This is a genomic window from Paractinoplanes toevensis (genome assembly GCF_018332695.1).
In the GTDB taxonomy this organism is placed as follows: domain Bacteria; phylum Actinomycetota; class Actinomycetes; order Mycobacteriales; family Micromonosporaceae; genus Actinoplanes; species Actinoplanes toevensis.
Genome location: NZ_BOQN01000019.1, coordinates 1 through 55,103 on the forward strand (window position 1 = coordinate 1; position 55,103 = coordinate 55,103).

The window sequence follows — 55,103 nt, forward strand, 5'->3', positions numbered from 1 at the left end:
GATCATCCCGCCACCCGGCCGGATGATCCGAGCCGGCTCACCCGCAGCCCAGGACCAGCGCCGGCTCCCCGTCGGCTTCCGCTTCCGGCTCCGGGTCTCCGTCGGTCTTCCGCCCACGCTATCCGTTGGCGTGGCGGGCGGCCAGCAGCTCGGGCATGTGGCGGTCGCTCCAGGAGCGGGCCGCGTCGATCAGCTCCATCAGGCTGGCGCCCAGGGCGGTCAGCTCGTATTCGACGTGCGGTGGGTTTGCCGGGAACTCCCGGCGGAGCACCAGGCCGTCGCGTTGCATGGCGCGCAGCGTCTCGGTCAGCACCTTCGGGGTGACACCGGCGAGGGTGTCGCGCAGGTCGGTGAAGCGGCGCGGCCCGCCGACCAGCAGCACCACGATCATGCCGGTCCATTTGCCGCCGACCTGGAACGGGAACTCCGCCGACGGGCAGGCGGGATCGATGCGATCCACCACGTACGCTCCCGGTTTCGTTGAAGTGACCGGCACCCCCGACGCTACCGTCCCCGCCATGCCCACCTCCATCGCTGTTTTCGGCGCCGGCGGCCGCGCCGGCCGCCCTATCGTCGCCGAGGCCGCCGCCCGCGGCCACCGGGTGGTCGCCGTCGTGCGCGACCCGGCCCGCCACCCCGGCCTGGCCACCCCGAACGTGTCGGTCGTGGCCGGCGACGCCCGCGATCCGGCGTCGGCACGTGAAGCCGCGGCGGATTGTGCGGCAGTGGTCAGCGCGGTAACCCCGTTCACCGCCCCGCCGCCGTCGTTCGACGGCTTCGACACCGCCTGGTACGCCCGGGTGGCCGACGCCCTCCTGGCCGCGAAGCCTCCCCGCCTGATCGTGGTGGGCCTGTTCGCCACGCTCCGCACCCGCCCGGACGGCCCGCGCGTGCTCGACGACCCTGCGCTGTTCCCGCCATCCTTGCGCCCGTTCGCCCTGGCCCACGCGGCCGGCCTGCAACGGCTGACGGAAAGCGACGCCGATTGGTTGCTCCTGGCCCCACCGCCGGGCCTCTCCGCGGAAGCCCCACCAACCGGCACCTACCGTCTGGGCGACGACACGGCCGAGGATCAGGACACCCCTCTGGCCTACGCCGACCTGGCCCGTGCCGTCCTCGACCAGATCGACCACCCCACCCGACACCGCCGACAGACCGCCGTCCACGCCGCAGCACCCGACCACCCGATCGCACCGGCCTGACCACCCACCCAGCCACACGAGCAGCCAGGCGACCCGCCGGACGAGCGACCCGGCACTCAGCCGCGCGCACAGCGCGGCACTCGGCCACCCGAGCACCCGCCGCAGAACCGCGCGGGCGGCGCGGTGGTCAGTCGGCGGCGGGTAGGCAGCCGCCGTCGGCGGTTTGGCTGCCGTATTCGACCTGGTAGCCGTTCGCGCGGCTGATCCAGCCGAGCACGCAGGCCTGGCCGGTCCACGCGGCGATGGTGAAACCGTCGCCGTAGCCGACGTCGTGGGTGGCGGGCTTGCGGACCGTCGCGTGTGGCAGGCCGTGCGCGGCCAGTGCCCTCGTCACCGCGGCCTGGTCGAACTTCCGGGTCTCGGCCAGCGGTTTCAGGGCGTCCTCGGCGGCCAGGGCGCACCTGACCGCGCCGGGCACTGCCGACTTCGGCAGCTCGTGCCGGTCGAGGAACATCCGGTTGGCGCGCATCTGCCGCTGCATCATCTCGCCGCGGTAGGCCTCGTCGCGGTATTCGTCGGAGGGTCTCGGCAGTGGGCTGTCGTCGGCCGGCTCGGCGGTCGCGGCGGCCGTTGCGCTGCGGCCGGGCTTGACGGCCGCCGCCCTGGTGCAGGGCAGGGTGTCCTTGCCGGGCGGCGTCGTGATGGCCGCCGCCGGCTCGGTGGGCGGGCCTTGCGGTCGCTCGCCGGGGCCTGCGCAACCGGCCAGCAGAAGCAGGGCCGCCGCACCGAGCACGGCGAATCGTCGATCGTTCATGTCTCCCCCGTCGTCGGGGGCGACCATACTTATCGATCCGGCGGCACGACCAACGGGTATCGCGACTCGTCGCGGACCGCCAGCCGCTCCATCGCCTCCGCATATTGCTCGGGGGTGATGTCGCCGGCCGCCAACTGGGCCGCCAGCACGCCCTCGGTGCTGGCCACGGGCGAGTCGGGTGGTGGTTTCACGTCAGCGCGCCACGGACGTGCGGCGGCCGGCTCCGGGCCGACCCACTTCCACACCGACACGGCGCACACGGACAAAACGATCAAGACAAACACAAAGAGGAAGACCATCCCCCGTCACCTCCAGGACACCTATCCTGCCGGATTCGAACATATGATCGGAAGCTCTCGGTCAGGTTGGTGTCACTGGGAGAGTGACTAAAGGTTGAAGCCCCCCGACACCTCGAGGTCCTGCCCGGTGATCCAGCGGCCGTCGGCGCCGATCAGGCCGGCGATGGCGACGCCGACGTCGTCCGGTTCGCCGAGTCGGCCCAGCGCGGTCTTGGCGACCAGCGCGGGGATCACCTCGGGGAAGCGGGCGAAGGCGTCGCCGGCGATCCGGGTGCGGGTGGAGCCGGGTGAGACCGAGTTGACCCGGATCCCGCGCGGGCTGAGCTCCTTGGCCAGGTAACGGGTGAGCGTGACCAGCCCGCCCTTCATCGTGCCGTAGGCGGAGTAACCGGGCTCGGTGGTGCGCAACGCCGCGTTGCTGGCCACGTTGACGATGGCGCCCCCATCGGCGATCAGCGGCAGCAGAGCCTGGGTCAGGAAGTACGGCCCCTTGAGCAGCACCCGCATCAGCCGGTCGAAGTCGTCCTCGGTGGTCTCGCCGAACATCGCCATGTGCCCGAACCCGGCGTTGTTGACCAGGTGGTCGAAGGACGAACGCTGCCAGGTGTCGCGCAGCGCACCGGCCACCGCGTCCCGGAAGGCCGGGAAGGTATCGGACCGCCCCACGTCCAGCGGCAGTGCGACGGCCGTACCCCCGTCCTTTGCGATGGTCGCGACGGTGTCCCGCGCACCGGCTTCGTTACCCGAGTAGGTGAGGATCACCCCGCTCCCACGAGCGGCGATCTCGATGGCTGCGCTTTGCCCGATACCGGAGCTCGCCCCGGTGACGATTGCGATTGTCATGACCCAAGACAACCATCGTGAGCTGCTAATACGTTAGAACGATGCTCGCCGCCTCTTGCCTGATCCTCTCACTGCGAGGTCAGACGCGAGGCCATAGGCCCCATCGGTAGCCGCCAAACATATATTCTCTATATGCTCAGTGGGATATACGAAGGAGACTCCATGGAACTCCTGTGGTACATCCCCAACCAGGTGCTGCCCGGCCATCGCGGCGACGAGGTCACCGCCGATCACAACAGCCTGGACACCCTCACCGCGCAGGCCAAGGCCCTCGAGGAGTACGGCTGGGGAGGCGCGCTCCTGGGCACCGGCTGGGGCCGCCCCGACACCTTCACCGTAGCCACCGCCCTGGTCGCCCGCACCACCACGTTCCAGCCGCTCATCGCGACCCGGCCGGGTTACTGGCGACCGGCCAACTTCGCCTCGGCGGCCGCCACCCTCGACCACCTCAGCGGGGGCCGGGTGCTGGTCAACATCGTGTCCGGAAAGGACAACCTCCAGGCGTACGGGGACAGCGAGGGCGACCAGGCGCACCGCTACGGCCGTACGCGGGAATTCATGCATTTGATCCGTCGTCTTTGGACCGAGGAGAACGTGACCTTCCACGGCGAGCACTTCCGGGTCGACAACTCGACCGTGGTGCCCCGCCCGCTGGTCCGCCGCCCGCGCCTGTATTTCGGGGGCGCCTCGGCGGCGGCCGAGCGGGTCGCCGCGACCGAGGCCGACGTGCAGCTGTTCTGGGGCGAGCCGCTCGACGGCGTACAGGAAAGAATTGAGCGTCTGAAGAAGTTGAGCGCCGGCCTCGGCCGCGAGCACGCGCCACTCGAGTACGGCCTGCGGATCACCACCGTCGTGCGGGACACCACCGAGCAGGCGTGGGCCGACGCCCGGGCCCGGGTCGCGGTGATGCAGGCCGACCACAACCCGCACCCCTCGGTGGGCCAGCAGCGTCTGCTGGATCTGAGCGAGCGCGGCGAGATACTCGACGAGAACCTCTACACCGCACCCGGAAAGTACGGCGGCGGCGGGGCCGGCACCACCTGGCTGGTCGGCTCGGCCGCGGACGTGGCCCGGTCCCTGCGCCGCTACGCCGACCTCGGCATCACGCACTTCGTCCTGTCCGACACCCCCTATCTCACCGAGATCGAGCGCCAGGGCGAAACGCTGCTGCCGCTGTTGCGGAACTGAAAGGACAAACCATGCCCCAGGCGTACGCCTATACCGCGCTCGGCGGGCCCGAGGTGGAGGCGTTCCTCGACCTCCCGAAGCCCACACCCGGCCCGGGCCAGATCCTGATCAGGGTGCGGGCGGCCGGCGTGAACCCGGTCGACTGGAAGAAGCGCACCGGTTACCGCCCGCTCGGCGCCCCCGAGCCCACCGCGCCGGCCGTCTTCGGCGGCGAGGCGGCGGGTGTGGTGGAGCGGGTCGGCCCGGGCGTCACCGACTTCCGCCCCGGCGACGAGGTGTTCGGCCAGACCGTCGCCGGCGCCTACGCGGAGTACGCGTTGCTGCCGGCCGAGCTGACCGCCCGCCGCCCGCCGGTGGTGTCGTTCGAGGACGCGGCCACCCTGCCGATCGCCGCCGCCACCGCGCACGACGCGCTGGTCCAGCTCGACCTGCCGCCCGACTCCACTCTGTTGATCATCGGCGTGGGCGGCGGGGTAGGGGTGGCCGCCGCCCAGATCGCCCGGCTGCACGAGATCACCGTGATCGGCACGGCCGGCGCGGCCAAGAAGGACTTCGTCGAGCTGCTCGAGGTGGTCCCGGTCGAGTACGGCGAGGGCGTCGCCGACCGGGTCCGGGCCGCCGCCCCGAAGGGCATCGACGGCATCCTCGACCTGGTCGGCGGCAGCGAGCTGGAGGAGCTGGCCGCCCTGCTGGACGACCGCACCAAGCTGGTGTCGGCGGCCGACCGGGCGACGGTGGCCCGGCTGGGCGGCGCCCCGGTGCAGCGGGCCCGCACCCGGGCGGTGCTGGAGCAGGTCGCCACCTGGGTCGCGGACGGCGTGCTCAACCCGCGGGTGGTCGAGGTCTTCACCCTGGCCGAGGCCCGTCAGGCCCTGCGCCGGGTCGAGGACGGCCACGCCCGCGGCAAGGTGGTCATCACCAACCCGGCGTGAGATGAGGCCCGGCCGCCGACCGCGGCCGGGCTCTCCGGCTCAGCCGTACCAGTGCTTGGCCAGCAGCTCGAACGAACGCACCCGGTCGGCGTGGTCGTAGGTCATCGTGGTGACCAGCAGTTCGTCCGCCCCGGTGACCCGGCGCAGCGTCTCCAGGCGCTCGGCGACCTGCTCCGGTGTCCCGACGAACTGGGTCTCGACCCGGTCGGAGACCAGCTGCCGGTCCTCCTCGGTCCAGGCGAAGGCCGAAGCCTCCGCCGGACTCGGGTAGGGGATGGCTCCGGCACCGGTGCGGACGCTGCGCACCCAGAGCGGGTACGGAACGGCCAGCTGCCGGGCGGTTTCCTCGTCCTCGGCCACGATGACGTCGGCCGAGACCATCACGCGCGGTTCACTCAACACCGAGGACGGCTGGAAGGCTGCCCGGTAGGCCTCGACCGCCTCCAGCACCCGGGCCGGCGCCACGTGATAGTTCGCCGCGAACGGCAGCCCCTTCGCGCCGGCCACCCGGGCGCTCTCCCCACCACTCGATCCGAGAATCCAGATCTGCAGATCGGCGCCCTCTCCCGGCACCGCCCGCGCCTCGTTGCCGTCGTCGTCGGTGTAGGGCCCGGCGAGCAGGGTCTGGATGTCGTTCAACGCGCTGGTCAGGTCGGCCGGCTCGGCGTTCGGCTGGGTGAGCAGCTTGGCGAACAGCGCCGACCGGGAGGACCGCAGGATCGGCTGGAACGAGAACGACTGCGGGATGAGCAGTCCGTCCACCACCCGCGCCTCGGTGACCTCCACCTCGGGCGGCTCGGCCAGGATCGACTTGCGGCGCTGCGCCGACCGGCCCAGCCCGAGGTCGAACCGCCCCGGAAAGAGCGCGTCGAGCATGCCGAACTGCTCGACCGCGCCGAGCGGGGTGAGGAAACCGGTCTGCACGGCACCGGAGCCGAGCCGGATGTGGTCGGTGACCGCCGCGATCTGCCCGAGCAGCAGCGCCGGTTGTGAGCTGGCGACGCCCGGGGTGAGGTGATGCTCGGCCACCCAGTACCGGTGGTAGCCGAACTGTTCGGCCTGCCGGGCCAGGTCTAGGGTGCGGCGCAGGGCGTCGCCGGCGGTGCCACCGGAGACGAGCCCCGACAGGTCGAGGATCGACAGCGGTACGGTCATCGGTCTCTCCTACAGAGTCTCGAGGGTGGGGACCGCGTCGAGCAGGGCGCGGGTGTATTCGTGGGCTGGGCGGCGGAACACGTCGTCGACCGGTCCGGACTCCACGACGGCGCCGTCGTGCATGACCAGGACCCGGTCGGCCAGGTGGTGCACGACGCCGAGGTCGTGCGAGATGAACAGCAGGGCGGTGCCGTCGGTGGCCCGGATGTCGGCGAGCAGGTCGAGAACCTGCGCCTGCACCGACACGTCGAGCGCGGAGACCGGCTCGTCACAGATGATCAGGCTGGGCCGGGGTGCGAGGGCGCGGGCGATGGCGACCCGCTGCCGCTGCCCGCCGGAGAGCTGCCGGGGATGCCGGTCGAGGAGGCCGGCGCCGAGCCCGACCCGGTCCAGCAGGGGTTCGACGGCGGCACCGCGCGGCAGCGCCTCGGCCACGATCCGGCGCACGGTCCATCGTGGATCGAACGACGACAGCGGATCCTGCGAGATGAACTGCATCCGCCGGCGAAGGGCGCGGCGTCGCCGTTCCGGCACCCCGGTCCAGGCCGCCCCCTCGAACGTGACGCTCCCGGACGTGGGCGCGACCAGCCCGAACAGCAGCTGCGCCACGGTCGTCTTGCCTGACCCGGACTCCCCGACCAGCCCGACGATCTCGCCCCGGCCCACGGTCAGGTCGACGTCCGCCACGACTGTGTGCTTCCCGTACCGCTTGGTCAGCCCGCGGGCCTCGATCACCGCCTCGCCCGGCGGCTCCGCCGGCCGGACTTCGCCGGTCCCACCCAGGCGTTTCCCCCGGGTCGCTGCCGACGGCACGGCTTTCAGCAGCTTTTTCGTGTACGGATGACCCGGCGCCGAAAGCAGGGTCCCCGTCTCGCCGGCCTCGACGATCAGCCCGTCCCGCATGACCAGGACCCGATCGGCGAGCCGGGCCACCACGGCGAGATCGTGGCTGATCAGCAGCAGCGTCTCCCCCGCCGCCCGCCGCTCGGCGAGCAGCGCCAAGATCTGGGCCTGCACGGTGACGTCGAGCGCGGTGGTCGGCTCGTCCGCGATCAGCAACGGGGGCCCGCCGGCGATGGCCGAGGCGATCAGCGCCCGCTGCCGCAGCCCACCGGAGAGCTGATGAGGGTACTGCCCGGCCCGCCGCTCCGGTTCCGGCACGTGCACGGTGCTGAGCAGTTCCCGTACGCGTGCGGCCCGGTCGCCGCGGTGACCGTGCACCCGCAGCACCTCGCCGATCTCGGCGCCGACCGTGCGCAGCGGGTCGAGCGAGACCAGCGCGTCCTGCAGGATGAGGCCGGCGAAGCCGCCGCGGCGCTGCCGCCACTGATCGTCGGTGAACCGCCGGGCGTCCTGGCCGTCGATGTCGAAGCGCTCGCTGCGCACGATCGCGCCCGGCCCGGCCAGGCCGACGAGGGTGCGGGCGGTGACGCTCTTGCCGGAGCCGGACTCCCCCACGATGGCCACGCACTCGCCGGGGTGGATGTCGAGGTCGATGCCGCGCACGGCGGTCACCAGCCCGCGCCGGTGCGGGAACTCGACGTGCAGGTCGCGGATGGAGATCACGCGAGCCTCCCCTCGACGCGGCGTTGCAGGTGGCGGCCGACGACGGTCAGGGCGATCACGGTGAGCGTCACGATCACGCCCGGGATGACCGACACCCACGGTGCCACGCTCAGATAGTTGCGTCCCTCCGAGAGCATCGCACCCCATTCCGGCGACGGCGGTTGTGTTCCCATGCCGAGGAAGCTCAGCCCGGCCGCGAACAGGATGGCTTCGCCGAGGCCCATGATGGCGAGCACCGGCACCGGCCCGAGCACGTTGGGCAGCACGTGCCGGACGACCAGCCGGGTGCGCGAATGCCCGAACGCGACGGCCTGGGTGACGTACCCGGCCTGCCGGACGACGAAGGTCTGGGCCCGCACCACCCGGGCGTAGTGCGGCAGGGTGGCCAGGCCGATCGCGACCACCAGGCTGACCGGCCCGGTGCCGGCGATCGCGATGAACAGCAGGGCGAGCAGGATCAGCGGGAACGCCGACAGCGCGTCGAAGGACCGGGCCAGGGCCTCGTCGGCGTACCGGTGGGAGAGGCCGGCCAGCATCCCGAGCAGGACCCCGCAGAGTACGGCGAGCAGGGTGGCCGCCACCGCGATGGTCAGCGAGTGCCGGGCGCCGTGCACCACCCGGTCGAAGACGTCCCGGCCGAGCTGGTCGGTGCCGAACCAGTGCGCGCCGCTGGGTGCCTCCAGCACGTGGAACGGGTCGGCGGCGAGCGGATCGGCGGCGATCAGCCCGGGCAGTGCCACGACGACCAGCATGAGCGCGAGGAATCCGGCGGCGGCGAGGAGGGCCCGGTAACGCGGGGTCATGAGGTGCTCCCCCGCAGCCGGGGGTCGATGACCAGCAGCGCCAGGTCGGCCGCGGTGTTGAGCAGCACGTAGGCGGCGGCGGAGAACACCACGACGGCCAGCACGACCGGCATGTCCTCGCTGGTGACGGCCTGCAGGGTGACCTGGCCGAGGCCGGGCCGCCCGAACACCGTCTCGATGATGACGACACCGCCGAGCAGGGTGCCGCAGAGCCAGCCGAGCAGCGACACCGCCGGCAGCAGCGCGTGCCGCAGGGCGTGCCGGGCGAGCACTGCCCGTTCTCGCAGGCCGCGGGCCCGGGCGGTGACCACGAACGGTTCCTCCAGGGCCCGGTCTAGGCCGTCGCGCAGCACCTGGGTGAGCACCCCGGCGACCGGCAGCGCCAGGGTGATCGCCGGCAGGATCAGGGCGGCGAAGCCCCGGTCGCCGGAGACCGGGAACAGGCCGAGCTGGAACGAGAACACGCTCAGCAGGACCAGGCCGATCAGGAACGGCGGGGTGGAGACCAGGACCAGCTCGGCGGTCGAGCTGACCCGCCGCGACCAGGGCCGGCGGGTGGTCAGCGCGAGCACGAGGGCGAGCGCGATGCCGAGCAGCGCGGCGGCGATCGCGAGCTCGAAAGTGGGCCAGATCTGGTCGCCGACCACGTCACGGACCGGTCGTTGCAGCAGGTAGGAGCGGCCTAGGTCGCCGTGCCCGAACCGCCACAGGTAGTCGAGGTACTGCAGCAGGGCGGGCCGGTCGAGGTTCCACTCCTGGACGATCTGCGAGCGGATCAGCGGGGTGTCGGCGCCGTCGCCGATGATGCTGTCCACCGTGCTGCCGGGGGCCGCGAGCAGCGCCAGGTAGGCGGCGGTCGCGGCGACCCAGAGCACGACCAGGCCCGCGCCGAGCCGGCGGAGCACGATCACTTGCTGAGCCAGACGTTGTAGGCGCTGCCCGGAACGCCGGCGGTGGGTTCGAAGTGCAGCCCACCCACGGTCTTGGCGGCGGCGATCTGGTCGGCCGGGGCGTACAGCGGCTGGATCAGCGCGTCGGTGCCGATGACCCGCTGCTGCAGTTGCCGGTAGGCGGCGGTGCGCGCGGCGTTGTCGCCGGTCGAGACGCCCTGGTCGAGCAGGCCGTCCAGGGCCGGGTCCTTGACGCCGGTGCGGTTGATCGCGCCGTTCGAGGTGAGCAGCAGGTTCAGCGCGGCGCCGACGTCGGTGTCGGCCCGGGAGTTGTCGAAGATCTCGTACTGCCCGTCGGCCAGGGCCTTGGTCGCGGTGCCCTGGTCGACCACGCTCACCTGCAGGTCGATGCCGGCGCTCTGCTTCACGGCGGCCTGCACGGTCTGGGCGAGGATGTCGCGGCGGTCCCGGACGAACGGCGCCGACTGCACCAGCCGGGCGCTCAGCCGCTTGCCGTTCTTCGTACGGAAACCCTCGCTGTCCCGGGTCGCCCAGCCGGTCGCGTCGAGGGTGGCGTTGGCCCGGGCGGTGTCGTTGCCGTACGTGCCCTCCAGGGTCTTGTCGTAGAACGGGCTGGTCGGCCCGACCACGCTCCAGGCCCGGGTGGCGGTGCCGCGGTAGACGGCCTGCAGGACGGTGCCGACGTCGAGCGCGTCCCGGAAGGCCTGGCGCACCTTGACGTCGTCGAACGGCGCGTGCGCGGTGTTGAAGTAGTACGAGTACGCCGACCCGGAGTTGAGCCCCTTGCTCAGCGTCAGCGCCGGGTTGCCGGTGATCTGCGGCTCGTCGGTGGCCGGCACGCCCTCGATGACCTGCACCTGCCCGGAGGTGAGCGCCCCGACCCGCACCGACGACTCCTTGAGGAAGCGGTAGGTGATCTCGTCGAGGTAGGCGGGCCCGGTGTGCCCGGCGTTGGCCGGTGCCCAGTCGTACGCCGGGTTCTTCTTGTAGTGGATCTCCTGGCCGGCCGCGTAGCGGTCGAGGACGAACGGCCCGGTCCCGGCCAGTTCGGCCCCGCCGGCCTTGAGGTTCTTGGCCGCCTTCAGCGAGGCGGGCGAGACGATCGCGCCCTGCGGCGAGGAGAGGAAGTCGAGGATCAGGACGTCCGGCCGGGTCAGCGTGTACTTCACGGTGGCCGGGTCGAGGACGTCGACGCTCTTGAGGTTTTTCAGCTGCACGGCCTTGACCGTCGGCGCGTACCCCTCGGAGAGCAGCAGATCGGTGTTGGCCTTGACCGCGGCCGCGTCGAACGCGGTGCCGTCGCTGAACTTCACGCCGGTGCGCAGCTTCAGGGTGTAGGTCAGGCCGTCCGGCGAGACCTGGTAGCCGGTGGCCAGCCAGGGCAGGTAACCGCCCTTGTCGTCGTGGGTGAGCAGGGCCTCGAAGTTGTTCCAGACCAGCAGCCGGGCCTTGGCCTGGGCATACTGGTGCGGGTTGAGGGTGATCGGTTCGGTTTCGACGGCCCAGGTGAGCGAGCCCCCGGAGACCGGGTCACCGGCGTCGGCCGTGCCGCCGCTGCCCGAGGAGCACCCCGCGGCCAGCGCGAGCAGCAACGGGACGACCAGGAAACGGTGCCGCATCTCCACCTCCAGAAAGCAGTATCCCTTTTTCCTATAGCTTAAATAGGATATAAGCAAGGGGTGCCAGCGAGATCGATGCCCCTGACTGTATGCCTTGCCGCCGCGTTCACCACCCTCCTCGACCAGGCGAGCCTCAATACCGCGGTGCCGGCGCTGCGCAGCTCGCTCGGAGCCGGGCCGGGGGCCGTGGGCTGGATCATCGCGGGTTACTCGCTGGCGTTCGGGCTCGCGCTGGTGCCGGGCGGGCGGCTGGGTGACGCGTACGGCCGGAAGTGGTTGTTTGTGGGCGGGATCACCGTCTTCAGCTCGGCCGCGATCGTGGCCGGCACCGCGCAGCACGCGTGGGTCGTCGTGGTGGCCCGGCTGGTGCAGGGCATCGGCGCCGGCACGGTCAACCCGCAGGTGATCGGCGTCATCCAGGAACTGTTCGCGGGGCGCGAGCGGACCCGGGCGCTCGGCGCGTACGCGATCGTCGGCGGCGTCTCGGCGGTGATCGGCCCGTTCGTCGGCGGCGTGCTGATCGGCGCGCTCGGCAACGAGTACGGCTGGCGCTGCGTACTGCTGCTGAACGTGCCGTTCGGCGTGCTCACCGTGCCCCTCGCCATCAGGTGGTTCCCGTCCGGCCGGATCACCACCCGGCACTCCACCCTGGACCTGCCCGGCCTGGCCGCGCTCGCCGCGGCGACGCTGTGCCTGCTGCTGCCGTTCACCCTGCCGGCCGGGCAGGGTCCGCCCCGCTGGGTCTGGTTCGCCACCGCGCCCGCCCTGGTCGCCGTGCTGATCGCCTGGGAACGCCGGTACGCCCGGGACGGCGGCACCCCGATCCTGCTGCCGTCGCTGCTGCGCGCGCGGGGTTACCGCAACGGCGTGGTGATCGCGATGTTCCAGTTCGGGGCGAACCTGTCCGCCGCCCTCGCGCTCACCCTCTACCTGCAGGAAAGCCTCGGCTGGTCGGCGCTGCGCGCGGCGCTCACCATGCTGCCCAGCGCGGTCACCTTCGCCGCGGCCTCGGCACTGGGCTGGCGGGTGGTCGGCCGCTACGGCCGCATCAGCGTGTTCTGGGCGCTGATCGGCTCGCTGCTGTCGGTGATCGCGGCCGGGGTGGCGGTGGCCTGCGCGCCGCCCGCCCACCTCGCGCTCGCGCTGATGTGCAGCCAGTTCTTCCTCGGCGCGGCCAGCGGCCTGATCGTCTCACCCAACCAGGCCCTGACGCTCGCCCACGCACCGCCCGGGGCGGCCGGCCTGGCCGCCGCGTTCCTGCAGCTGGCCCAGCGGATCTCGGCCTCGATCGGGATGGCCGCGGTGACCGGCGTGGTGCTGGCCGCGGTGGACACCCCGGACGGCACCCCGGTCGTGCACGGCCTGGCCATCTGCGCGGGCATGCTCGCGGCCGGCGCCCTGGTCGCCTGGCGGGACACGCCACGAGTCGTTGACAGGTCCGTAAAAACATATATTGCCGATAGGACTTGAGCGCATTGCCGGGGCGGCCATAGCGTGGGTTTCGTGGATGTCCTCACGTCGATCCCCCAGACGGCCGCCGAGCCCGAGCGGCTCACCGTGGTGCCCGCCCGTCATCCCTGGCGATGGGTGGCCACCGCGGTCGCTCTCGTCCTGGTCGCCCAGCTCGCCCACGGCCTGATCACCAACCCGGGTTGGGACTGGGCCACGTTCGCCGGTTACTTCTTCGAGAAGTCGGTGATGCAGGCCCTGCTGGTCACCCTGGAGTTGACCTTCCTCGGTGCGCTCCTCGGCTTCCTCGGCGGCCTGGTCCTGGCCCCGATGCGACTGTCCAAGAACCGGGTGCTGCAGTCGGTGAGCTGGACCTACATCTGGGTCTTCCGGTCGGTGCCGCTGATCGTGCAGCTGCTGTTCTGGGCCAACCTCGGCTACCTCTACGAGACCCTGCAGATCGGCATCCCGTTCGGGCCCGGCTTCTTCCACTTCGAGACGAAGAGCCTGGTCAGCTCGTTCGGCGCGGCGCTGCTCGGGCTGGCGCTGCACGAGGCCGCCTACGCCGCCGAGATCGTCCGGTCCGGCATCGTCTCGGTCGACCAGCGCCAGCTGGAGGCGGCCGCCGCGCTCGGCATACCCCGGCTGCGCCAGTTCCGCCGCATCCTGCTCCCCCAGGCCATGCGGGCGATCCTGCCGACCGCCGCCAACGAGCTGGTCAACCTGCTGAAGAGCACCTCGGTGGTGTACGTCCTGGCGATCGGCGAGATCTTCTACCAGGTGCAGGTCGTCTACGGCCGCACCGGGCGGGTGGTTCCGCTGCTCATGGTCGCCACGGTCTGGTACGTGATCCTCACCGCGGTCCTGTCGGTCTTCCAGCACTACGTCGAGCGGCACTTCAACCGGGGGTGGCGGCGATGATCGAGATTCGCGGCGTTCACAAGTCGTTCGGTCATCTCGAGGTGCTCAAGGGCATCGACCTGACCGTCGCGGCGGGCAGCGTCACCGTCATCCTCGGCCCGTCCGGCTCCGGCAAGTCCACGCTGCTGCGGGTGATCAACCACCTGGAGAAGGTGGACCGCGGGCACGTCCGGGTCGAGGGCGAGCTGATCGGTTACCGCCAGGTCGGCACGAAGCTCTACGAGCTGCGCGAACGGCAGATCCTCGAACAACGGCGGGACATCGGGTTCGTCTTCCAGACCTTCAACCTGTTCCCCCACCTGACCGCGGTGCAGAACGTCACCGAGGCGATGCGCGGGCCCCGGGAAGCGGTGCAGCGCAAGGCCCTCGAACTTCTCGACCGGGTCGGCCTGGCCGACAAGGCGGCCTCCTATCCGCGCCAGCTCTCGGGCGGGCAGCAACAGCGCGTGGCGATCGCCCGCGCGCTCGCGCTCGACCCGAAGCTGGTGCTCTTCGACGAGCCCACCTCCGCCCTCGACCCGGAGTTGGTCGGCGAGGTGCTCGACGTGATGCGCGACCTCGCGAAGGCCGGCACCACGATGATCGTCGTCACGCACGAGATCGGCTTCGCCCGCGAGGTGGCCGACACCATCGTCTTCCTCGACGAGGGGCGCCTGGTCGAACAGGGCACCCCGGCCGAGGTTCTCGATTCACCGAAGCACGACCGCACCCGGGCCTTCCTGTCCAAGGTCCTCGTTTAGTGGAGCTCCCATGCGTACAAAATCGGTCTTGATCGCCGTTGTTCTGGCCGCGGGCCTGGCCGCCTGCGCCGCGCCCGAGGAAAAGACGAAGGAGGTCGCCGCCGTCGCCGGCGGTGGCACCGTCAAGATCAACGACAGCCCCGAGCAGAACCGGATCGTGCCGGCCAAGGTGGACGCTATCGCCGCCCTGGTGCCGGAGAAGATCCGCTCGACCGGAAAGCTGACCGTCGGCCTCGGCCTGGCCGGTTCCGGCTCCCCGCCGCTCGGGTTCACCGCCACCGACAACAAGACCCTGATCGGCAGCGAGCCGGACATCGCGAGCGCCGTCGCCGGCATCCTCGGCCTGCAGCCCGACCTGCAGAACAGCTCCTGGGAGAACCTGTTCATCGGCCTGGACAGCGGCAAGTACGACGTCGGCGCCTCCAACATCACGGTCACCGAGCTGCGCAAGCAGAAGTACGACTTCGTCACCTACCGCAAGGACGACCTGGCGTTCGAGGTGAAGAAGGGCTCCGGCCTGAAGATCACCGAACCGAAGGACGTGGCCGGCAAGAAGGTGGCGGTCTCGTCCGGCACCAACCAGGAGAAGATCCTGGTCGAATGGAGCAAGCAGGACGTCGCGAACGGCCTGCCCGCCGTCGACATCAAGTACTACCAGACCAACCAGGCCACCTACCTCGCGCTCGGCTCCGGCCAGATCGACGCCTACCTCGGGCCGAACCCGACCTCCGCCTACCACGTCGCGGTGGCCGGGGAGAGCGAGATCGCGGGCACCTACTCGGGGGCCGGCGCCGACCTGCAGGGTCTGATCGCGCTGACCACCAAGAAGGACAACGGCCTCGTCCCGGCGCTCAAGGCCGCGCTCGACGAACTGGTCTCCAGCGGCGATTACGAGAAGATCCTGGCACGCTGGAACCTGACCAGCGAGGCCGTAACCCCCGAGGTCAACCCGCCCGGCCTCCCGATCGACGGGAAGTGACATGCCCGACCCACTGCATCTCGCGGTAGCGCTCGAGAGAACCGGCTGGCATCCCGCCTCGTGGCGGTTGCCCGCGGCACGGCCTTCGGAACTGCTGACGGCCCGCTACTGGACCGACCTGGTGCGTGAGGCCGAGGCCGGCACGCTCGACTTCGTCACCATCGAGGACGCGCTCGGCCTGCAGACCGATCGCCCGGACGGGCCGGACGAACGCACCGACCACGTGCGCGGGCGGCTCGACGCGGTGCTCATCGCGTCCCGGGTGGCGCCGCTGACCTCACGCATCGGGCTCGTACCGACCGCGACCGTCACGCACACCGAGCCGTTCCACATCTCCAAGGCGATCGCCACGCTCGACTACGTGTCGCGGGGCCGGGCCGGCTGGCGGGTGCAGGTCTCCGGGCGGGCCCACGAGGCCGGCCACTTCGGGCGCCGCACGCTGCCGGTGCTCGACCCCGGGTCGCTGAACAGCTCCGAGGCTGTTTCGGCCATCCAAGATCTTTTTGCTGAGGCCACCGACTACGTCGAGGTGGTGCGGCGGCTCTGGGACAGCTGGGAGGACGACGCGGAGATCCGTGACGCCGCCACCGGCCGTTTCATCGACCGCGACAAACTGCACTACATCTCGTTCGACGGGAAGTACTTCAGCGTCAAGGGCCCGTCCATCACACCCCGACCCCCGCAGGGCCAACCGCTGGTCACGGCCCTCGCGCACGCGCCGATTCCGTACGCCTTCGCGGCCGGTTCCGCCGACCTCGCGTACGTGACTCCCGGCGACGCCGACCACGCCCGCAAGATCGTGGCCGAGATCCCGATCCCGCACGTCTTCGCCGACCTGGTCGTCTTCCTGGCCGACACCGAGCAGGAGGCGCGGGACGCCAAGGACCGGCTCGACACCCTCGACCGCACGGTCTACACCTCCGACGCGGCGATCTTCACCGGCACCCCGGCCCAGCTCGCCGATCTGTTGCTGGACTGGCAGGCGGCCGGCCTGACCGGTTTCCGGCTGCGCCCGGCCCGGCTGCCCGACGACCTGGTCGCCATCACCCGCGGCCTGGTCCCCGAGCTGCGCCGCCGCGGCGCCTTCCGATCGTCGTACGAGGCGTCCACCCTGCGTGGCCTGCTCGGCCTGTCACGGCCGGCCAACCGCTTTCTCGAGGGAGCTCGCGTTGCCTAAGCAGATCCACCTCGCCGCGCACTTCCCCGGCGTCAACAACACCACCGTGTGGAGCGACCCGCAGGCCGGCAGCCACATCGAGTTCGACTCGTTCGTCAAGCTCGCGCAGACCGCCGAACGGGCCAAGTTCGACTTCTTCTTCCTGGCCGAGGGGCTGCGGCTACGGGAGCAGGGCGGCCAGATCTACGACCTGGACGTCGTCGGCCGTCCCGACACGTTCACGGTCCTGGCCGCCCTGGCCGCGGTCACCACCCACCTCGGGCTGGCCGGCACGATCAACTCGACGTTCAACGAGCCGTACGAGGTGGCCCGGCAGTTCGCGTCGCTCGACCACCTCTCCGACGGCCGCGCCGCCTGGAACGTGGTGACCTCGTGGGACGCGTTCACCGGCGAGAACTTCCGGCGCGGCGGCTTCCTGGCCGAGGCCGACCGGTACACCCGGGCCACCCAGTTCCTGGCCACCGCCCGGGAACTGTTCGACTCGTGGCCGGCCGACGCGGTGGTCGCCGACAAGGACTCCGGCGTCTTCCTGCGGGACGGCTCGGTCGGCGGTTTCCGGCACACCGACCAGCACTTCGACATCGCCGGCCGGTTCAACGTGCCGCGCAGCCCGCAGGGCCGCCCGGTCATCCTGCAGGCCGGCGACTCGGACGGCGGCCGCGAGTTCGCGGCGGCGACGGCGGACGCCATCTTCAGCCGGCACGGCACCCTGGTCGAGGGCCAGAAGTTCTACCAGGACGTGAAGCGCCGCCTGCCGGCCTACGGCCGCAGCCGGGACTCGCTGAAGGTGCTGCCGGCGGCCACCTTCGTGCTCGGCGACACCCCGGCCGAGGCACAGGAAAAAGCCGCGGTGGTACGCCGTCAGCAGGTCAGCGGAGCCACCGCCATCAAGCTCCTCGAACAGCTGTGGAACCGCGATCTCAGCGGGTACGACCCGGACGGTCCACTGCCTTCGATCGACCCGGATATTTCGGACGCGCACATCGCCCGGGGCCGGGCCAGCGTGCGGATGAACCGCGATCCCGTCGCCGTCGCCAGGGAGTGGCGCTCGAAGGCCGAGGCGGAAAAGCTGTCCATCCGCGACCTGATCATCGAGACGACCAACCGGCAGACCTTCATCGGCACCCCGGCGACGGTCGCTGCGTCCATCAACGACCTCGTTCAGCAGGACGCCGCCGACGGCTTCATCCTGGTCCCGCACGTGACGCCCGGCGGCCTCGACGAGTTCGCCGACACGGTGGTCCCGCTGCTGCAGGAGCGCGGCGTGTTCCGTACCGAATACTCCGGACCCACCCTGCGCGACCACCTCGGCCTGGAGTTCCCGGCATGACCGCGGTCTCGGCCGATCAGTCCGTCCTCGACAACGCGGTATGGCAGTCGCTGACCGGGCCGCACCGGCACCTAGCCGAGCGGCACGGGCTGGCCGCCCGCTACCAGCCGGAGGTGGCCGGGTTCCACGCCCTGGCCGACGCGGCCGACCCGCAGGCGTGGGCCGACCTGGCCACGCTGACCGGCCCAGGCGCCGAGGTGGCGGTGGCCGGCCCGGTGCCGGACGCCCACCCCGGCTGGACGGTGACCGGCCGGATCCCGGGCGTGCAGATGGTCGACGTCTCGCTGGAGGCCCGCCCACTGCCCGAGGCGATCCGGCTGGGCCCGGCCGACGTACCCGAGATCCTCGACCTGATCGAACGCACCAGGCCGGGCCCGTTCCGGCCGCGCACCATCGAGCTCGGCACCTACCTGGGTGTCCGGCGCGGCGGCGCACTGATCGCGATGGCCGGCGAACGACTGCACCCGACCGGCTGGACCGAGATCAGCGCGGTCTGCACCGACCCGGCCTTCCGCGGCCAGGGCCTGGCGACCGCGCTGGTCCGGGCGGTGGCGGCCGGCATCCGCGAGCGCGGCGAGACCCCGTTCCTGCACACCGCCGCCACCAACCAGCCGGCGATCCGCCTCTACGAGTCGATCGGCTTCCACCTGCGGCGGCAGACGACGTTTGCCAATTATCGGATCATCGCCTGGTGAGGGTGTTGACGAACTCGCCCGTCGTTCGCGTCCGGGTCGGCTCGGCTGACCGCCGGTCGGATCGAGGACGCCTGCCTTGCTGACGCCCTCCGTACGGCGTAATCCCGAGGTGTGACCGGTGTTCACGAGGCGAAGGACAGGCTGCCACCCGCTGGAGTGCTGCCTGCCCCGGAGTTCCAGCTCGGGCTGATGCCGGGCCTGTCGGCGTTGCCCCGGCTCGCCGCCGCGGTGAAGCAGGACGGGAATCCGGACCTGCTCGCGGTCCGTGCGGAATTCGAATCGTGCAACGGCACCATCGTCAACTCCTACTTCGCGCCGAACAGCTGCGCCTGTGCGTTGCTCGTCAAACAGCAGGGAACCACGAACGAGGACGGTGAATCCGAGCCGGAACAGCGCCGGCTGCTGATCTGGATAGATCGTCGCGACGTCGCGATGCGGCACCCACCGTTCATGAACGCTCTCTGGCGTACGTTCTGGCTGGCCCGCCGCACGGAGCACGAAGCCAAGAACGTGCTCACCCGGCGGACCAGGAACCTCTGTCTCGACATGCTCTTCGACGTGGCCGTCATCCTGCTGGGCACCGTCGACTCCGCCACCTCGACGGACAAACCGGCCACCGAGCCGTTGCAACGCGCCACCGCGATCGCTGATGACGACCTGGACCGCATCGAGCAATTCGCCGACCGCGGCGCCATTCATCGGACGTTCCGCCACTATCTGCTGGGTCTGCCGGTCGGCCTCCTGCTGCTCGCGATACCGATCTTCGTCACCGAGCAACTTCTGCCGATCGCCGAGCAGGAGCAGCACCTCGTCACGTTCTGCCTGATCGGCGGCGGAATCGGCGCCATGACCAGCGTGATGGTGCGGATAACGCGGGGTCAGCGACTCTCGGTCGACGTCAACCAAGGGGGCTTCGTCACGTTCCTGGCAGGAATGTTCCGGCCGGTCATCGGGGCGGTCTTCGGCGTCGCGTTCTACTTTCTGCTCGAGGGCGGACTGATTCCGATCGCGACGGACGACAACCGGGCGCACTTCTACGGTGGGCTGTCCTTCATCGCCGGATTCACCGAGCGGTGGGCACAGGACATGATCGTGCGCAGCGCGCCGGTCGCACCCTCACCTGTCACCACGGCGGGACGCAGTCGGCCGGACACCGGTCCGCGCACCTCCGACAGCGGCAAGCCGGCCCGCTGATCCGGCCGCCTACCGCTTCGTGGGAGTCACGCCGTAGACCAGCCGCAGGATGGCGTCGGTGAGGGTGTCGACCAGCTCGTCCTCGTCGTTCGCGTCCGGGTTGGCGAAGGCGTCGGCGAACGTCGTCAGCCGCAGGTGGATCGCCATCGTGGCGAGCAGCGTGGGTGGGCCCTGCACCGTCCGGCCCGCTCGCGCGTCGCGCTCGATGCGGTGCCGGAACATCGTGCAGCCGTTGTTGACCACGCGGTCGCGCACCTCCAGCACCTCGGGCCCCGGGTCGGGGGCGAGGAAGAACTCGCGCAGCCAGCGGCCCTCGACCTTCCAGCGCTTGAGCGACAGCATCAGCCCCTCGCGCAGCGCCGCCCGGTCGAGGCCGTCGGAGGCCAGCCAATCGCCCATGTCGGCGTCGGTCTGGCCGATCGCCCTGTCGCAGAGCGCGGCCAGCAGAGCCTGCTTCGACTCGAAGTAGAAGTAGAAGCCCGAGCGGGCGATGCCGGCGGCGCCGGCCAGCTCGTCGATCGTGACCTGACCGATCGGCTTTTCCCGCAGCACCACCCGGGCTGCGTCGAGCAGGGCCCGCTCTCTCTGATCACCCTTAGTGGGTGCGCGGCGACTTCCGATGGCTGGCACACGGCGATCCTACCGCGTGCATTCGACATCACATCTTTAGCTTTCGACACCGTGTTGAGAATGATCGGCGGCGCGTCTAGCTTCGAGTCATGCCTCCATCAAGTCCGTCCCGGCTGGCCCTTCCGGTCGCGTCGTACGTCGTGCTACTGGTCTCCGCCTTGCAGACGCTGGTCGTGCCGGTCGTCACCAACATCCAGGCCGACCTGGGCGTGTCGGCCACCGCCGCCAGCTGGGTGGTGACGGGCAACCTGCTCGCTGCGGCCGTGCTCACCCCGATGCTCGGCCGCCTCGGCGACCTGCGCGGCCGCCGCCCGGTCATGCTCGGTGTGCTGATCGTGGTGCTGCTCGGCTCGATCCTGGCCGCCACCACCTCGACCCTGCCGCTGCTGATCGTGGCCCGGGTCATGCAGGCCGCCAGCTTCGGCCTGTTCCCGCTGGCCATCGGCGTACTGCGGGAGGAGCTGCCGCCGCAGCGCCTGACCGGTGCGATGGCCATCGTCAGCGGCATGCTCGCCGTCGGCGCCGGCATCGGCCTCACCGTGACCGGCCTGGTCATGCAGCACGGCGGCGACTACCACCGGCTGTTCTGGCTGGCCACCGCGCTCACCGTGATCGGCGTCGCCGGCGTGGTCGGCCTGCCGCGGCGCGCCGCCGTGGCCACCGGCCGCATCGACTGGATCGGCGGCGGACTGCTCGGCCTCGGCCTGGTCCTGCTGATCATGCCGCTCGAGGAGGGCAACAGCTGGGGCTGGGGCTCCGCCCGCGTGATCGGCTGCCTGATCGCCGCCGTGGTCGTGCTCGCCGTCTTCGTGCTGGCCGAGCGCCGGATCAGCGACCCGCTGGTCAGCACCCGGATGCTCACCCACCGCCCGCTCGTCATCGCCAACGCGGCCGGCCTGTTCCTGGGCTTCTCGATGTTCGCGGTGTTCCTCGCGGTCTCCTACTTCGTGCAGACCCCGCCCGCCCTCACCGGCTACGGCTTCGGCTCGACGGTCCTCGCCGCCAGCGTGGTCTACCTGCTGCCCGGCAGCATCGCCGGGATCGTCACCGCCCCGCTCGGCGGCCGGCTCGTCGCCCGCTTCGGCCCCAAGACCACCCTGGTGATCGCCGCCCTGGTCGCGTTCGCCGGTTTCGGGCTGCTGACCTTCCTGCACGCGGCGACGTGGGAGATCATCGTCGGCGCGTTCGCCGTCAACACCGCGGTCATGTTCGGCTACGCGGCCATGCCCGCCCTGCTGATCGCCAACGTCAGCCCGGCCGAGACCGGCATCGCCAACAGCGTGAACTCGATCTCCCGCTCGGTCGGCATGTCGCTGGGCACCGCGTTCGTGGTCACCATGGCCACCCGCAACCTGATCCCCGGCGCGCCCGTCGCGCTGCCCCGCGAATCGCAGTACGTGACGGTCTTCGCGGTCGGCGCGATCCTCGCCCTGGCCGCCGCGGCCCTGGTCGCACTGGCGCTGCCGCAGAACCGGCCCACCCACCTGAGCACCCTGGAGGTCGAGGAGGAAGAGGTCTTCGGCGCGGCCGGCCTGGCCGTCCCGGACGACCTGGTCGCGAAGGAGAACGCGGCCCGCGCCTGACCCACCCACCGGAGGTATCGAACGCCGGCTCCCCGCCCGGGGCGCCGGCGTTCGCGCTACGTACGGTCAGCGGCGTCTCGCGATGATCGGGCCGGCCTCGCTGACCTTCCTCGCGGTGCACACCGGCGGCTGGGGCTGGTGGGTGATCGCGGCGGTGTTCGGCACGGCGGCCTTCGCCGTGCGGCCGGTCGTCGCCTGGGTCGGCCGCACCGCCCGCATCGCGGCCCCGGCACCTTCCCCGATCTGAGCGCTGAGTTTGCCTCAGCGGACGACCGTGACGGGGCAGTTCGCGTACGCCGCGACGTGCTGGCTCACCGAGCCGAGCACCAGGCCGGCGAAACCGCCGTGGCCGCGGTTGCCCACGACCAGCAGGTCGGCGCCGGCTGACTCCTCGATCAGGACCTTGGCCGGGCGGCCCTGCTTCACCTGCGGGACGACGCGGATCGATGGATCGTCGCCCAGCTCCTCCTTGATGACCTGGACCAGGTCTTCCGCGGTGCGCTGGCTCGAGTCGGGCACGTAGTGCTCCGAGACGCTGACGCTGCCCGCCGGTGGGAGCAGAGTGTGCTCCCAGACGTTGAGCACGAGCAGGTCGGCGCCGTGATCGGCCGCCTCGGCCGCGGCCCAGGCCAGGGCCCTGCGACTGCTCGGTGACCCGTCGACGCCGACCACGATGGACCGCCATGAACTCATCGCCGTCCCCTTCCGTCTTTAGGGCACGGTATTACAAGACTATCGACATCGACACCCTTAGTTGCGGCTTGAGGACAATCGGTTTAGCGTCCAAATCAGATGTGATCTGGATCTCAGGCTGGAGGTTGCCGTGGCCACGACGACAGTGGAGTCGGTCTCTCCCGACGCGGGTCAGGGCGAACGCCGGCCGCTGATGACCGGGAACGCACTGCTGATGATGAACCTCGGTTTCTTCGGGGTGCAGTTCAGCTTCGGCCTCACCCAATCGGCGGTGAACCCGCTGTTCCTGCTGATCGGCGCCAACCCCGACCAGCTGCCGATCCTCAACCTGGCCGGCCCGGTCACCGGCCTGATCATCCAGCCGATGATCGGCGCGATCAGCGACCGCACCTGGCATCCGCGATGGGGCCGCCGGCGGCCGTTCATCACGGCCGGGGCGCTGCTCTGCGCGGTGATCCTGTTCCTGTTCCCGTTCGTCGGGGTGCTGTGGCTCGGCGTCATCTGCTTCTGGCTGCTCGACATCGGCAACAACACCTCGATGGAGCCGTACCGGGCGTTCATCTCCGACCGATTGCCGAAATCCCAACTGGCTCGCGGCTTCCTGACCCAGAGCATGTTCACCGGCGCCGGTGCGGTTCTCGCCAACGTGTCGCTGTTCGTGCTGCAAAAGGTCGAGGCGCTCGATAAGACGGCCGGCAACGGCGTGCCGTACTGGATGTTCGTCTGCTTCATGATCGGTACGGTCTGCATCCTGCTCACCGTGTTGACGGCGATGGCCCGTACCCGTGAACTGACGCCGTCCGACGAGGACCTCGAGGAAATTCGCTCCGCGCCGAAGGGCGCCGGCAACGCCGTACGGGAAATTGCCGCGGCCGTAAGGGCGATGCCGGTCGCCATGCACAAGATCGGCGTGGTTTTCGTTTTTCAGTGGTACGCGATGTTCATCTACTGGCAGTTCCTGGCGGTCAGCCTGGGCGAGACGGTCTTCAATGCCAATCCCGAACAGGGCGGGACGGCGTGGGACGAGGCCATTGCCTGGAGCGGCCTGCAGAACGGCGCCTACAACTTCGTCACCATGATTTCCGCGCTGTTCCTGGTGGTCGTTGCCCAGCGGATCGGCGCGAAACGGGTGCACGCCATTGCGCTCGGCCTGGCCGCGTTGTCGCTGGTCTGGCTCTCGAACATCGACAACCAGTACCTGGCGCTGGTGCCGATGATCGGCGTGGGCATCTTCTGGGCGAGCGCCGTCGGCGTGCCGTACCTGATGGTGGCCAGCATGGTGCCGGCCAAGCGCACCGGCGTCTACATGGGCATTCTCAACATGATGATCGTCGTGCCGATGCTGGTGCAGACGGTGACGTTCGGCTGGATCTTCAACCACTGGCTCGACAACAAGGGCAGCAACGCGATCCTGCTGGCCGGGGTGCTGCTGGGCATCGGCGCCATCGCGATGCTGTGGGTCAACCCGCCGTCCGAGGCCGACGAGTCGCCGATCATGCCGCTCGGCGGGAAGCGCTCGATCACCGTCTACGACCAGGTCGTGGTCGGTTCGGACGGAACAGCCACCAGCCTGTACGCCGTGGACCGCGCCGCCGAGGTGGCCCAGGCCGCCCAGGCCAGGCTGGTCGTCGTCACCGCGTACCGTTCGGCTTCTTCGTCGGATGCCGGACCACGACGAGAGATCTTCGGTGCCGACGCCGCCCGGGCCGCGCTCGACAAATCGGTCACGGCGTTGACGCGGGAACGGGCTCGCTACATCGATCAGCGGCTCGTGGACGGGGATCCGGCACAGGCGCTGCTCGACGCGGTCGGCAACAACCCGGCCAACCTGATCGTCGTCGGCAACCGGGGCCTGGGCGCCGACGAGGGGGCGATGCTGGGTTCGGTGCCGGCCGGAGTCGTACGCCGGGCGGTCTGTGATGTTCTGGTGGTGCAGACGTCGGCCCTCGACGAGGAGCGGATGTTCTCCCCGTCCGAGCCGGCCGAAGCGTCACCGGCCCGCGTCGAGGACGAGCCGCCGACCGCCTGACATTGACGGGTGCGCAGCACGGGCCTTGGTGGGATCATCACAACATGAGGCGGCGATCAGTAGCCGACGTCTTGGGTCGGCGTTACGACGAGTTCTTCCGCGACCGTTCCCCGGTGCCGTTCGAGGTCGTGGACCGCGACGGCACCACCCACTCCTTCGGTGTCTCGGCTACCGCGCCGGCCAGGTTCTCCCTGCTCGTCCGAGACGAGGCCGGGCACGACGCCCTGACGTCGCTCGACCAGTTGCAGGTGGCCCTCGCGTACCTCCGCGGCCATCTCGACGTCGACGGCGACATCGTCGCCGTGCTGAACATGCGCCAGTTCTTCTCGGACATTCATCCGATCGAATTCATCGGCCGTTGGCTGCCATCGCTCTGGCAGGGCAAGACCGACCACGACCGCCGCGCCATCTCGCAGCACTACGACGAGGAGTCGGAATTCTTCCTGACCTTCCTCGACTCCCGGCACCGCTGCTATACGCAGGGCGTTTTCGCCAGCGACGACGAGCCGCTGGAAGACGCGATGACCCGCAAGATGGACATCGCCCTGGACGCCATTCAGGTCAAGCCGGGCGACCGCGTTCTCGAGGTCGGCGGCGGGTGGGGCGCCTTCGCCGAACACGCCGCCCTGCGCGGCATCGACGTCACGACGGTGACCCTCGCCGAGGAGTCGGAACGGTTCCTCAACAAGCTTTTCGCCGACAAGCAGTTGCCGGTCACCGTGGTGCGCGAGCATATCTTCCGATACCGATCGGCCGAGCCGTTCGACGCGATCGTGAACATGGGCGTCACCGAACACCTACCGGATTATCGGACGTCCCTGCGCACCTATGAGCGCCTGCTGCGCCCCGGCGGGCGGGTCTATCTGGACGCCCTTGCCATGCGGCGCAAACACACGTCGTCGACGTTCTTCAAGAAGTACGTGTATCCAGGACGGTCAGCGCCTCTGCTGCTGCACTCCTATCTGCGGCAGGTGGCGCACTCGCCGTTCGAGCTGCTGAATGTCGAGGATGATCGGCACAACTACTTCCTCACCTGCCGGGCCTGGGCGGAACGGCTCGATTCCCGGAAGGACGAGATCATCGCTCGGTGGGGTGAGGAGCTCTATCGGCGGTTCCGCATCTTCCTGTGGGGTTCGGCGTCCGGCTTCGACACCCGAATGGTGCAGGCGTACCGCTGGGTGCTGCAGCGCGAGCCTGCCTGAGTCCGTCGTCAAGGGAAGAGGTACAGCTCGGGCGAGCACGCCAGCTGGACGGACTGCTCCGCGGAGAGGACGGGTTCCGGCCGGGTCGCGACCGGAGCCCGGCCGTTCGCGACCTGGCGGTCGGTGTTCGAGGCCTGAACGTAGATCTCGCTGTGGCCGCGGTAGACCCGGACGACGAAGTCCCGGGGCTCCTCGGCGGGAGTGCCATCGGCCTCGGTGCCCAGCAGCACGGTCTCCCCGTCCGGCCCGGTCCGGACGGTGCACTTCGCGGCCTTCTCGTTCCGGCAGCTCGCCTCCTCCTGAGCGGCCGTCGACCGGTCCACCACCCCGACCGTGACCGTCAGATCACCGACGCCCGCATCGTCGCGGACCAAGGCCATGGCGTCCACCCGGTTACCCCACGGCGGTTCACCGCCCCGGCTGAACCCCAGCAGCGGCCCCGCCTGCTCCCCCGGCACCTGGCCGTACCTCGCCGCCGGGAGCAACTGCGGCACCACGTCGTTGAGGTAGCAGGTCAAACTCGTCGCGGCCCAGTCGACCAGCTCCGGCGACAGTGCCTTGTCGGCCGCGATCACCCCCGGCGGCCGAGTGCCGGGCGGGGACGGGCACGGGTTGGCCGCCGCGAAGTCCCCACCGCCGCCCAACCCGACGACCACCCCCGCCCCGGCGAGCGCGACCGCGAGCCCCGCACCCGCGAAACCGGCCAGCCGGCGGACGCGGCGCGACCGCCGCCCGGCCGCCAGGACCGTCTCGGCGGTCAGTCCCATCGCCGGCTCACCGTCGGTCACGTAGGCCGTCAGCGCACGGCGCACTTCCACTTCCCGCATCGGTCACTCCCTGGTGAGCGCGGCGCCCCGAAGCGCCGCGCGCATGGATTGGATGGCTCGCGCGGTCTGGCTCTTGACCGTGCCCTCGGTGATGCCGAGCAGGGCGGCCACCTCGGAGACCGGCAGATCCTCCAGATACCGCAACACCACCGCGGCCCGTTGCCGCGGCCCCAGATCGGCCAGCGCAGACCGCAACGCCAGCCCTTCGACCGGGTCGGCGCCGCCCGCCGCCCGCTCCGGCGGGGCGGCCATCAGCGCCTCGCGGCGCCGGGCCCGCCGATGCGACAGGAACGCGTTCACCACCACCTGCCGGGCGTACGCGTCGACCGACTCGTCCCGGATGCTGGGCCAGCGCCGGTACAACCGCACGAAGGTGAGCTGCACCAGATCCTCGGCGGTGTGCCAGTCACCGCACAGCGAATAGGCGAGCCGGCGCAGCGGTTGCGCCCGCGCGCGGAAGTATTCGACGAACTGGAGCTCCCAGTCGGCTTTGACCACCACGCCCCCTTCCGGTCACCCCTTCTACTCCGCAGAGGGCCGAAAGGTTGCATCCGGCCTTGCGGTCAGGGACGCGACAGGAGGCGAATGCGGTCGGTATCGATGGGTACTGCAACACGAGCCGGCCAGACACATTGACGTTCACCGTTACGCTGGCGCCGTGTTCGACGAGTCGGCCATCCGGTGAGCGCTGACAATCCGCTTGTCGCGGCCGCGAGTCCCGGTGGGTCGGATCCGCTGGCGGGGATATGGATCGCCGAGGACATCCAGGCGATCCTGTCCGGGGTCGAGAACGGCAGCTGGATCGACACCTCACTCGGCGCCGTCTCAGCCGGCCTCGACACGCTGGCCCTGATCTCCGATCCGATCGGCAGCCTCCTCCAATACGGCGTCGCCTGGCTCCTCGAACACGTCAAACCACTCTCCGAAGCACTGGACTGGCTCGCCGGCGACCCCGGCCAGATCGCGGCACACGCACAGACCTGGCGAAACGTCGCCGGCACGCTCCGCGACCACGCCGCCGACCTGCAGCAGGCGGTGCGCTCGGACACCCACGAATGGGCCGGCACCGCCGCCGACACATACCGCACCTGGGCCGCACAACAAAACGACGCCGTCGGCGCCCTGGCCACCGCCGCCGACACGATGGCCGCGATCACCGAAGGCGCCGGGATGCTGATCGCCGGCGTACGCATCATGGTGCGCGACGCCATCGCCGTGGTCGTGTCCCGCCTGATCACCTACGCCGCCGAACTCGCCGGAACCCTGGGCCTCGCGGCACCCTTGGTCGTCGAACAGGCGACCACCCTCTGCGCATCCTGGGCCGCCCGGATCGCCTCCTGGCTACGCGGCCTGATCCGCAGCTTCGAACACCTACGGGGCCTGACCGGCCGGATGGACTCCGTAATCGAACTCATCAAAAAACTGCTGAGCCGACTACGCGGTCGCGGCGACCGCGGTCCGACCACCCCGTCCGGCAAACCCGACCCCAACCGCAAACCCAGCGGCAAACGCACCGACGCACACCCGACCAAGAAGAAAGATCGAGGAGTACGGCGCGAGAACGAGTCGGCCGATGTCCTGGCAAGGAACGGCTACGACGTCGAGCAGAACCCGCCACCAAAACTCAACGGCAAGGAGCCCGACTACAAGATCGAGGGCGAATACTTCGACTGCTACGCGCCCGAGACCGGCAACCTCGACAACATTCGCGCGAAGCTGAGCGAAAAGGTATCCGAGGCGCAGGCCGACCGGCTCATCCTCAACATGGACGACACGCCACGTTCGATGGAAGACATCGCCGACATGCTGCGCCGGAAGCCCATCGCTAACCTCAAGCAGATCCTGGTCGTCAAGGACGGTCAGGTCGTCCCCTTCTTTCCCTTCGGCGAGTGACGAGACATGGCCTACGAATACACCTGGTACGGAGACTCGGAGCTCGATACCCCAGGGCTTACCGCGTTCATCGCCGCCACGACCGGCGGGGAGGAACGTCCGGACGGCACTATCTTCCTTGCGGGCATGTACGTCACCGCGCGAAGCGTCACCGGCGAAGACGTCAACCCGGCGGTAAGTCTCTTCGGCTTCGAACACCGTTTCACGGCGACGTTCCGCATCTCGTCACGCGTGGACGACGTGACCGAGGAGCACGCCACTGCCCTGATGGTGCACACCGTCATAGCGTTCGCGTCGCGATTCGGCGGTCACGGCGTGCTGCTCTTCAACGGCGAGACCGCGGTTCTGCTGCACGCCGGCGACCACGTTGTTCTGGATGCCGAGTGGGAGGACTGGACGGAGAACAGCGAGATCGCCCCGCTGCTCGACCAGTTCGACAGCGAGGTGCTCCCGCAACCACTGCTTTGATCAAGCCAAGCACGATGATGACTCTGCAGCTACCGAGCGGGTGCTCGAGGTCGCTCGTAAGCCGCACTCCTTGACTACGCCTTATCCGGATCAGTCGCGCTGGTCCAGAAGCTGACCGTCGGGCCGTAGTCCTCGGCGACCTCGACGGTCACGGTCCGCTCCGGGTAGCGCAATGACAGCACCCCGCGCCAGCACACCCCGATGTCCGCGGCCAGCCCGGCCAGTGAATCCTCGTACGGGTCGGTGTCGCAGTTGGCGAAGAAGTCGTACAGCTTCACCGCGTTGACCACCGACTCGATGCGGGAGGGCTCGTCCGGGTAGCGCTCGAACCACTCGTCGACGTTCGCGGCGTTGAAACGCTCGGCCAGGAACACCCCGCCGCGGTACGTCACCGTCGACGGGTTGAACAGCCAGCCCGCCGCGATCGTGGCGCCGACGTTGGCGTCCTGGTTGAGGTAGTCGGTCGGTGTCCAGGTGACCGCCGAGTCACCCCAGCCGTCCCGCCACTTGACGAAGAACTCCGGCAACGGGCGTGCGCCGTCATGGCCGCGCTCGGTCACGGGATCTCGTCCGGTGTGGCCGGGCGGACGTGTCGCTGCTCGCGCACGAAGACCTCTCCAGTGTTCGGGTTGACGTTCCGATCGTATTCAACGACGTGCGGTGTCGGGACGCCGCCGTGGTCACGGCCGGTCAGGTCCACCCGTTTGACGGCGTTCCCGTCGTGGTCGTACACGGTGTAGTTGGTGATGTCGCCGGTCTGCGGATCCCGTTTGTAGAGCGTGCCGTCCGGTGGCCCGCCCTTCTGCGGCAGCTTGCGGCCCTTGAACTCCTGACCGTTCTTGATCTGCTCGGCGGCCTTGGTCGGCTTCTTCCCGCCCGGGCTCTTGCCCTTGCCGCCGCGACCGAGCCGGCCGAGCAGTTCCTTCAGCTTCTCGATCAGCTCGCCGACCTTGCCGGCGATGCCGCGCAGCTTGCTCAGGCTGCTGATCAGATCTTTCAGCCACCGCGCGATCCGGGCCGCCCACGACGCGCAGAGGGTGGTCACCTGCTCGACGACCAGCGGCGCCGCGAAGCCGAACGTCGCGGCGAGCTCGGCGGCGTACACGATCAGCCGGGAGACGAGCGTCGCGATGGCGTCACGCACCATCATCCGTACGCCCGCAATCAGGAACCCGGCCGCCTCGGTGATGGTCCCGAGGGTCTCGGCGCCCTGTGCCAGACCGCCGATGGCGCCTTTCTGCTGTTCCACCCAGGTGCGGTAGGCGTCGGCGGCCGCCCCGGTCCACTCGCTGACGTCGAAACGCACCGCGCGGTCCAGGTCGTCGACCCGGTCGTGCAGTGCGCCGGCGACGTTCTTCCAGGTCTGCGCGTGCGCGGCGATCTGCGCCGCGTCACCGGCCAGCCAGTCGAGTGCCTCGGACAGCGGCTTGACGTGCTCGATGATCCAGGCGATGCCGTACTGCAGCAGCGCCCCGACCGGGTCGGAGACGAAGGCGAGAGCGTCGAGGCCGGCGGACACGGCGCCGAGCGTGCCCTCGATCCAGCTGCCGTCCTTGACGCCCCGATAGAGCAGCTGAATGTCCTCGGCGATCCACACCCCCGCCCACGGATCGACCGGCGCCGCCACCCTGGTCGCGACGAGCGGATTGTCCGTGCTCAACGGGTGTTCCGGAGGCGATCGGCGGCGTTCCCGTCGGACGTGTCGTAGTCGGCGGCCACCGCCCGCACCTGCTCGGCCGTGTCGTGCACGGAGGTCGCCGCCGTGGAGATCCCGTCGATCACCTGGGTCTGCAGAATGTTGAGCAGCGCCGGCACGATCTGACACAGCTGGCCGTAGGCCCCCGAGTCGGTGCGGACAACCGCCCCCGCTTGCCGCGCCTGGTCCAGCCCGTCGCCGATCCCGTCGAGATGCCCGGCGTGCGAAACCAGATCAGCCGAGTTGACGTGAACCTGGCCGCTCACTCGCCGTCCCCGGCGGCGAGTCGGGCGTTCAGGCCGGCCAGGACGGCCTTGCCGGTCTCGCTGTCGGCACCCACGGTCTCGGCGGTGACCTGGCCGTACTGCCGGACGAGGTCCGCTTGCGCGGCCCGAACGGCCGCCATGATCTGCCGGGCGGTGGTCGCGGCAGGCTGCCGCCGAATCTCTTCCTCCAGCCGTACGCCGGTCAGCTGCCCGTTGGAATCGACCGTCACCTCAACGGCGCCGTCACCGGCCCGACCGGTCGCGGAGAGTTGGGCGCTGCGCTCGGCGAGAGCTTTCGCCTGGGCGGCACGCTCGGCGAACCCACGCTCCCACTCATCGATCCGATCCACCGCCAGCGAGGACCACAACTCGTCGGACACAGCGCCTCCCATCGACGCAGCTCACTCTAACGGAAGCAAGCACGTCATCTCCGCGCGAGACGTCTCGGTAGATTGACACTCATCGCTAGGCTCGCGGTGCGTTCGGCGAGTCACTGCCTCGGCGCCGCTTACGACAAATGCCGACCGCCTACGGAGTCCCCGGTGAGCGCTGACAATCCGCTTGTCGCGGCCGCGACTCCGGGCGGGTCGGATCCGCTGGCGGGGATCTGGATCGCCGAGGACATCCAGGCGATCCTGTCCGGGGTCGAGAACGGCAGCTGGATCGACACCTCACTCGGCGCCGTCTCAGCCGGCCTCGACACGCTGGCCCTGATCTCCGACCCGATCGGCAGCTCGCCGTGGTCGTGTCCCGCCTGATCACCTACGCCGCCGAACTCGCCGGAACCCTGGGCCTCGCGGCACCCTTGGTCGTCGGACAGGTGACCACCCTCTGCGCATCCTGGGCTGCCCGGATCGCCTCCTGGCTACGCGGCCTGATCCGCAGCTTCGAACACCTACGGGGCCTGACCGGCCGGATGGACTCCGTAATCGAACTCATCAAAAAACTGCTGAGCCGACTACGCGGTCGCGGCGACCGCGGTCCGACCACCCCGTCCGGCAAACCCGACCCCAACCGCAAACCCAGCGGCAAACGCACCGACGCACACCCGACCAAGAAGACGGACCGAGGACTCCGCCGCGAGAACGAGTCGGCGGACATCCTCTCCGAGCACGGTTACGACGTCGAGCAGAACCCGCCGCCGAATGCGAACGGCAAGGAGCCCGACTACCGCATCGAAGGCGAATACTTCGACAACTACTCTCCGAGCAGCAAGAACCTCGACAACATCCGTGACGAGGTGAGCGGCAAGGTCAAAGATGGCCAGGCCGAGCGGATCGTCCTCAATCTGGACGACTGCCCCCGATCGATGGAAGAGATACGTGGAGTCTTGGAGCGCAAACCGATCTCCGGGCTCAAGGAGATTCTGGTAGTCAAGGACGGCAGGGTTGTGCGGTTCTATCCCTTCGACTGAGAGCGACCACGGAAGGCGTCATGGCGATCGAGTACACGTTCTACAGCGCAGCAGATATGAGCACCGAAACACTGCGTTCGAGGATCGCCGCTGCGCTCGCCGGATCGATCACACCGGACGGCACCGTGACGCGGGAAGGGCTGACTGCCACGGCATACCGTGTCGCGCCAGGCGAGGAAGCCACGGCCCCCTCGCTCTTCGGGTTCATGCACCGGGTCAGCGTGCGTTTCCGTTTCTCGGCAACCCGACGTGACCTGGAGGGCCACAACACCGCCCTCATGGTGGGCGCCGTGCTCGGGCTGGCCGACTCCGATGGGGTCTTGCTGTTCAACGGGGAGGAGAACGTGCTGCAATCCTCCGCTGGGGAAATCACATTCGCCGCCGGCTGGGACGGCTGGGACGACATGCCCGAGGTGACAGCGTTGCAGGACGAGCATCGGACAGGGCACCTCAACCAGCCGCTTCTCTGACGCCGGCCGAGCAGGCCAAGCTTCTCGGGGTCTTCCAGGCGGCCGCCCGCACGGGAAATTCGGCCGCTCCGGTGGCAGCCGGGACCGAATTCCTAAGGTAATTGGATGTACTGCCGATCACTGCGGACATGGTGATGCGGTGGGCGGATGCCGAGACCGGCCGGGTGAGTCACCTGTCTCGTCAGATCAGGCTCAATCTTTGGGTGTACGCCGCCCTGACGGTGATGGGTCTCATCCGCGTTCATTTCGCCTGGCCGGAGAACCGGCAGTGGGCGATGATCCCGCTGGGTCTGGCGTTGCTGCTGTTGGTCGGCGGGCACCTGCTGGACTGGGAGTCGCTGAGCCGGAAACGGTGGATGACCAAGGCCGTCATCGCCTCCTATTCTTCGGCGCTGGTCGCCCAGCTCCTGTTCTGCCTCCCGGACCCGGACCCCGAGCTGATGTTCCCGGTCGGCGCTGTGATGATCACCGTGGCGGCGGCCACCACGATCGGCTCGCGGGTGGCTCTGGTGCTCGGCGTGAGCAGTGTGGTCGCGTACCTCGTCCTGCTCCTCGCCCAGCCCTCGCTGGATCTGCCGTACAGCACCTCGATCGCCGCCGCCGTGGCCGGCGTCGCCGGCCTGTGCGTTCTCGCCGCGAACAACCGCCGGCACCACCTGGCCCAGCGCCGGGCGGCCGAGCGTCGCACCGTCGCCCTGATGGAGAACGGCTCGGACGCGGTTCTCGCGGTCGGTGACGACCAGGTGCGGTACGCCAGCATCTCGACCGGCCGGATCCTGGGCCACGACGCGGAGTCGCTGAGCATCGCTGACCTGGCCGAGATGACCCACCCGGACGACGTCGAGCGGGTTACCGAATTCCTGAACCAGCTGCGGGCCGCCGGCCCGGGCGCCACCGACCGGATCGAGTCGCGCAGCCGGGCCGCCGGTGGGGCCTGGCTCGATGTCGAGGTCACCGCCACCAACCACCTCGACGATCCGGACATCCAGGCGATCATCCTCAGCGTGCGGGACGTCAGCACGCAGAACGCGCTGCGCGCCGAGCTGACCCGGCAGGCGTTCGAGGACCCGGTCACCGGGCTGCCCAACCGGGCGCTGCTGCTCGACCGGATCGTCACGGCGGTGCGCCGGCACGCGCGTACGTCGGGGCGGGTGTCGCTGCTTCTGATCGACCTCGATGACTTCAAGAAGATCAACGACACCCGCGGCCACATGGCCGGGGACGAATTCCTGCGCGTCGTGGCCCAGCGGATGGCTTCGGCCGTACGCCCGTCCGACACGCTCGCCCGTCTCGGCGGCGACGAGTTCGCGGTGTTCGTCGAGGAGCTCGACGACATCGGCCTGCACACCCTGGCCGAACGGCTGCTCGCCGAGATCAAGACCCCGGTACGGCTGGGCACCAGCGACCTGATCGGCACCGCCAGCATCGGCATCGCCACGCTGAAGTCCGACCAGAGCGCCGACCTGGACGCCGCGCACGAGCTGATGCGCGACGCCGACCTGGCCATGTACGCGGCGAAGGCCGGCGGCCGGGACCGGATCGCGGTGTTCGACCCGTCGATGTACACGGCCGCGGTGAAGGAGGCGGAGGGCCGCACCGACCTGGAGCGTGGCCTGGCCAACAACGAGTTCGTGGTGAACTACCAGCCGATCGTGGACCTGCCGTCGGGCAAGCTGGTCGGCGTCGAGGCGCTGGCCCGCTGGCAGCACCCGGAGCGCGGCCTGGTCGCCCCGGACGCGTTCATCGCCCAGGCCGAGCGCACCGGCCTGATCGTGGCGCTCGGCGCGCACATCCTGCGGGTCGCCTGCTTCGAGGTGGCCGGCTGGCAGCGGGACATCCCGGGCGCCGAGAACGTGCGGGTCAGCATCAACCTGTCGGCCCGGCAGTTCCAGGAGAAGGACCTGGTCGACATGGTCCGCTCGGCGCTGACCGACAGCGGCATCCGCCCCGACCTGGTGGTCCTGGAGATCACCGAGTCACTGCTGATGCAGGACGTCGACGCCACCGTCATCACCCTGCACGAGCTGCGTGACCTGGGCGTGCGGATCGCCATCGACGACTTCGGCACCGGGTATTCGTCGCTGTCCTACCTGCGGCGCTTCCCGATCGACATCCTGAAGATCGACAAGGCGTTCATCGACGGCATCACCATCGACAGCGACGACGCGACGCTCGCCGAGGCGGTGGTCGGGCTGGGCAAGGCGCTGCGGCTGAGCACGGTGGCCGAGGGCATCGAGCACATCGACCAGCAGTCGATGCTGTCCGACCTGGGCGTCACCTACGGTCAGGGCTACCTGTTCGCCAAGCCGGGCACCGCCGACGAGATCGCCGAGATGGTCCGCGAGCACTACGGGCCGGAGGCGGCTCAGTAACCGACGTCGCGGCGGCGCAGGCCGGCGTAACCGGTGGCCACCAGCGCCGCGGCCACCCCGACGATCACCAGCAGCGGGGTGACGGTCAGCGCCTCCAGCGGCACCCGCGGGGTCTGCGCGAACGGTGACGCCCGCTGCGTCCAGCCGGGCAGGTCGAACGAGTCGGCGAACAGGGCGACGACCGCGCAGTAGGCGACCACCACCCAGGCGGTCGCGGCGGCCGCCTTCGGCAGCCAGCCGACGGCCAGCACGGTGACCGCGGCGACCAGCCACACCGCCGGCAGGTAGGCGAACGCCACCCCGATCAGCCGGGGCACCTGGCCGAGGTCGTCGACGGTCAGGGCGTACGCGAGGCCCTCGCCCGTGCCGATGGCCAGCATCGCCAGGGCGGTGCCGCCGAGCGCGACGCTGAGCGAACCGGCCAGCCAGGCGAGGCGGCCGGTCGCAGTGGCCAGCACGTTCTCGGCGTGACCGGAGGTCTCCTCGGCGCGCAGCCGCAGCACGCAGGTCACCCCGTAGGCCGCCGCGATCAGGGCGGACAGGCCGACGGTCAGCGCCAGGTAGGAGTCCAGGATGCTGCCGGGCGGCAGGAACTGGGTGATCTCCGGGTTGTCCGCGACGTACTGCTCGATGCTGTTGCCGATCGACCCGTACGCCGCACCGAGCAGCGCGAGCCCGGCCACCCAGCCGATCATCGCGGCCCGCTGCAGCCGCCAGGCCAGGCCGAAGGTGTTGCCGAGGGCCGGGGACGCGGTCGCCGGCCCGAGCCGGGTGCGGACCAGCCCGGCGCCGATGTCCCGCCGTTCCAGCAGCACCATCGCGGCCGCCACCAGCAGCGCCGTCGCCGCCAGCGGCAGCAGCAGCGGCCACCACCGGTCCCCGGCGTACGGGTAGGTGCGCTGGCCCCAGCCGATCGGCGACAGCCAGGACAGGGTGCCGTCGCCCGCGTCGCCGGCCGCGCGCAGCACGTACGCCGCGCCGAGCAGGAAGCCGACCGCGCCGTACACCGCCCGGGCGTTCTCGAACAGCTGGGCGGCGACCGCGGTGAGCGCCGCGAAGGTGAGGCCGACCGTGGTCAGGGCGGCGCCGGCCAGCAGCGAACCGGCGATCGGCAGGCCGGTGCCGGCGCCGACCGCGAACACCAGCACACCCGCGGCCAGGTCGGCCAGCGCGGCGAAGGCCAGCGCGGCCGTCAGCGGGGCACGGCGGCCGACCGGGGCCGACCGGATCAGTTCGGCCCGGCCGGTCTCCTCGTCGCCGCGGGTGGTCCGGCCGATCAGGAACATGTTCATCAGCGCGGCGACGATGCCGAGGAACGCGAAGATCTCGAACATCACCTCGCCGCCGATCGTCTCCAGCAAGCCGGTGGGCCCGCTCATCGCGATCACCGCGGTGTTGCTGCCGACCGTACGGCGCAGGGTGGCGAGTTTTTCCGGGGTGCCGTAGAGGCTTTGGCTCTGCGTCGACTGGGACAGCAGCAGCACGGTCACCCCGGCCAGCCACCACGGCAGGCCGCGGCGTTCCCGCCGGAGCATGAATCGCATGAGCCGAAGCGTCCCCGTCATGGCCCCTCCCCCTGGGTGATGTAACCACCGAACCGGGTCAGCTGACTACCGGCAGGGTGACGGCGACCGGCCACGCGACCAGGAGCGAACCGGCCAGGGCGATCACCCACGGTGGTGCCGCGAAGCGGTGCAGCACGGCACTCCACACCGCCTGCCAGACCATCAGCACGGCCAGCAGCGGGGCCACCAGCAGCACAAAGGTCGACGTCAGGCCGAAGATCGCGGCGACGACCAGCGCGATCACGGTGACCGCCGAAACGGCCAGGACGGCCAGGCTGTTGCCGTCGGTGGCGCGTTCCGCCCCGTACGCGAAAACAGCGAAACCGGCCCACACCACCGCCAGTGACCACCAGCGCGTGCCGGAAGGCACGGCGTGGGTGAGGCCGAGCTGCAACGGCACGGCGATCGTGATCGCCGCATAGAGAATCAGGGCCGGCGCGGCGAACGCCCGGCGTTTCGGTGCGGCTTCGATCGGCGTGCGCTGCCTTCGTGCGTACGCGATGAGCACGGCGCCCGTGATAGCGGTCAGGACCGCGACGTACCCGCCGATCGCGAGTGGAACCACGCCCGTCGGCAGGAAGCGGGCGATCACCGCGCCGACGGCGGCCGCCACCACGGCCACGGCGGTGACCCGGCCGAGCAGCGGCCAGTCGGGGCGCGGCCAGCCACGGACCGCGCCGCCGAGCGTCACCCGGGCCAGTGGAACCAGTCCGGCCGCGAGCGCGATCAGCACCAACGCCGCGCCCCCGGCCCGTCGCGTCGGCGACGGCAGCGTGCCCCCGGCCGCGCCGTCTGCCGTGCCCGCGAGGAAATCGGCGGTTTCGCGGTGGGCTCCTGGCGAGAAGAGGATGGAGACGTGCTCGGCGCCGGGGATCACCGTGGCGTGGCGGCCGGGGATGCCGGGTTCGCCGGCCTGTTCGGCGGCGTCGCGGAAGCCGCGGAACTCCAGCCCGCCGACCAGCAGGAGCAGGCGGGCGGGGGCGGCGGGGCGGGCGGCCGACGCGTCCGGCAGCGAGATCGCCACGGTGGACTCGATCTCGGGGTGGGCCGCCGCGTACCGGGTGACCGCGCCGGCGCCCATCGAGTGCCCGACCAGCGAGATCCGATCGGGGTCCACATCGGACAGCGAGCGCAGGTGGGCGACCGCGACGTCGAGGTCGCGTTCCAGCGCGGGGTCGCCGGAGTCACCGAGGGTCAGCGGGCGGCTGTTGGCGCCGTGCCCGGTGAAGTCGAGCAGCACCACCACGTAGCCGCGGGCAGCCAGGGTGTCGCCGAACGGGGCCATCAGCCGGGCCGAGCCCGCGAAGCCGTGCGCCACCACGACCCCGGGATGCCCGGTGCCGGGCGGGTGGACCTCGTCCATCGGCACCCGGTCGACGACGACGTGGGTGCGCCGGGCGTCGCCGCCCGCGCCGGCCAGCAGCCAGACCCCGGCCCCGGCCACCACCAGGGCGGCCGCCGCTACCAGGGCGGACAGTCGCCTATCGATGAGCATGCATGACCGTACCTCAGCTGAGAGTGACCGCCTGCATGTCGACGTTGCCGCAGGTGGGGTGGGACACCGCGGTCGCCGTCCAGGTCATCGTGAGCCGGCTGCCGGTCGCGGCACGGAACCGGATCTCGTAGCGGGACGTGCTGATCGCATCGAGGTTCTCCAGGGTGCGACTGGCGGCGGCGCCGTTCAGCGTCACCGTGAGCCGGCCCCGGCCCATCCACACGCCGGCGTACAGGCGCACGGTGCTGACCGCCGGTCCGGCGGGGACCTGGACGACGAAACCGCCGCCCTGTCCGCAGGTGTATACGCCGGTCGGGGTGCGGGTGGCGGAACGGCTCGGGCTGCCGTCCGACCAGGTGAACAGCTGCGGGTTGTTGTCGTAGCGGCCCCGCCGGCCGGGACTGCCGAGATCCTGGATCAGCGGGGTGACGCCGCTCTTGCGATCGACCGATTCGCCGTCGTGGAGGCCCCAGTGCACCCAGTCGCGGGTGCCCTCCCGGGTGAGGTCGACATCGCCGGGCACCGCACCGGCGGTGACGGTCAGCAGTGGTGCCACCGGCGTCGCCGAGGCGGCCGGCGGGCGGCTGGTCGGCCGGCGGGTGGCCGGCGCGGGCCCATCGCCGGTCTCGGTGCCCAGCTCCACCTGCTCCGGGCCGGTGGGCCGGGTTTCCGGGCTCGCCATCCCCTCCGGGGTGGTAGACCGCGGCGCGCCCGACGGCGGCATCCAGGCCGGCGCCAGCGTAAGCGGGACCGACTCTTGCGGCTCCCGCCCGGCGGTCACTCCCCAGATGCCGGCCGCCGCCACCGCGACACCCAGCACCACGAGCGCCACCCGACGACGACGGTCCTGTGCACGATCACACACGGGCACGGTGTCCTGCATCCAGCGCTCTCCTCTTCGCACCCAACAACGACGCCTCCGCAGCGGAAACGCCGCCGCCGCAAGTGCGCCCGCTCAAGATACGGGCTCATGCGCCGCTGTCAATCACGCCGATACAGAGCGAGACGCCCGCCGGCCGATTCACACCGTGTGTCGCTGAGGTGAGCAAACCCGGGCGCCGCGCTGGGCGCACCGGCGTCGCTCTGACCGGCGCCGGCACCGCGCCGCCGAGATCGTCGCGGTGGGGCACCGCCAGGGCCGCAGGAGCGAGGTGTGTCGCCGCGGCCGGCCGGTGGTCCTCGTCCGCAGCCTTACCAGACCGTGAGGACGATGTGGTTGACGACCAACGCCACCACCGCCTGGGCGATCAGCCAGTGGCGCCGGGTCCGGGCCGGCAGCAGCGCGGCGCCCGCCATCAGCCAGACCGCGAACGGCAGCCAGATCCGCTCGACCTCCGCTTTGCTGTAGCCGGACAGGTCCGCCAGCAGAATGGCGCCGACGGCCGCGAGCGGCAGCAACAGAAACCCTCTGCCCGGAACTGCCAGAGCGGCGAGCCCACGCCGAACTCGACCGGCAACGGCGACGCCGGACCGCATCCGCCCGGCGGCAACCACGCGCCCGGCCGCGCCGAGCACGCCGACAGACCGGGCCGGCTCAACGACAGCCGCGGGCCGCGTCAGCCCGGCGCCACCCACCGACCCGCTCGGGCCAAGCGCCCCGGCGGGCGGCGCCAGACCACCGACACCCACCGACCGGGTCGGGCCGAGCACTCCGGCGGGACGTGCCGGGTCGACGACGGGTCGCGCCGGGGCGGCGGTGGCTCTCGGCGTGGTCCGGAGCGCGGTCATCGCGGGGCCGAGGCCGAGCGTCGCCCGGCGGACGATCGCGGCGGCGGCGGGGCCGGCCGCGACCACCAGGATCGCCAGGTTGGCCCAGACCCAGTAGGCATACGGGCGGTGCGCGGCGAGGCCCTGGTAATAGCGCTGGATGACCAGGTCGTAGCCGGTCAACCAGTCGAAACCCGCGGCGGTCCAGGCCCCGACGACCGCGACCGCGCCGACCGCCGCCCACCCAGCCATCCGCCACCCGGCGGGCGCCGCCACCAGAACCGCGGCCGCCACCACGACCATCAGTACGAGCCCGTAGGAAAGATAGGCGCCAACGGCGAGCAGCAACCCGCCGGCGAGGGCGGCCACCGCGGCCCGGCGGACGACCCCGATGGCGAACAGCGCTATCCCGCCGGCGACCACTCCGGCGAACAGCCCGTCGGCCGACACCCCGATCCAGATGGCACCGGGGAACAGCGAAACGAACGGCACAGCGGCCCGGCCCGCCTCCTCGGAGCCGATCAACCGCACGGTGACCGGCACGGCGACGGCGATGAGCGCGCCGACCGCGATGCAGACGAGCCCGGCCCAGGCCCCGCCGGACAGGCCGATCCGGTCCAGCCCGGCGAACAGGAGCAGGGCGCCCGGCGGATGACCCGAGACGTGGGTGGTCCACGAGTCCGGTTGCCCGTCGAGGATTCGCCCGCTGAAGCCGCGCACCATCGCGGCGAGGCTGATCACCCCGGGCACCTCGGTCAGGTACTCCGGGCGGGTGGTCAGCCGGCCCGCCACCCCGCGCTGCCAGCCGTCGATCAGCGCCAGCGACAGGGTCCAGGCGACCGCGGTCGCGTAGGACGCCGCGAGAAGGTGCCGCCACGGCAGCCGGTCGGCGAGGCCGGGACCGTACCGGCAGGCCAGGAACGCCAGGACCACGGCGAGCGGCGTGCCGGGGCCGACGTGCGGCAGCCAGTGCGCGAACAGGGGTGCGGCGCTCGCGTGCACCGGATGCCCGGTCACCTGCAGAACCCCGGCGGCGCCGGCCGCCACCAGGAACAGCGCCCCAGCCACGCCGGCCGCGCGAAGGTCCTTCATCAGCGCAGCTGCGCGGTCGCGAATTCGGTGACGCCCTCGGTCAGGCCCACCCCGGCGCGGAAGCCGAGTTCGGCCGCCGCCCGCGCCGGGCTGGCCACGATGTGCCGGACGTCGCCGAGCCGGAACTCCCCGGTGGTCACCGGCGGCGGCCCGGCCGCGGCCCGGGACAGCTGGGCGGCCAGCTCACCCACGGTGGCGGGCCGGCCGGAGGCGACGTTGTACGCCCGCCAGCCGGTGCGAGTGCCGGTGTCGGCGACCGCGGCCAGGTTCGCCGCCGCGACGTCACCGACGTGCACGAAGTCGCGCCGCTGGCCTCCGTCCTCGAAGACCCGGGGCGGGCGGCCGGCCTCGACGGCGGAGCGGAAGATCGCGGCGACCCCGCTGTACGGGGTGTCGCGCGGCATTCCCGGCCCGTACACGTTGTGGTAGCGCAAGGCCGTCACCGCCGCACCGGTCTCGCGGGCCCAGGCCGCGGTGAGATGTTCCTGGGCCACCTTGGTGGCCGCGTAGACGCTGCGCGGGTCGAGCGGCGCATCCTCGCCGACCAGTTCCGGCGCGAGCGGGGCACCGCAGTGCGGGCAGGGCGGCTCGAACCGGCCGGCGGCGAGGTCGGCGACGACGCGCGGGCCGGGCCGGACGGGGCCGTGCGCGGTGCAGGTGTAGCCGCCCTCCCCGTACACCACCATGGAACTGGCCAGCACGAGCCGGTGCACGCCGGCGCGGGCCATCCGGGCGAGCAGCACGGCGGTCCCGAGCTCGTTGCAGCCGACGTAGTCCGGCAGATCGTCCAGGTCGACGCCGAGCCCGACCATCGCCGCCTGGTGCACGACCACGTCCACGCCGGCCAGCGCCGCGGTCACCGCGGCGGCGTCCCGCAGGTCGGCCCGGAGCACCGGGGCACCGCAGACCTCGCCGGGAACCGGCGTGCGGTGGGCGGCCGGGTGGCCCGAGTCGAGGATGGTCACGTCGCAGCCGGCTTCCGCCAGCGCGGCGACGACGTGGGAACCGATGAAGCCGGCACCGCCGGTCACGAGTACGCGAGTCACGGCGCCGACGGTAGGACGCGGCCGGGCCGGGCGGGGCGTTCGTCAGTGGTCCGTAAGAATGCGTCATTGTTCGGTAAGGATTCGTCATCGCCACGTAAGCCCTGGTAGGGGCCTTGGTCACTAGCGTTTGGCGGCATGACCGATGTGGTGCTCCCCTGCCGGAACGAGGCTCCGGCCCTGCCCGGCCTGCTGGCCCGGATGCCGTCCGGATACCGGGCGATAGTCGTCGACAACGGCTCGTCCGACGGTTCCGCCGCGGTCGCCCGCGCGCACGGCGCCCAAGTGATCACGGTGACCGAGCCGGGATACGGGGCGGCGGTGCACGCGGGTGTGCTCGCGGCCGATCCGGACGACGGCGTGGTGTGCGTGATGGACGCCGACGGTTCGTTCGATCCGGCGCAGCTGCCGGCGATGGCCGGGCCGGTGCGCGCCGGGCTGGCCGATCTGACCACCGGCCGTCGCCGGCCGGCCGCGCGCGGGGTGTGGCCGCTGCACGCCCGGGCCGCCAACGCGGTGCTGTCCCGGCGCGTGCGCCGCACGACCGGGCTGGACGTGCACGACATCGGCCCGATGCGTGCGGTGCGCCGCGCCGACCTGCTCGCCCTGGACCTGCGCGACCGCCGGTTCGGCTACCCGCTCGAACTGCTGATCGCGGCCGGCCGGGCCGGCTGGCGGGTCGCCGAGATCGACGTGGATTATCTGCCGCGGGCGGCCGGCACCCGCTCGAAGGTCAGCGGCTCGGTGCTCGGCAGCGCTCGCGCGGTCCGCGACATGAGCCGGGTGCTGGCCCGATGAGAGTGCTCGTACTCGCGAAAGTGCCGGTGCCGGGCCGGGTGAAGACGCGGCTGTGCCCGCCGTGCACGCCGGAGCAGGCGGCCCGGCTGGCCGCCGCCGCGCTGGCCGACACGATCGACGCGGTGTCCGCCTCGGCCGCGACCGATCGCGTGCTGGTCACCGACACCGCCTGTCCCCCGCCGCCCGGCTGGGCCGGCCGGTTGCAACGCGGCGGCCCGCTGGGCGAGCGGCTGGCCAACGCGTTCGCCGACATCGGGTCGCCCGCCCTGCTCATCGGCATGGACACCCCGCAGGTGACCACCGCGATGCTCGACGACGCCCTCGCCCGGCTGGCCGACCCGGACGGTCCGGACGCGGTGCTCGGTCACGCCGAGGACGGCGGCTGGTGGGCGCTGGGCCTACGCGATCCCGCCCATGCCGCGGTGCTGCGCGAAATTCCGACATCAACGGCAACGACCGGTTTCCGTACGCATGACGCACTGCACCGCCGCGGCCTGCACGTGGCCGAGCTGCCCCGGCTGCGCGACGTGGACACGGCCCCCGACGCGTACGCGGTGGCCACCCTCTGCCCACCGGACCGCCGGTTTCCCCGCGCGGTCGCCGCCGAGCTACCCCGGGTGGTCACCGCCGAGCAGACGCAGATCGGCACCGCCGAGCCGATGCGGGTGGTAGCGAGGTGAGCGTGACCGTGCTCTTCGACGCCGTGTTCGATCGGGCCGAGGCGGGCCGGGCGGCACCGTTCACGGTGCGGCACCCGACCGGCGGCGAGCATCGGTTCGACCCGGCCGTGTGGTGCCGCGACGACCTGCCCGGCGACGAGACGCTGCTCGCCCGGTGCACCGGGCCGACCCTGGACGTCGGCTGCGGGCCCGGCCGGCTCGCCGGGGCGCTGGCCCACCGCGGCTGTCCGGCGCTGGGCATCGACGTCAGCGGCACCGCCGTGCGCCTGGCCCGGCGCCGGGGAGCGTCCGCGCTGCGCCGCGACGTCTTCGATCCGCTGCCCGGCACCGGCCGCTGGCATCACCTGCTGCTGGCCGACGGCAACATCGGCATCGGCGGCGATCCGGCCCGGCTGCTGCGCCGCTGCCGCCACCTGCTCGCGCCGGACGGCCGGCTGCACGTCGAGGCGGCCGCCCCGGGCACGCCGGGCTGGTCCGGCCCGGCCCGCGTCGACGGCGGCGGCACCGATCTGCCGTGGGCCTGCGTCCCCCTGGACGACCTGCCCGCGCTCGCCGCCGCCTCGGCGATGCGCCTGCTCGAGACGTGGACGGGGGCGGACCGATGGTTCGCGACGCTGATCCCGCACTGACCGGCCGAGCCCGGCGCCGCGCCCTCGACCGCGAACCGCCCGCCGCTCTCCGGCGCGCGTTCGACTGGTTGCGGGCGCCGCTGCCGGAACCGCCGGCGGCGATGCGGCGCGGGCCGCTGCGGGAGGGCGCGTTCCGGTCGTCGCTGCGATCGACCCGGCTGACCAGCATTCTGGGCGTGGCGCTCGGCGTGGCCTTCGCCGTCTGCTTCGGCACCGGGCTGCTCAGCCACCTGATCCAGCATCCGCCCGGATGGTTCTGGTGGCCGTCGCGGCCGGTGTCGCTCTACCGGATCACCCAGGGCGTGCACGTGGCGACCGGGCTGGCCTGTGTGCCGCTGCTCGGGGTCAAGTTGTGGTCGGTGTATCCGCGCCTGTTCACCTGGCCGCCGGTCCGGTCACTCGTGCACGCGGCCGAGCGGGCCGGGGTCGCGCTGCTCGTCGCGGCGGCGCTGTTCCAGGTGGTCAGCGGAATTCTGAACGTCGCCCGCTGGTACGCCCCGATGCCGTTCTTCTTCACCACCGGCCACTACTGGGTGGCCTGGCTGGTGGTCGGCGCCCTGCTGGTCCACCTCGGGGTGCAGCTGCCGGTCGCCCGAGCCGCGCTGCGACGATCCGGCGAAGCCCGGCCGGAAGGAACAGCCCGGCCGCCGGGCGACGCCGAGGCGGCCGACGCCAGGCCCGGCCGACGCGAGAACGAAGACACCGAACCGGCCGGCGCCCGGCTCGGACGCCGGCGCCTGCTCGCCGGCACCGCCGCCGCGGCCGGCCTGATCACCCTCACCACCGTGGGCCAGACGGTGCGGCCGCTGAGCCGCCTCGGGCTGTTCGCACCCCGCCGGCCGGACATCGGCCAGCAGGGCCTGCCGGTCAACAAGACCGCATCCGGCGCCGGCATCGTCGCGGACCCCGGCTACCGCCTGGTGCTGGCCGGCCCGGCCGGCGAGACCAGCCTCGATCTGGCCGCCCTGAACGCCCTGGCCCAGCACACCGTCGACCTGCCGATCACCTGCGTCGAGGGGTGGAGCGCCGGCGCTACCTGGACCGGCGTCCGGCTGCGCGACCTGGCCGCGATGGCCGGGGTGGCTCCGGAACACGCCACCGTGGTGGTCGAATCCCTCGAGCGGGGCGGCCGCTACCGGGTCAGCACCGTGCCGCCCGAGCACGCCCGCGACCCGCTGACCCTGATCGCGCTGCGCCTCGGCGGCGAGGTGCTGCATCCGGACCACGGCTATCCGGCCCGGCTGATCGCGCCGAACCGGCCCGGCGTGCTGCAGACCAAGTGGGTCGGCCGGCTCACCGTCCGGGAGACACGATGAGGGCCGCGCTGATCGCGACGGGCACGCTCGTCATCGCGTACGGAATGGTGGGAGCCGTCGCCGACGATCCGGCCGGAATCGGCGTGTTCCTGATCGCCGTGCTCGTCGGGCACGACGCGCTCTGGATGCCGGTGGTCCTGGCCGGCGGCTTCCTGATCACCCGTTTCGTCCCGGCCCGGCGCCGCGGCGCCGTGCGGATCACCGCCCTGATCGCGGCCGCGCTGTGCGTGGTGACGCTGCCGCTCGTGCTCGGTTTGGGCCGGCCGGCCGACAACCCGTCGGTGCTGCCGCTGCACTACGGGCGCCATCTCGCGGTGATCCTGCTGGTGCTCGCGCTCGGGCCGGCGGTCCGGGCGATGATCCGTAAGAAATTCGAAAGGCCGGCGGTACGCGGTACGGACCCCGGCGGTGAGTAGCGTGACCGAGGTGGGACATCACGTGCTGGTTGTCGACGACGATCCGACGGTGAGCGACGTCGTGCGCCGCTACCTGGAGCAGGACGGCTGCCGGGTGCGGCTGGCCGCCGACGGCGCCGACGGGCTGGCCGCGGTCGCCGCCGAGCGGCCCGATCTGGTCGTGCTGGATCTGATGATGCCCGGCATCGACGGTCTCGAGGTGTGCCGCCGGTTGCGGCGGCAGCTGCCCGACCTGCCGGTGATCATGCTGACCGCGCTGGGTGAGGAGGCCGACCGGGTCGTCGGGCTCGAGGTCGGCGCGGACGACTACGTGACCAAGCCGTTCTCGCCCCGCGAGCTCGTGCTGCGAATCCGGTCGGTGCTGCGCCGCGCCACACCGGTCGCCGACGCGTCGCCGGGCGTGATCACCGACGCGGGGCTGACCGTCGACACCGCGCGCCGGCTCGCCGGCCTGGACGGTGCGCCGCTGTCGCTGACCGGCCGCGAGTTCGACCTGCTGGTGTTCCTGCTGACCCATCCCGGCCGGGTCTGGTCCCGCGCCGAGCTGCTGGACAAGGTGTGGGGCTGGCAGTTCGGCGACCAGTCGACGGTGACCGTGCACGTCCGCCGGCTGCGGGAGAAGATCGAGCCGGACCCGGCCGAGCCGCGCCGCATCCAGACCGTCTGGGGCATCGGCTACCGCTACGAACCGGGCGCCCGGTGACCGACACCCTCCTGATCGGCCTCTACGCGCTGGCCGCCGGCGCGGTCGTCGGCACGGCCGGTGCCCTCGCGCTGCGGATCCTGCGCAAGTCCTCGATCCTCACCCACATCGTGGTGCTGCTGACGGTGACCGTCCTGGCGGTGGCCGCCGGGGTGACCGCGGTCGCCAAGGCCATGTTCCTCTCCGGCCACGACCTGCGCGTCGTACTGATCACCGTGTGTGCCGCCGCGCTGGTCAGCCTGGCCGCCGGGGTGTTCTTCGGTCGCCGGCTGGCCGCCTCGGCGGTCTGGGCGCAGCAGGCCCGGGACCGGGAGCGGCACCTCGAGGCCGGCCGCCGGGAGCTGGTCGCCTGGGTGTCGCACGACCTGCGCACGCCGCTCGCCGGGATGCGGGCGATGGCCGAGGCGCTGGAGGACGGCGTGGTCGCCGACTGGGCCACCGTCGCCGAGTACCACCGGCGCATCCGGGTCGAGACCGACCGGATGACCCGGCTCGTCGACGACCTGTTCGAGCTGTCCCGGATCAACGCGGGCGCGCTGCGCCTGATCCCCACGATCGTGCCGCTGCGCGAGGTGGTCTCGGACGCGATCGCCGGCGTCGCGCCGCTCGCCGCCACCAAGAAGATCACCCTGGTCGCGGCGGAGTCCGGCTGGCCCACCGTGCACGCCGGCGAACGCGAACTCGCCCGGGTCGTCACGAACCTGCTGGTCAACTCCGTCCGCTACACCCCGGCCGACGGCACCGTGCACATCGACGCCGGCCGCGGCCGCGACGGCGTGTGGCTGACCGTCTCGGACACCTGCGGCGGCATCCCCGACGCCGACCTCGACCGGGTCTTCGACATCGCCTTCCGCGGCGAACGCGCCCGCACCCCGGACAGCGGCGGCTCGGGCACCGGCGGCGGCCTCGGCCTGGCGATCGTGCGCGGACTGGTGGAGGCGCACGGCGGACGGGTCGGGGTGCGCAACATCGGCCACGGCTGCCGGTTCGAGGTGCGGCTCCCGGCCGGCTGAATGATCACGGCGGCGCCCGGGTAGACGGACATCCATGACCGTCGCGGAAGACACGCGGGACACGAGGTTCTTCGGGCAGCCCCGGGCGCTCGCCAACCTGTTCGGGGTCGAGCTGTGGGAACGGTTCTCGTTCTACGGCATGCAGGGCATCCTGCTCATCTACCTGTACTACGAGGCGTCGCGGGGCGGCCTCGGCATCGACCAGGACACCGCGACCAGCATCGTCGGCGCGTACGGCGGCTCGGTCTACCTGGCCACCGTGATCGGCGCCTGGCTGGCCGACCGGCTGTTCGGCCCGGAACGCGTACTGTTCGGCAGCGCGATCCTGGTCATGTGCGGCCACCTGGCGCTGGCCCTGATCCCCGGCCTGGCCGGGGTGGCGACCGGCCTGATCCTGATCGCGCTGGGCAGCGGCGGCGTCAAGGCCACCGCGACCGCGATCGTCGGCACCCTCTACGCCGAGCAGGACCCGCGCCGCGACGCCGGCTTCTCGCTGTTCTACCTGGGCATCAACCTCGGCGCGCTGCTCGGCCCGCTGCTCACCGGCCTGCTGCAGAAGGACGCCGGCTTCCACTGGGGCTTCGGCCTCGCGGCGGCCGGCATGGCGATCGGCCTCATCCAATACACGATCTTCCGGCGTACGCTCCCGGAGCAGTCCCGGGAGATCGCCAACCCGCTCCCCCGCGAACGCCGCCCGCTGGTGGCGATCATCGCGGCCGCCGTCGTCGTGGTGATCGCCGTGCTGGCTTTCACCGGCCTGCTGCCCGCCGCCCACCTGTCCACGATCGTGGTGGTGCTGAGCATCCTCGCCGCCGTGGGCTACTTCGTGGTGATCCTGACCAGCCACCGCATCGACACCACCGAACGCCGCCGGGTGATCGCGTTCATCCCGATGTTCATCGCGAGCGCCGCCTTCTGGTCGCTCTACCAGCAGCAGTTCACCGTGGTGACGATCTACTCGGACGAGCGGCTGGACCGCAACCTGTTCGGCTGGACCATGCCGGTCTCCTGGGTGCAGTCGATCAACCCGGTCTTCATCATCATCCTGTCCGGCGTCTTCGCCGCGCTGTGGCTGCGCCTGGGCGACCGGCAGCCGACCACGCCGGTCAAGTTCGCGGCCGGCACCGCGGTGATGGGCGTGGCGTTCCTGCTGTTCCTGCCGTTCGCCGGGATGGACAGCGTCCCCCTGCTCGGCCTGACCGGCATCATCCTGGTCTTCACGTTCGCCGAACTGCTGCTCTCACCGGTCGGCCTGTCGCTGTCGACGAAGCTGGCGCCGGCCGCCTTCCGTACCCAGATGGTCGCCCTGTTCTTCCTGTCGGTGGCCCTGGGCACCGCGATGTCCGGCACCCTCGCCGGCTACTACAGCGAGGAGAACGAGGTGCCGTACTTCGGCATCCTGGGCGCGATCGCGATCGCCCTGGGGGTGGTGTTGTGGCTGATCAGGAAGCCGATCCAGCGCCTGATGGGCGGGGTCCGATAACGTCGGGCCATGTCGTTCACCGACGAGGAGATCGCCTACCTGCGATCACAACCGCTCGCCCGCTTCGCGACGGTCGGCGCCGGCGAGCAGCCCGACGTGGTCCCGCTCGCGTTCGAGTTCGACGGCACCCACTTCTGGGTCGGCGGCACCGGCCAGGCCGTCCTCAAGACCCGCAAGTTCCGCAACATCGGGGCCGGGCACCAGCTGGTCGCCCTGGTGGTCGACGACATGGTGTCCGTCGACCCGTTCATCACCCGCGCGATCCGCGTCTACGGCCACGCCGACGGCCCGATCGAGCGAGCCGGAATCGTCGGACCGGGCTTCTACCTCCGGGTAACGCCCACGATTTCCTGGAGCTGGAACATGGCCGGCGAGCCGGCCGGCGACACCTGGTACGAACCGAGGCGCGCAGTCCACCAGCCGCCCAGGTGATCGGCGGGCCTCACGCCGAGGCGATGCCGAGGACGAGAGCGAGCACCGCGCCGGCGAGCATCAGCGCCGCCATCGGCATGCCCTTGGTGTCCTTGACCCGGACGTGCGCGCCCAGGGCGCCGAGGAAATACAGGACGAGTCCGGTCGCCGCGGCGATGCCCAGCGGCCGCCACCCGATCCCGATCAGCAGGCCGGCCGCACCGGCGTAGTTCAGCAGGGCCAGCGGCACGAACCACGACCCCGGCACGCCGACGCCGGTCAGCCCGGCGGTGATGCGCTCGTCGCGGCGGATCTTCGCCGTGGCGGTGCCGGCATTTGCCAGGGCGACCACGACGGCGACGACAGTGTAGGCAATGAACATGGAATCTCCCAGACTATTGGTCTCGCAAAATCGTTGGAAGCCTACAACGATTGTTCGAGCATGACCATCGGGAGTGGGTAAGGTATTCGCATGGCATCGTCGATGGCCCAGTTGGGTGTGCTGCTCGCCAACCGCGGGGTGCTCGCCGGCGCCCAGGTGCGCGACGCCCTGGCCGGCGCCGGGCTGACCATGCGGTCCGCGTTCACGCTGACGCACCTGGCCGACGGCCCGGTCAACCAGCAGGCGCTGATCGACCTCCTCGGCGTCGACCCGAGCGCGCTGGTCGCCGTGCTCAACGAGCTGGAAAGCCTGGGACTGGTCTCCCGGCAGCGCGACACCGCCGATCGCCGCCGGCACATCGTCGCGATCACCCCCGACGGCACCCGGGCGCTGAGCGAGGTCGAGTCGGTCCTCGACAAGACCGACGACGACCTGTTCGCGGCGCTGTCCCCGACCGAACGCCGGCAACTGGAACGCCTGCTGACCAAGATCGCCGACCCCGGCGCCTGCGGCTGACGACGGTTCGGCGCTTACCGGCGAGGTTCGCCGGCGGTCGGTCCGGGGCAGCCGCATCGCATTCCGGCGCCGATCTCGGCCGCGCGCTCGTGCCGGATGGTGTGCGCCCGGTCGTGCAGCTGGTCCACCTGGGCGGCGGTCAGCCGGCGGGCATCCCAGAGCAGCGCGGCGACGCCCGGGCGGGTCGGCGCCGCCGGAAGCGCGGGCTCGACATCGGTCAGCGCGGCGAGATCACCCGCGGTGAGGTCCAGGACGGCGGCGAACCCGCCGAGCAGCTCGGGTGTCAACGTCTTCGGGCCGCGTCCGATCATGCCGATCGTCGAGGCCGACAGCATCGGGCCGCCGCCGGCGCCGAAGAGGTACTTGGCGATCCCGGACCAGCCCAGGTTGCGGTTGTGCAGCAGGCGAAGAACGAGACCGCCGGCACCGGGCGGGTACTGCTCCAACGGCCGCGGGGGCGGCGCGGCCGGCGGTCGCGAGGCCGGCGGCAGGGATCCGACGAACTCGTGCAGTTCCGCCACCGCGCCGGGCAGATAGGTCAGCGACCAGGCCAGCCAGTCGACCCGCCCCCGGGCGGCCGGGTCCACCAGGGACAGATCGTCGGGCACCGGGAGGTCGGCGATGAGGAACAGGTCGCTGCGATGCAGGCCGAGGGCGGGCGCGAGCCGGCGCAGCAGGACCGGTTCCGGCTCGCCACCGTCGAGCACCGCCCGGATCTCGTGCTCGCCGGTCGCGGCCCGCCCGGCCAGCGCGGCGGCGTCGAGGCCGCGCACGTCGATCAGCCGCGCCAGGTGCGATCCGAACGTCACCGGCCCACCCTACGGCCGCTGTTCGCGGCGGCCGAACAACCGGCCCGGCGTCGAACGCCACCCTACGGCCGCTGTTCGCGCCAGCGGGAGAGCCGCCGTTCACCGCGGTGCAGCCCGGCGTTGACGACTGCCGCGCCTACGCAGACGGCCAGGATCACCGCGTCGAGTTCGGGGCCTCTCAGGTTGGCGATCAGGGCGGCGATGATGTGGCCCACGCCGTCCACCGAGACCATCAGCTCGGCCAGCAGGACGCCCAGCAGGGACAGTGCCGCGCCGATGCGCAGGGCGCCGACCACGTCGGGGACCGTGGCGGGCAGGACCACCATGGTCAGCACCCGGGTGCGGCCGGCGCCCATCGCCCGGGTCGCGGTGATCAGGGTTTCGTCCACCCGGGACGCGGCGGCCATCGTGCCGAGCACCACCGGGACGGCGCCGTGGATGGCACCGAACGCCACCTCGGAGCGGAAGCCCAGGCCGAACCACAGCACGAACAGGGGGTAGAACGGGACCAGCGGCAGCGTGTAGAAGACCGTGAAGATGTCGCGGGCCGCGGGCACCAGCCGTCCGGTGCGGCCCAGGGCCAGCCCGAGCGTGACGCCGACCAGCGCGGTGATCGCGAACGCGCCGAGGAACCGGGTGGTGGTCACGCCCAGGCCGGCCAGGGTGTCGCGGTCGGCCAGGTAGGTGAGGCCGGTGGTGAGCACCCGGGACGGCGGCGCGAGATAGTCGTCGGAGCGGATCACCGTCCGGCACACGAGTTCCCACGCCACCGCCAGCAGGGCGATGCTCAGCCAGCGCAACCTCACCGGGCGGCGAACTTCGGTTCGTAGTAATCGGTCTCCGCCGGGACCTTCTTGGCCAGACCAAGACCGGGAAGGCTTTCGGCGTACGCCTTGAGGCCGTTGACGTTGATTTTGCCGTCGGCGGTGAAATCCTCGGCGAGCTCGTCGAAGGTCCGGACGGCGACCGGCTCCTTCATCGCCAGTTTCGCCACCGAGAGTTGGACGGTGCTGTCCTTGTTGGCCTGCAGGTAGGTGATCGCCTCGGCGTAGGCCTTGGTCAGGTCGGTCACGCGGTCCTGGTTGGCGGCCAGGTATTTGCCGGCCGCGGCGAGGGTGCCGAACTGGCTGTCGGTGGTCAGGTCGGCGATGCGGATCGCGGTCACCGGGGTGCCGGCCGCCTGCAGCGCGTAGGCGAACTCGACCGGCAGGATGATCGCGTCGACGTCACCTTTGTTGAGGGCCGCGGTGTTGGCGGAGGGGGCGCCGAGCGGCACGGCCTTGATGTCCTTGGCGCCGGTCTTCTGGGCGATCAGCTTGACCGTGAAATCGGTGAGCGAGCCGAACTTCGAGATGCCGACCTTCTTGCCGGCCAGGTCGGCGATGGCGCGGATCGGCGAGCGGTCCCGGACGATCACGGCCATCGGGCTGACTGCCGCCGTACCGTAAAAGGCTTTGAGGTCTACGCCGTTCGCGGCCGCGGCGACCACGTCGAGGCCGGTGGCCTCGCCCACGTCGACGCTGCCGCCGGCGATGGCCTTGACCAGGTCGGAGCCGGCCGAGAAGTCGATGATCTGCACGGTCAGGCCGTGCTTGGCGAACAGGTCCTGGGCCTCGGCGGTCCGGGCCGGCAGGGCATGCGTGAAGTCCTGGCCCTGCACGATGCCCAGGCGCAGCGTGGCGGGTTCCGCGCCCGGGTCGGCGGTGCTGTTCGAGGTGTTGCAGGCGGCCAGCAGCAGGAGGGCGGCCAGGGCCGGTCCGATCGTTCGTTTCATCGGCGGAGCGTCCTTTCCAGCGTCGTTGCGAGGAAGGTGAAGACGGTGTTGACGACGATCGTCAGCGCGACCGCGAGGACGACCCAGGCGAACAGGTCGGCGCTCTGGTAGCCCTGGCTGCTCGCGGCCAGTTGGTAGCCGACGCCGTCGTCGCCGGCGATGAACTCGCCGGCGATCACGGTGACCAGGGCCAGCCCGAAGCCGACCCGCAGGCCCGCGACGATGCCGGGCAGCGCCGACGGCACCACGACCGCGCTGATCAGCCGGGCCCGGGAGGCGCCCATCGAGCGCATCGCGGTCAGCAGGCCGGGGTCGGTCTGGCGGACCGCGCGGATGGTGGCGATGGCGATCGGGAAGAAAGCGTAAAGGCCGCCGAGGGCGACCTTCGACGCCGTGCCGAGGCCGAGGGTGGCGGCCAGGACCGGATAGAGAACAACGAGGGGTACGGCCGCGATGGTGGCCAGAAGCGGTTCGTACGCGCGGTTGAGCGTCTCACTCCGTCCGATGAGGACACCGAGCGGGACGGCGAGGACGGTGGCGACCGCGAACCCGATCGTGGCGCGAACCGTGGTGACGGCCATCGCGGCCACCCAGGTCGCCGGGTCCTGCGCTTTCACCGCGGCGGCGACCTCGTCGAGGGGCGGCAGGATCAGCGGGTTGGTCGCGCCGGTCGCGGTCAGCAGCCACCACGCCAGCAGCGTCACGGCGGTGACGGTGGCGTAGGCGGCCGCTTTCATGCCGGCTCCACCTCGAACAGCAGGTCGGTCAGCCGGGCGTGCAGGCGGTGGAACTCGTCCGAGCCGATCTTCGGGCGCGGCCTCGGCACGGTGAGGATCTCCTTGACGGTGGCCGGGCGCGGACTCAGCACGACGATCCGGTCGGAGAGGTAGGCGGCCTCCTGGAGGCTGTGCGTCACGAAGACGACGGTCTTGCCCTCCTCCTCGAGCAGCCGCAGCAACTCGGCGCCCAGCCGCAGGCGGGTCTGCTCGTCGAGGGCGGCGAACGGCTCGTCCAGCAGCAGGATGCCGGCGTCGGAGGCCAGGGCTCGCGCGATCGCGACCCGCTGTCGCATGCCGCCGGACAGCTGGGCCGGGTGCTGGTCGGCGGCGTCGGCCAGGCCGACCTTGGCGAGCAACTCGTCGGCTCGGGCCCGGCGCTGCCGGCGCGGGACGCCGCGCAGTTCGAGCGGGACCTCGACGTTGCGCCGCGCCGAACGCCACGGGAAGAGGGCCAGGTCCTGAAAGACGTACGCAATCCGGGCCGGCAGCGGACCACGCACCCGGTCGCCGTCGACGGTGATCTCGCCGCCGGCCGGCGGCTGCAGGCCGCCGAGAGCGCGCAGCACGCTGCTCTTGCCGCAGCCGGACGGGCCGATCAGGCTGACGAACTCGCCCGGCCGGACATCGAAGGTGATCTTCTCGGCGGCGAGGAGATCACCGTAGCGCAGGTCGAGATCGGTGACGGCGATCCGCACGGGCTTTCACCTCGCAATAGTCACTTTCAAACTACGACATGGATCTATCGTTGTAAATGTTCGCGGTTGCGGTCACGGGATGACCGCAATACATGCCAAGGTGGCCGGATGAGCCGAGAAATTCAGGTCACCTTCGACGCCCACGACCCGGCCGCGCTGTCCACCTTCTGGCGCGACGCCCTCGGATACGTCCACCCGGCCCCGCCCGGCGTCACGCTCCCGCCCGGCGCCGATCCGCTCGCCGCGTGGGACGACTTCCTCGACAAGGTCGGCACGCCGAAGGACCAGCGCAACAACCAGTCCGCCGTGGAGGACCCGGACGGCAAGGGGCCACGGCTGTTCTTCCAGAAGGTGCCCGAGGACAAGGTCGCCAAGAACCGGCTGCACCTCGACGTGCGCGCCGCACCCGGCCTGCGCGGCGACGAACGGATGGCGGCCCTCGAAGCGGAATGCGACCGCCTCGTCGCGCTCGGCGCCAAACGGCTGCGGCGGGACGA

Annotated in this window: 60 protein-coding genes (1 of these 60 running past the window's edge); 32 read left to right on the forward strand and 28 right to left on the reverse strand. The window is 71.2% G+C overall.

Annotated elements, in window-relative coordinates:
- Positions 1-118: 118 nt before the first annotated feature.
- A complete protein-coding gene (locus tag Ato02nite_RS07550; protein WP_246606248.1) occupies positions 119-463 on the reverse strand; it encodes a winged helix-turn-helix transcriptional regulator in 345 nt (114 codons plus the stop codon).
- Positions 464-518: 55 nt separating this feature from the next.
- On the opposite strand from Ato02nite_RS07550, the gene Ato02nite_RS07555 reads away from it, so the two are divergent.
- A complete protein-coding gene (locus tag Ato02nite_RS07555; protein WP_213005679.1) occupies positions 519-1,202 on the forward strand; it encodes an NAD(P)-dependent oxidoreductase in 684 nt (227 codons plus the stop codon).
- A gap of 127 nt (positions 1,203-1,329) precedes the next feature.
- Here Ato02nite_RS07555 and Ato02nite_RS07560 read toward each other — a convergent pair whose 3' ends face one another.
- From Ato02nite_RS07560 to Ato02nite_RS07570, 3 genes are all read right to left on the reverse strand, one after another.
- Positions 1,330-1,956, reverse strand: coding sequence for a hypothetical protein (locus Ato02nite_RS07560; protein WP_213005680.1), 627 nt, complete (start codon positions 1,954-1,956; stop codon positions 1,330-1,332).
- 29 nt (positions 1,957-1,985) lie between these two features.
- Positions 1,986-2,216: a hypothetical protein gene (locus Ato02nite_RS07565; protein ID WP_213005681.1), complete on the reverse strand. Its 231-nt coding sequence runs from the start codon at positions 2,214-2,216 to the stop codon at positions 1,986-1,988.
- Positions 2,217-2,342: 126 nt separating this feature from the next.
- A complete protein-coding gene (locus Ato02nite_RS07570; RefSeq protein ID WP_213005682.1) occupies positions 2,343-3,098 on the reverse strand; it encodes an SDR family NAD(P)-dependent oxidoreductase in 756 nt (251 codons plus the stop codon).
- Positions 3,099-3,260: 162 nt separating this feature from the next.
- Here Ato02nite_RS07570 and Ato02nite_RS07575 point away from each other — a divergent pair, with 162 nt between their 5' ends.
- The gene (locus Ato02nite_RS07575) at positions 3,261-4,286 is read left to right on the forward strand and encodes an LLM class flavin-dependent oxidoreductase (RefSeq protein ID WP_213005683.1); all 1,026 of its coding nucleotides are present in this window, start codon (positions 3,261-3,263) and stop codon (positions 4,284-4,286) included.
- A gap of 11 nt (positions 4,287-4,297) precedes the next feature.
- A complete protein-coding gene (locus Ato02nite_RS07580) occupies positions 4,298-5,218 on the forward strand; it encodes an NADP-dependent oxidoreductase (protein ID WP_213005684.1) in 921 nt (306 codons plus the stop codon).
- A gap of 39 nt (positions 5,219-5,257) precedes the next feature.
- On the opposite strand, the gene Ato02nite_RS07585 is transcribed toward Ato02nite_RS07580, so the two are convergent.
- From Ato02nite_RS07585 to Ato02nite_RS07600, 5 genes are read right to left on the reverse strand one after another with little or no spacing between them, the layout of a single operon-like run.
- Positions 5,258-6,373 carry an LLM class flavin-dependent oxidoreductase gene (locus Ato02nite_RS07585; protein WP_213005685.1) on the reverse strand — a complete coding sequence of 372 codons (1,116 nt, stop codon included), beginning with the start codon at positions 6,371-6,373 and terminating at the stop codon, positions 5,258-5,260.
- Positions 6,374-6,382: 9 nt separating this feature from the next.
- Positions 6,383-7,939 carry a nickel ABC transporter ATP-binding protein NikE gene (gene nikE / locus Ato02nite_RS07590; RefSeq protein ID WP_246606249.1) on the reverse strand — a complete coding sequence of 519 codons (1,557 nt, stop codon included), beginning with the start codon at positions 7,937-7,939 and terminating at the stop codon, positions 6,383-6,385.
- Positions 7,936-8,742 carry an ABC transporter permease gene (locus tag Ato02nite_RS51390; protein WP_246606251.1) on the reverse strand — a complete coding sequence of 269 codons (807 nt, stop codon included), beginning with the start codon at positions 8,740-8,742 and terminating at the stop codon, positions 7,936-7,938. The genes nikE and Ato02nite_RS51390 overlap by 4 nt, the downstream gene beginning before the upstream one ends.
- A complete protein-coding gene (locus Ato02nite_RS07595; RefSeq protein WP_246606254.1) occupies positions 8,739-9,653 on the reverse strand; it encodes an ABC transporter permease in 915 nt (304 codons plus the stop codon). The genes Ato02nite_RS51390 and Ato02nite_RS07595 overlap by 4 nt, the downstream gene beginning before the upstream one ends.
- A complete protein-coding gene (locus Ato02nite_RS07600; RefSeq protein ID WP_213005687.1) occupies positions 9,650-11,272 on the reverse strand; it encodes an ABC transporter substrate-binding protein in 1,623 nt (540 codons plus the stop codon). The genes Ato02nite_RS07595 and Ato02nite_RS07600 overlap by 4 nt, the downstream gene beginning before the upstream one ends.
- 75 nt (positions 11,273-11,347) lie before the next feature.
- On the opposite strand from Ato02nite_RS07600, the gene Ato02nite_RS07605 reads away from it, so the two are divergent.
- The 8 genes from Ato02nite_RS07605 to Ato02nite_RS07640 all read left to right on the forward strand — a co-directional run bounded on the left by Ato02nite_RS07605 (position 11,348) and on the right by Ato02nite_RS07640 (position 19,757).
- Positions 11,348-12,742 carry an MFS transporter gene (locus Ato02nite_RS07605; protein ID WP_213005688.1) on the forward strand — a complete coding sequence of 465 codons (1,395 nt, stop codon included), beginning with the start codon at positions 11,348-11,350 and terminating at the stop codon, positions 12,740-12,742.
- Positions 12,743-12,775: 33 nt separating this feature from the next.
- Complete coding sequence (locus tag Ato02nite_RS07610; protein ID WP_213005689.1) at positions 12,776-13,642, forward strand: amino acid ABC transporter permease; 867 nt, start codon at positions 12,776-12,778, stop codon at positions 13,640-13,642.
- Entirely contained in the window at positions 13,639-14,382 is a 744-nt protein-coding gene (locus Ato02nite_RS07615; RefSeq protein WP_213005690.1) for an amino acid ABC transporter ATP-binding protein, read from the forward strand. The genes Ato02nite_RS07610 and Ato02nite_RS07615 overlap by 4 nt, the downstream gene beginning before the upstream one ends.
- A gap of 10 nt (positions 14,383-14,392) precedes the next feature.
- Positions 14,393-15,361: an ABC transporter substrate-binding protein gene (locus Ato02nite_RS07620; RefSeq protein ID WP_213005691.1), complete on the forward strand. Its 969-nt coding sequence runs from the start codon at positions 14,393-14,395 to the stop codon at positions 15,359-15,361.
- Between the two features lies 1 nt (position 15,362).
- Positions 15,363-16,538 carry an LLM class flavin-dependent oxidoreductase gene (locus tag Ato02nite_RS07625; RefSeq protein ID WP_213005692.1) on the forward strand — a complete coding sequence of 392 codons (1,176 nt, stop codon included), beginning with the start codon at positions 15,363-15,365 and terminating at the stop codon, positions 16,536-16,538.
- A complete protein-coding gene (locus Ato02nite_RS07630) occupies positions 16,531-17,868 on the forward strand; it encodes an NtaA/DmoA family FMN-dependent monooxygenase (protein WP_213005693.1) in 1,338 nt (445 codons plus the stop codon). Before Ato02nite_RS07625 ends, Ato02nite_RS07630 begins: the two co-directional genes overlap by 8 nt.
- Positions 17,865-18,563, forward strand: a complete 699-nt coding sequence (locus tag Ato02nite_RS07635) for a GNAT family N-acetyltransferase (protein ID WP_213005694.1) — start codon at positions 17,865-17,867, stop codon at positions 18,561-18,563. The genes Ato02nite_RS07630 and Ato02nite_RS07635 overlap by 4 nt, the downstream gene beginning before the upstream one ends.
- Positions 18,564-18,674: 111 nt before the next feature.
- Positions 18,675-19,757 (forward strand): hypothetical protein, encoded by a 1,083-nt coding sequence (locus tag Ato02nite_RS07640; RefSeq protein WP_213005695.1) that lies wholly within the window; start codon positions 18,675-18,677, stop codon positions 19,755-19,757.
- 9 nt (positions 19,758-19,766) lie between these two features.
- Here the strand turns inward: Ato02nite_RS07640 and Ato02nite_RS07645 are convergent, their stop codons facing one another.
- The gene (locus Ato02nite_RS07645) at positions 19,767-20,387 is read right to left on the reverse strand and encodes a TetR/AcrR family transcriptional regulator (RefSeq protein WP_213005696.1); all 621 of its coding nucleotides are present in this window, start codon (positions 20,385-20,387) and stop codon (positions 19,767-19,769) included.
- Positions 20,388-20,476: 89 nt separating this feature from the next.
- On the opposite strand from Ato02nite_RS07645, the gene Ato02nite_RS07650 reads away from it, so the two are divergent.
- Entirely contained in the window at positions 20,477-21,970 is a 1,494-nt protein-coding gene (locus tag Ato02nite_RS07650) for an MFS transporter (protein ID WP_213005697.1), read from the forward strand.
- A gap of 82 nt (positions 21,971-22,052) precedes the next feature.
- Entirely contained in the window at positions 22,053-22,217 is a 165-nt protein-coding gene (locus Ato02nite_RS07655) for a hypothetical protein (protein WP_213005698.1), read from the forward strand.
- Between the two features lie 14 nt (positions 22,218-22,231).
- On the opposite strand, the gene Ato02nite_RS07660 is transcribed toward Ato02nite_RS07655, so the two are convergent.
- A complete protein-coding gene (locus tag Ato02nite_RS07660; RefSeq protein WP_213005699.1) occupies positions 22,232-22,663 on the reverse strand; it encodes a universal stress protein in 432 nt (143 codons plus the stop codon).
- Positions 22,664-22,793: 130 nt separating this feature from the next.
- Here Ato02nite_RS07660 and Ato02nite_RS07665 point away from each other — a divergent pair, with 130 nt between their 5' ends.
- Together Ato02nite_RS07665 and Ato02nite_RS07670 are read left to right on the forward strand one after the other, a co-directional pair.
- Positions 22,794-24,692 carry an MFS transporter gene (locus tag Ato02nite_RS07665; RefSeq protein WP_213005700.1) on the forward strand — a complete coding sequence of 633 codons (1,899 nt, stop codon included), beginning with the start codon at positions 22,794-22,796 and terminating at the stop codon, positions 24,690-24,692.
- Positions 24,693-24,736: 44 nt separating this feature from the next.
- The gene (locus Ato02nite_RS07670) at positions 24,737-25,894 is read left to right on the forward strand and encodes a class I SAM-dependent methyltransferase (RefSeq protein ID WP_213005701.1); all 1,158 of its coding nucleotides are present in this window, start codon (positions 24,737-24,739) and stop codon (positions 25,892-25,894) included.
- Between the two features lie 8 nt (positions 25,895-25,902).
- Here the strand turns inward: Ato02nite_RS07670 and Ato02nite_RS07675 are convergent, their stop codons facing one another.
- A complete protein-coding gene (locus Ato02nite_RS07675) occupies positions 25,903-26,721 on the reverse strand; it encodes a hypothetical protein (protein ID WP_213005702.1) in 819 nt (272 codons plus the stop codon).
- A gap of 3 nt (positions 26,722-26,724) precedes the next feature.
- Complete coding sequence (locus Ato02nite_RS07680; RefSeq protein WP_307853605.1) at positions 26,725-27,219, reverse strand: SigE family RNA polymerase sigma factor; 495 nt, start codon at positions 27,217-27,219, stop codon at positions 26,725-26,727.
- A 183-nt stretch (positions 27,220-27,402) separates the two neighbouring features.
- Between Ato02nite_RS07680 and Ato02nite_RS07685 the strand changes: the two genes are divergently transcribed.
- Both Ato02nite_RS07685 and Ato02nite_RS07690 read left to right on the forward strand, forming a co-directional pair.
- On the forward strand, positions 27,403-28,614 hold the full coding sequence (locus Ato02nite_RS07685) for a CdiA C-terminal domain-containing protein (protein WP_213005704.1): 1,212 nt from the start codon (positions 27,403-27,405) through the stop codon (positions 28,612-28,614).
- Between the two features lie 6 nt (positions 28,615-28,620).
- Positions 28,621-29,082 (forward strand): SitI3 family protein, encoded by a 462-nt coding sequence (locus Ato02nite_RS07690; RefSeq protein ID WP_213005705.1) that lies wholly within the window; start codon positions 28,621-28,623, stop codon positions 29,080-29,082.
- Positions 29,083-29,156: 74 nt separating this feature from the next.
- On the opposite strand, the gene Ato02nite_RS07695 is transcribed toward Ato02nite_RS07690, so the two are convergent.
- The 4 genes from Ato02nite_RS07695 to Ato02nite_RS07710 are packed head-to-tail and all read right to left on the reverse strand — an operon-like array spanning position 29,157 to position 31,424.
- Positions 29,157-29,642, reverse strand: a complete 486-nt coding sequence (locus Ato02nite_RS07695) for a hypothetical protein (protein WP_213005706.1) — start codon at positions 29,640-29,642, stop codon at positions 29,157-29,159.
- Entirely contained in the window at positions 29,639-30,742 is a 1,104-nt protein-coding gene (locus tag Ato02nite_RS07700) for a polymorphic toxin type 24 domain-containing protein (protein WP_213005707.1), read from the reverse strand. The genes Ato02nite_RS07695 and Ato02nite_RS07700 overlap by 4 nt, the downstream gene beginning before the upstream one ends.
- The gene (locus Ato02nite_RS07705; protein WP_213005708.1) at positions 30,739-31,044 is read right to left on the reverse strand and encodes a type VII secretion target; all 306 of its coding nucleotides are present in this window, start codon (positions 31,042-31,044) and stop codon (positions 30,739-30,741) included. The genes Ato02nite_RS07700 and Ato02nite_RS07705 overlap by 4 nt, the downstream gene beginning before the upstream one ends.
- Complete coding sequence (locus Ato02nite_RS07710) at positions 31,041-31,424, reverse strand: YbaB/EbfC family nucleoid-associated protein (protein ID WP_246606255.1); 384 nt, start codon at positions 31,422-31,424, stop codon at positions 31,041-31,043. The genes Ato02nite_RS07705 and Ato02nite_RS07710 overlap by 4 nt, the downstream gene beginning before the upstream one ends.
- A 162-nt stretch (positions 31,425-31,586) precedes the next feature.
- Here Ato02nite_RS07710 and Ato02nite_RS07715 point away from each other — a divergent pair, with 162 nt between their 5' ends.
- The 4 genes from Ato02nite_RS07715 (at position 31,587) to Ato02nite_RS07730 (ending at position 35,300) form a co-directional block, all read left to right on the forward strand.
- A complete protein-coding gene (locus Ato02nite_RS07715; RefSeq protein WP_213005710.1) occupies positions 31,587-31,802 on the forward strand; it encodes a hypothetical protein in 216 nt (71 codons plus the stop codon).
- A gap of 62 nt (positions 31,803-31,864) precedes the next feature.
- On the forward strand, positions 31,865-32,458 hold the full coding sequence (locus Ato02nite_RS07720; protein WP_213005711.1) for a CdiA C-terminal domain-containing protein: 594 nt from the start codon (positions 31,865-31,867) through the stop codon (positions 32,456-32,458).
- Positions 32,459-32,478: 20 nt separating this feature from the next.
- A complete protein-coding gene (locus Ato02nite_RS07725; RefSeq protein WP_213005712.1) occupies positions 32,479-32,928 on the forward strand; it encodes a SitI3 family protein in 450 nt (149 codons plus the stop codon).
- A gap of 134 nt (positions 32,929-33,062) precedes the next feature.
- On the forward strand, positions 33,063-35,300 hold the full coding sequence (locus Ato02nite_RS07730) for a putative bifunctional diguanylate cyclase/phosphodiesterase (protein ID WP_213005713.1): 2,238 nt from the start codon (positions 33,063-33,065) through the stop codon (positions 35,298-35,300).
- Here the strand turns inward: Ato02nite_RS07730 and Ato02nite_RS07735 are convergent.
- The 5 genes from Ato02nite_RS07735 to Ato02nite_RS07755 form a co-directional block, all read right to left on the reverse strand.
- Entirely contained in the window at positions 35,294-36,844 is a 1,551-nt protein-coding gene (locus Ato02nite_RS07735) for an ABC transporter permease (RefSeq protein ID WP_246606256.1), read from the reverse strand. The genes Ato02nite_RS07730 and Ato02nite_RS07735 overlap by 7 nt on opposite strands.
- A 58-nt stretch (positions 36,845-36,902) precedes the next feature.
- Positions 36,903-38,360, reverse strand: coding sequence for an alpha/beta hydrolase (locus Ato02nite_RS07740; RefSeq protein ID WP_213005715.1), 1,458 nt, complete (start codon positions 38,358-38,360; stop codon positions 36,903-36,905).
- A 13-nt stretch (positions 38,361-38,373) separates the two neighbouring features.
- Positions 38,374-39,243, reverse strand: a complete 870-nt coding sequence (locus tag Ato02nite_RS07745) for a hypothetical protein (protein WP_213005716.1) — start codon at positions 39,241-39,243, stop codon at positions 38,374-38,376.
- Between the two features lie 308 nt (positions 39,244-39,551).
- A complete protein-coding gene (locus tag Ato02nite_RS07750; protein WP_213005717.1) occupies positions 39,552-41,159 on the reverse strand; it encodes a hypothetical protein in 1,608 nt (535 codons plus the stop codon).
- Positions 41,159-42,205 (reverse strand): NAD-dependent epimerase/dehydratase family protein, encoded by a 1,047-nt coding sequence (locus Ato02nite_RS07755; protein ID WP_246606258.1) that lies wholly within the window; start codon positions 42,203-42,205, stop codon positions 41,159-41,161. Before Ato02nite_RS07755 ends, Ato02nite_RS07750 begins: the two co-directional genes overlap by 1 nt.
- A 135-nt stretch (positions 42,206-42,340) precedes the next feature.
- Between Ato02nite_RS07755 and Ato02nite_RS07760 the strand changes: the two genes are divergently transcribed.
- The 9 genes from Ato02nite_RS07760 to Ato02nite_RS07800 are packed head-to-tail and all read left to right on the forward strand — an operon-like array spanning position 42,341 to position 49,672.
- A complete protein-coding gene (locus Ato02nite_RS07760) occupies positions 42,341-43,000 on the forward strand; it encodes a glycosyltransferase family 2 protein (protein ID WP_213005718.1) in 660 nt (219 codons plus the stop codon).
- The gene (locus Ato02nite_RS07765; protein ID WP_213005719.1) at positions 42,997-43,680 is read left to right on the forward strand and encodes a TIGR04282 family arsenosugar biosynthesis glycosyltransferase; all 684 of its coding nucleotides are present in this window, start codon (positions 42,997-42,999) and stop codon (positions 43,678-43,680) included. Before Ato02nite_RS07760 ends, Ato02nite_RS07765 begins: the two co-directional genes overlap by 4 nt.
- Positions 43,677-44,309 carry a methyltransferase domain-containing protein gene (locus Ato02nite_RS07770; RefSeq protein ID WP_213005720.1) on the forward strand — a complete coding sequence of 211 codons (633 nt, stop codon included), beginning with the start codon at positions 43,677-43,679 and terminating at the stop codon, positions 44,307-44,309. The genes Ato02nite_RS07765 and Ato02nite_RS07770 overlap by 4 nt, the downstream gene beginning before the upstream one ends.
- Positions 44,282-45,625, forward strand: a complete 1,344-nt coding sequence (locus tag Ato02nite_RS07775; RefSeq protein ID WP_246606260.1) for a molybdopterin-dependent oxidoreductase — start codon at positions 44,282-44,284, stop codon at positions 45,623-45,625. The genes Ato02nite_RS07770 and Ato02nite_RS07775 overlap by 28 nt, the downstream gene beginning before the upstream one ends.
- Positions 45,622-46,041, forward strand: coding sequence for a hypothetical protein (locus tag Ato02nite_RS07780; protein WP_213005721.1), 420 nt, complete (start codon positions 45,622-45,624; stop codon positions 46,039-46,041). The genes Ato02nite_RS07775 and Ato02nite_RS07780 overlap by 4 nt, the downstream gene beginning before the upstream one ends.
- Positions 46,042-46,051: 10 nt before the next feature.
- Positions 46,052-46,744, forward strand: coding sequence for a response regulator transcription factor (locus Ato02nite_RS07785; protein WP_213005777.1), 693 nt, complete (start codon positions 46,052-46,054; stop codon positions 46,742-46,744).
- Positions 46,741-47,757 (forward strand): sensor histidine kinase, encoded by a 1,017-nt coding sequence (locus Ato02nite_RS07790; protein WP_213005722.1) that lies wholly within the window; start codon positions 46,741-46,743, stop codon positions 47,755-47,757. The genes Ato02nite_RS07785 and Ato02nite_RS07790 overlap by 4 nt, the downstream gene beginning before the upstream one ends.
- Before the next feature lie 34 nt (positions 47,758-47,791).
- Positions 47,792-49,240: a peptide MFS transporter gene (locus Ato02nite_RS07795; protein ID WP_213005723.1), complete on the forward strand. Its 1,449-nt coding sequence runs from the start codon at positions 47,792-47,794 to the stop codon at positions 49,238-49,240.
- Between the two features lie 9 nt (positions 49,241-49,249).
- Positions 49,250-49,672 carry a PPOX class F420-dependent oxidoreductase gene (locus Ato02nite_RS07800; protein ID WP_213005724.1) on the forward strand — a complete coding sequence of 141 codons (423 nt, stop codon included), beginning with the start codon at positions 49,250-49,252 and terminating at the stop codon, positions 49,670-49,672.
- 10 nt (positions 49,673-49,682) lie between these two features.
- Here Ato02nite_RS07800 and Ato02nite_RS07805 read toward each other — a convergent pair whose 3' ends face one another.
- Positions 49,683-50,033 carry a DoxX family protein gene (locus Ato02nite_RS07805; RefSeq protein WP_213005725.1) on the reverse strand — a complete coding sequence of 117 codons (351 nt, stop codon included), beginning with the start codon at positions 50,031-50,033 and terminating at the stop codon, positions 49,683-49,685.
- 90 nt (positions 50,034-50,123) lie between these two features.
- Here Ato02nite_RS07805 and Ato02nite_RS07810 point away from each other — a divergent pair, with 90 nt between their 5' ends.
- Positions 50,124-50,549, forward strand: coding sequence for a MarR family winged helix-turn-helix transcriptional regulator (locus Ato02nite_RS07810; RefSeq protein WP_213005726.1), 426 nt, complete (start codon positions 50,124-50,126; stop codon positions 50,547-50,549).
- 14 nt (positions 50,550-50,563) lie between these two features.
- Here the strand turns inward: Ato02nite_RS07810 and Ato02nite_RS07815 are convergent, their stop codons facing one another.
- The 5 genes from Ato02nite_RS07815 to Ato02nite_RS07835 all read right to left on the reverse strand — a co-directional run bounded on the left by Ato02nite_RS07815 (position 50,564) and on the right by Ato02nite_RS07835 (position 54,606).
- Positions 50,564-51,358, reverse strand: coding sequence for an XRE family transcriptional regulator (locus Ato02nite_RS07815; protein WP_213005727.1), 795 nt, complete (start codon positions 51,356-51,358; stop codon positions 50,564-50,566).
- A gap of 62 nt (positions 51,359-51,420) precedes the next feature.
- Positions 51,421-52,164, reverse strand: a complete 744-nt coding sequence (locus tag Ato02nite_RS07820; RefSeq protein ID WP_213005728.1) for an ABC transporter permease — start codon at positions 52,162-52,164, stop codon at positions 51,421-51,423.
- The gene (locus Ato02nite_RS07825; RefSeq protein WP_213005729.1) at positions 52,161-53,132 is read right to left on the reverse strand and encodes an ABC transporter substrate-binding protein; all 972 of its coding nucleotides are present in this window, start codon (positions 53,130-53,132) and stop codon (positions 52,161-52,163) included. Before Ato02nite_RS07825 ends, Ato02nite_RS07820 begins: the two co-directional genes overlap by 4 nt.
- The gene (locus tag Ato02nite_RS07830) at positions 53,129-53,869 is read right to left on the reverse strand and encodes an ABC transporter permease (RefSeq protein ID WP_213005730.1); all 741 of its coding nucleotides are present in this window, start codon (positions 53,867-53,869) and stop codon (positions 53,129-53,131) included. The genes Ato02nite_RS07825 and Ato02nite_RS07830 overlap by 4 nt, the downstream gene beginning before the upstream one ends.
- Positions 53,866-54,606 carry an ABC transporter ATP-binding protein gene (locus tag Ato02nite_RS07835; RefSeq protein ID WP_213005731.1) on the reverse strand — a complete coding sequence of 247 codons (741 nt, stop codon included), beginning with the start codon at positions 54,604-54,606 and terminating at the stop codon, positions 53,866-53,868. The genes Ato02nite_RS07830 and Ato02nite_RS07835 overlap by 4 nt, the downstream gene beginning before the upstream one ends.
- 108 nt (positions 54,607-54,714) lie before the next feature.
- Here Ato02nite_RS07835 and Ato02nite_RS07840 point away from each other — a divergent pair, with 108 nt between their 5' ends.
- Positions 54,715-55,103 carry the 5' portion of a VOC family protein gene (locus tag Ato02nite_RS07840; RefSeq protein ID WP_213005732.1) on the forward strand. It continues 73 nt past the right edge of the window, so 389 of the gene's 462 nt are visible here — the first part of the coding sequence; its start codon is at positions 54,715-54,717; the stop codon falls past the right edge of the window.

Coding starts and splice junctions, on each gene's coding strand:
- Ato02nite_RS07750 (WP_213005717.1), bottom strand. CDS start 41,159: ATGAAGGACCTTCGCGCGGCCGGCGTGGCTGGGGCGCTGTTCCTGGTG.
- Ato02nite_RS07560 (WP_213005680.1), bottom strand. CDS start 1,956: ATGAACGATCGACGATTCGCCGTGCTCGGTGCGGCGGCCCTGCTTCTG.
- Ato02nite_RS07760 (WP_213005718.1), top strand. CDS start 42,341: ATGACCGATGTGGTGCTCCCCTGCCGGAACGAGGCTCCGGCCCTGCCC.
- Ato02nite_RS07570 (WP_213005682.1), bottom strand. CDS start 3,098: ATGACAATCGCAATCGTCACCGGGGCGAGCTCCGGTATCGGGCAAAGC.
- Ato02nite_RS07730 (WP_213005713.1), top strand. CDS start 33,063: ATGCGGTGGGCGGATGCCGAGACCGGCCGGGTGAGTCACCTGTCTCGT.
- Ato02nite_RS07810 (WP_213005726.1), top strand. CDS start 50,124: ATGGCATCGTCGATGGCCCAGTTGGGTGTGCTGCTCGCCAACCGCGGG.
- Ato02nite_RS07660 (WP_213005699.1), bottom strand. CDS start 22,663: ATGAGTTCATGGCGGTCCATCGTGGTCGGCGTCGACGGGTCACCGAGC.
- Ato02nite_RS07650 (WP_213005697.1), top strand. CDS start 20,477: ATGCCTCCATCAAGTCCGTCCCGGCTGGCCCTTCCGGTCGCGTCGTAC.
- Ato02nite_RS07675 (WP_213005702.1), bottom strand. CDS start 26,721: ATGCGGGAAGTGGAAGTGCGCCGTGCGCTGACGGCCTACGTGACCGAC.
- Ato02nite_RS07825 (WP_213005729.1), bottom strand. CDS start 53,132: ATGAAACGAACGATCGGACCGGCCCTGGCCGCCCTCCTGCTGCTGGCC.
- Ato02nite_RS07575 (WP_213005683.1), top strand. CDS start 3,261: ATGGAACTCCTGTGGTACATCCCCAACCAGGTGCTGCCCGGCCATCGC.
- Ato02nite_RS07795 (WP_213005723.1), top strand. CDS start 47,792: ATGACCGTCGCGGAAGACACGCGGGACACGAGGTTCTTCGGGCAGCCC.
- Ato02nite_RS07775 (WP_246606260.1), top strand. CDS start 44,282: ATGGTTCGCGACGCTGATCCCGCACTGACCGGCCGAGCCCGGCGCCGC.
- Ato02nite_RS07725 (WP_213005712.1), top strand. CDS start 32,479: ATGGCGATCGAGTACACGTTCTACAGCGCAGCAGATATGAGCACCGAA.
- Ato02nite_RS07655 (WP_213005698.1), top strand. CDS start 22,053: ATGATCGGGCCGGCCTCGCTGACCTTCCTCGCGGTGCACACCGGCGGC.
- Ato02nite_RS07740 (WP_213005715.1), bottom strand. CDS start 38,360: ATGCTCATCGATAGGCGACTGTCCGCCCTGGTAGCGGCGGCCGCCCTG.
- Ato02nite_RS07580 (WP_213005684.1), top strand. CDS start 4,298: ATGCCCCAGGCGTACGCCTATACCGCGCTCGGCGGGCCCGAGGTGGAG.
- Ato02nite_RS07800 (WP_213005724.1), top strand. CDS start 49,250: ATGTCGTTCACCGACGAGGAGATCGCCTACCTGCGATCACAACCGCTC.
- Ato02nite_RS07765 (WP_213005719.1), top strand. CDS start 42,997: ATGAGAGTGCTCGTACTCGCGAAAGTGCCGGTGCCGGGCCGGGTGAAG.
- Ato02nite_RS07605 (WP_213005688.1), top strand. CDS start 11,348: ATGCCCCTGACTGTATGCCTTGCCGCCGCGTTCACCACCCTCCTCGAC.
- Ato02nite_RS07555 (WP_213005679.1), top strand. CDS start 519: ATGCCCACCTCCATCGCTGTTTTCGGCGCCGGCGGCCGCGCCGGCCGC.
- Ato02nite_RS07690 (WP_213005705.1), top strand. CDS start 28,621: ATGGCCTACGAATACACCTGGTACGGAGACTCGGAGCTCGATACCCCA.
- Ato02nite_RS07735 (WP_246606256.1), bottom strand. CDS start 36,844: ATGCGATTCATGCTCCGGCGGGAACGCCGCGGCCTGCCGTGGTGGCTG.
- Ato02nite_RS07780 (WP_213005721.1), top strand. CDS start 45,622: ATGAGGGCCGCGCTGATCGCGACGGGCACGCTCGTCATCGCGTACGGA.
- Ato02nite_RS07615 (WP_213005690.1), top strand. CDS start 13,639: ATGATCGAGATTCGCGGCGTTCACAAGTCGTTCGGTCATCTCGAGGTG.
- Ato02nite_RS07585 (WP_213005685.1), bottom strand. CDS start 6,373: ATGACCGTACCGCTGTCGATCCTCGACCTGTCGGGGCTCGTCTCCGGT.
- Ato02nite_RS07670 (WP_213005701.1), top strand. CDS start 24,737: ATGAGGCGGCGATCAGTAGCCGACGTCTTGGGTCGGCGTTACGACGAG.
- Ato02nite_RS51390 (WP_246606251.1), bottom strand. CDS start 8,742: ATGACCCCGCGTTACCGGGCCCTCCTCGCCGCCGCCGGATTCCTCGCG.
- Ato02nite_RS07625 (WP_213005692.1), top strand. CDS start 15,363: ATGCCCGACCCACTGCATCTCGCGGTAGCGCTCGAGAGAACCGGCTGG.
- Ato02nite_RS07620 (WP_213005691.1), top strand. CDS start 14,393: ATGCGTACAAAATCGGTCTTGATCGCCGTTGTTCTGGCCGCGGGCCTG.
- Ato02nite_RS07635 (WP_213005694.1), top strand. CDS start 17,865: ATGACCGCGGTCTCGGCCGATCAGTCCGTCCTCGACAACGCGGTATGG.
- Ato02nite_RS07830 (WP_213005730.1), bottom strand. CDS start 53,869: ATGAAAGCGGCCGCCTACGCCACCGTCACCGCCGTGACGCTGCTGGCG.
- Ato02nite_RS07745 (WP_213005716.1), bottom strand. CDS start 39,243: ATGCAGGACACCGTGCCCGTGTGTGATCGTGCACAGGACCGTCGTCGT.
- Ato02nite_RS07600 (WP_213005687.1), bottom strand. CDS start 11,272: ATGCGGCACCGTTTCCTGGTCGTCCCGTTGCTGCTCGCGCTGGCCGCG.
- Ato02nite_RS07805 (WP_213005725.1), bottom strand. CDS start 50,033: ATGTTCATTGCCTACACTGTCGTCGCCGTCGTGGTCGCCCTGGCAAAT.